Below are 56,446 nucleotides of genomic sequence, written 5' to 3' on the forward strand. Positions count from 1 at the left end.
CCGGCGGCCGGGGACCGTGCTCCGGCATAATAGGGAAACACCCGTCCGGAGACCGGACGGTAAATGGTTTGCCCGCCGTCAGGCGGGACTGGGGTTTCAGGCCGCACCCTTCTTCTTCACGTAGAAGAAGGCGCATCCTCCGGCGGCCACCAGCACGATCGCCACCGCAGAGACGGCTATGACAGCGTGCTGATGCCGCTGTCCCCTTCGGAACGGATGAGCGGGTCGGCATCGACGTAAAAGTACGATGCATCATCAGGGTTCACCTTGAGGTAGGTGGAATCGCCGACAGTCATGAAAGACGAATCGATGATCTGCCCGTAGCCGTATTTGTTCACATGGTAGACCACGCTGGAACTGTCTGACGCCGGGACGTACACCGTCACATCTAGTCTCTTGTCAGCATTGAACCAGAGGTGGAGGGCATCATGTCCGTCGTATTGGATCGGAGAATCCAGCAGCACAACGGTGATCGCGGCGGAACCGTTGTTCTTCACCTCATAGATCACGCCTTCGGGCATCGTGACGGTCGCCGATCTGCCTGCTCCCAATTCGAAGTAGATGCAGTCGCTTCCAGCTTCGATGGTATCGGAACTGCCCAATTTTTCCTCGGCGGCGTATGTGACTGCCATCTCCATATCCGCATAAACTTCGAATTCGGCGACGTATGCCATCCCCACTTTTTGGAGCTGCTGGGAATTGCCGTACGTATCGGTCAGGAGCATCGGTACCGTACCGTCGCTGGGAGCGGGGATCGACACCTTGACGTTGAATTTATCATCGGACTTGAACTCCTGTCCGTTCACTGTGACAGTGAACGTCTTGTGACTCAGGAACTCGGCCTTGATGACGATCTTATCAGAATCGCCGAGGGTGAGGATATTGTTCTTTTCATCATAACTGAAATCGGTTGAACTGGAAACATTCACGCTGTCGAACGTGTGGAACGCATCAGGCACGAGACCGTACGTTATCTCATCGCCGAATGTAACAGCGAGATATCCTCCGATGATGCCGTTAGTCTCAATTTTGCCGCCGAAATGGGCGAAGACCGCCTTCGACTGCACGCAGATACACCTGTCGACAGCGATGCTGCCGGAGACCTTCGCATCTGGCGATACGAAGATATTGTAGGCGACGAACAGCGAACCGTCTGTCGACTCGAACCTGACATTCGATCCGCTCTCCAAAACCGATAGCTGGGCAGATATGAAGTCGCCTACGGGGACAGGGAAGCAGAGTTCGCTGAGCACGACGTTCCCGCCGGAGACTGAGACCGTCCTCTCATTCCCCTTGCAGTTCATGGTCAGTGTCTCTCCGCCGACAGTCTTGATGACAGCATCGGTGCTTCCGATGCTGAACGACTTCCCGATGCTGCCTCTGACATCCCTGACGGTCATGTCCAGGGACGCCGTTGCCGAATCATTTCCGTCGCTGCCGAAGAAGGAGCCGGAGCATCCGGCCTCATCGATCGAGAACGTTCCGTCGGTAGATGCTGCTGACCCTCTGATGTACACGCGGCTGCTGCCGGTATTCATTTCCATGTTTTTCAGCACAGCAGAGGCAGATGCCTCCTTGTCGGAGAATTTGGCGCCGATCGAGACATCACCCTCGATAGCGGCATATGTACCATCGATGAACATCCTTGCGTAAACCGATACGTCCGCTTCCGCAGTGTAACTGTAGGACGTCACATTCGTAATTGTTTCGCCGTCCTTGGTGACCTTCTCGAAATCCGCGTGTCCGTTGATCTCAGCCGAGAGGCTTGCGCCCGCATCCTTGACGGCAGTCCCATTGATCATCTTCACATTGCTGGCCCCGCCGATGCTCAGAGATGCGCTGATATCAGCAGACTTCTCGGATCCGTCAGAACTTATGCTGAGACGGACATCGTCGATGGAAAAGGACGATGACGTCTTGGAACTGCTGGTGGTGTTGATCCCCAGCGAATCGAGACTGGCCGAGATGCTGATGTCGGTAGCTCCGGCGGCGGCTGCCAAAGCGGTCACTTTAGGCAGGAATTCACTGAGGATTTCCGGGACCTGGTAGGCGATATTCACCGAGACGTCTGCGGCGGGATGGTACGAGACAGCATCAGCCTCATAGTTCTTCAGATACTCCCAGACCTTGCCTGCGTCTTTGACATCGTCGACATCTTTGATACGTGAACCGTCGATTCCGTACAGGTATTTCTCAAGGCTCTTCGAGTATGAGCTGCTGTACGAGGGCAGATCGTCCGGCGTCTTGATATCTACATTGTCCAGGTTGATGCCGGCAAGGCTGCCGATATTGGCTGTGAATGATGCACTGGCACTGAGACCTGTGAGGCTTACGGTGGTTCCCTTTTCGGAAGTGCCGATCCCAATCTCGCACTTGTCAGCGGAGACATCGGCACTGAACTTGAAATCGCCTGAGGTTCTGTTCCCGCTGATGCTCAGATCCAGGGCAAGGCCCGAGACGTCGGCGGTAACCGGATCATCAAAGAACGGCAGGGAACTGAGGTCGGCCTCCCCGTCCGCAGTCATGCTGACGGATAACAATCCGGAGCCGTACGCGGCGCCTTCTACGCCCGCGATCACGGTTATGTCCGATTCGATCCCGATGTGAAGCCTGTCGTTCCCCCTGCTGAGGTCGAGGGCAGCGTTTCCGCCGACCCTGTATTCCATTACTTCGCTGACGACGCTCACGCTGAAGCCCAGACCTTCCGCCTCGAAGGAGACGCCGCATGCCTCTCCGCCGATATCAGCGGACCCCTTCAGAGAAGCGTCCAGCGATAGTTTGGTGATGGCCTTCGCTGTATTCGACAGAGATACGGTTGCTTTCCCGGTTTCGGAGACAACAATCTCCGGTATGCTGCCGATCCCGACGGACGACCCATTCGAGATATTGAAGACGATGGATGCGGAGCCCGAGAGATCGCCCTGGCTCGCATCGGTTACGTCCACAGACACAGTTCCTCCTATATCGATGATCTCGGAATCAGTGAACCTTAGGCCGAGAGCAAGGTTGTCGCTGACCTTGTATCCGAGACAGCCTCCTTCCTTGATGTTGATGTGCACTGAAGCGTTCTTTCCCTCGGAAACAGCAGCGACAGTGAACGCTCCATCGATCACCAGAGCGCCCCCGCTCTTGACGGTGATGTCCAAATCGGACACCCCGTTCTTGACGCCATATCCGCCGCTCAGCATCTCTGCATCATTCACTGTATAATCCCCGGATATCTCCGTAGAGTCTCCGTTTCCCAGCGCATCCCCGCCGAACCTGGCGGCGCTGCTGATGTCTATCTCTTCGAGTACGAGAACCTCGGAGAGCCCGTGCAGCATGCTTTCGGGAGAGATAAGTTTGATACCCGCGGCCGGCTCCGGCGAACTGCTGTCGGCATCGGTATCGCTGAACGCATCGGAAGCGGATATCGGTACGACCATGCAGACGGCCACGATCGCGACCGCGAGGTACTTCATATAGGCTTTCATGTTTCCTTCTCCTGATCCCAAATCGATGAGGACCTGCAATCGCATCGAATCCTTTGATTAAAAATCTGTATACGTACGATGTATCCATCTGATTGTAATGACGCTGGGTGGAGGGAAATGCACCGCCTGTCCGGACCTGGCCTTCCTGCAATCTCATTTATATAGGAGCTGTCCCCATTCACACCACATCCGTGCTAATTGCTGGCACACAACACACCGGTGAGAGAATGACGTTCTGGAACGAGGAACTTGAGACGATGCCCGCTGACAAACTGAAGGAGATGCAATTTAGGCTCCTCCAGAACGAGATAAAGACGATGTACGGGAAATCCGCCTTCTTCAGGAAGCGGATGGACTCCGTCGGCCTCAAGCCGGAGGACATCACCGACATGGAACAGTTCCGGAAGATCCCCTGCATGAAGAAAACGGACCTCAGGGACAATTACCCGGACGGGCTGTTCGTCGTCCCCTACGACGACCTCGTGAGGGTCCATGTCTCCTCGGGGACCACCGGGAAACCGACCGTCGCGGGGTACACGCAGAAGGACATCGACAATTGGACCGAGTCCCTGGCCCGCGGGATGACCTCGTTCGGGGCCGGGAAGAAGGATGTCATGCAGAACATGCACGGCTACGGCCTGTTCACCGGCGGGCTGGGCGTGCATTACGCCGGAGAGCGCATCGGGGCCACCGTCATACCGACGGGCGTAGGCAACACCGACCGCCAGATCCAGCTGATGCAGGACCTTCCCGTCACGTTCCTCGCCGGGACCCCGTCCTACATGTTCCACATTGCCGATGTCTGCGACCAGAAGGGCATCGATATCCGCCGCGACACCAAGGTCAGGAAGGCCCTCTGCGGCGGGGAGCCCTGGTCGGAGAGCATGAGGAAGAAGCTCTACGACAGGACCGGCATCAAGGCCTACTCCTGCTACGGCGCGAGCGAATTCTACGGGCCCATGTTCCTCGAATGCTCCGAGCAGGCCGGCATGCACGTCTGGGCGGACCTGGCCCTCGTGGAGATCCTCGACAAGGACGGCAACCCGGTCCCGGACGGGGAGCAGGGGGAAGTGGTCGTCACTATGCTGCAGAAGGAGGCCTTCCCGCTGATCCGCTACAAGATCGGCGACATATCCTCCATCACCTGGGAGAAATGCAAGTGCGGCAGGACCCACCCGAGGCTCGGGCGCATCACCGGCAGGGCGGACGACATGATCGTGGTCCGCGGAATCAACGTCTTCCCCTCGCAGGTCGAGAGCGTCATCGGCGAGATGCCGTTCCTCGCCCCGTTCTACCACATCACCCTCACCAACCCCAACTACATGGACAAGATGGTGGTCGACGTGGAGATCCTGCCCGAATGCCTGCCCGACATGACAGACCAGCTCGACAGGATGACCCAGCAGGTCGTGGACCGCATGAAGGAGATCCTCAACCTGAAGGTGGTCGTGAAGATCAACCTCCCCAACACCCTCGAGCGCTGCGACGGGAAGTCCAAGCACGTGACCGACAACAGGTCCTGGGACTGAAGGCGCAGCAGCGGAAAGGAAACCGCTGATGATATCAGCGGGAAAACTCAGGGCGCGGGCCCGGTCCTGATGCCGGGGCCCGCGCGGCAGGAAACCCCCTCGCAGGGGACCTTAAGGATTTTCAGATGTTCCTGAAGGAGACGGAGTACTCCATCTTCTTGGCGCCGAAGTACTTCTGAACGTACTCAGCGGTCTTCTTCGGAGGGAACTCCTTGCAGGAGAAGACGTCGATGAACGCCCTGTCGGTGTCCTCGGCGAAGTGGCCGGAGAGGCAGGAGGTCTCGATGAGCTGGACCATGGAGTACCCCTGGACCTTGGGCTCGTCCCCGAAGAACACGACGTAAGGCTCTCCGTACCTCTTCATGTCAATCTCCTTCGCGAGGTCGATGGCGAACTGGGTGATGTACTCCTTCGAGGAGATCTTCTCATGGTCGCACTCGCCCAGATCAATGCTGCAGAGCAGCCCCCACTGCTTCTCTTTGTTGTATTTCTCGATCGCTTCCTCATCGGAGAGGAGCGGCCCGGATTTCGGTCCCATGGAATACATTTGAAACACCTCTTTCCTGCTCTTCTGCGAGCGGCAGATAAAAATCGGCATCGTGTATTTTAAACCGATACCGCCCCTAGTTCCGCAGCAGACTAACGGGGATTCCTGCTGTCGGCACAGAGACATCAGGGGGCCTCCGGCACGCCCGCGGAACGCCTCCGACCGTCGGCCGAATAAATATTTACGCACGCTTCGAATCGCAGCGTCCAGTGAAAGTATGATCGATTCGATATTCGAGGTAATGATGCTGCTGTGCTTCGCAGCCTCATGGCCGTTCAATATCTACCGCTCCTACGTATCCAGAACCGCCAGGGGCAAGAGCATAGTCTTCGAGATAATCGTGGAGATAGGTTACTTCTGCGGGATAATCAACAAGTTCGTCAACGACGACGTCAACTATGTCATCGCCTTCTACCTGCTCGATGTCTGCCTGGTGGCCGTCGATATGGTCCTCTTCTTCAGGAACCGCCGCATCGACGCGCAGCACCCCTATTACCAGCTGGGAGAGGGCGGGTCCGACCCGAAGCCGTGACGGAACGGCAGATTTTACAAATGTTGATATCATAGACCCGACATACTCAATCGAAAATCGGAGGCAATCGCATCATGATAGTCGAAACCACCGGCATAGTTGACGGGAAGATCGATGACAGGTACGGCGCTAAGGGAACGCAGTTCGACGACGGGGTCCCGTCCCGTTCATTCCCTCTGAAGATCTCGGGGGCGCCGGCCGGGACCGCGGCCTTCGCGATCGTCTTCGACGACCCGGACTCGGTGCCCGTATGCGGGAAGGTGTGGACGCACTGGCTCGCCATCATGAACGTCGGCAGGACCGAGCTTCCGGAGAACGCGTCCATGGAGGACGCGGGGCTCATCCAGGGGAGGACCACCGGCGGAGCCGACCATTACGAGGGCCCCAACCCCCCGGACAGGACGCATTCCTACCGCCTCAGGGTGCTGGCCCTCGACTTCGAGCCCGTCCTGAGGAAGGGATTCAAGCTCGAGACCCTGATGAAGCTCTCGGACATGCACATCCTCGCCGAGGCTTCGCTGAGGGGAGAATACTCGCCGGCATGATGCCGGCCGCGATCCCCCTTTCCTCCGCCTTTCCCAATGATATTATTTAGAATGGGAAACCGATTCACCGATAATGACAGGCGGATCGAAGGAAGGCTTCGTCTCGGGAGAAGCAGCTGATATTTTCGGTAAGGCCCAGGAGCTTGCGGAGGCCGGAGATTCATCGGGAGCGTCGGCGCTCTACCGCACCGCCGCCGAGAAAGGGCATCCGGCATCGGCGTTCATGCTCGGGCAGATGATGGCGGCCGGGCTCTGCGGGTCGCCGGAGGAGGGGTTCTTCTGGACCGCCTACTCGGCGTCCGACGGTTACATCAGGGCCCGCAAGATCCTCGAGAAGGCGGACTCATACCCCTCAGACTCTGACATACTGGCACTTTCCGACGGGCTCGCCGAGGCGGGTTCCCCCGCGGCCATGTACGCTTCCGGGATGTGCCGCCTGCTCGGGATCGGCACGAAGATCGATGCCGAGGGCGCATACAAGCTGTTCCGCCGGTCCGGGGAGGCCGGCAACGCCGACGGCGCATGCGAGGAGGCTCTCTGCCTCATGAGGGGCGCGGGGACCGGCCGCGACCGCCCGGCAGGCATCGCCAAGCTCAAGGCCATCGCGGACGGCGGATGCCTGCGCGCCGTCCTGAAGTACGCCGAATGCCTGGAGCACGGGTACGGCGTGCGCAGGGACCCGGCGGCCGCCTTCAGGATCTACTCCGGCCTGGCGGACCGCAAGGAGCCCCTGGGCGAATACCACACCGGCCGCTGCTACATGGACGGCATCGGGACCAAGAAGGACCCGTACATGGCCTTCAGCTGGTACCTGGTGGCCCAGACCATGGGGGCCGCCGAAGGGGACTATGGGATGGCCAGGTGCATGATGGGAGGGATTGGCACCGACCGCGAGGGGAAGAAAGGCTTCGAGCTCCTCCTGACCGCGGCCGACAGGGGCTGCAGGGAGGCCATGGTCATGGCCGGCCAGCTCTGCGAGCGCGGGAGGATCACCAAGAAGAGTGCCGGGAAGGCCCTGGAATTCTACCTGAGGGCCGCCGAGACCGGCTCTCCCTATGCCAACCTGGCCGCTGGGGACATCCTGTCGGAGAACGGCAGGGACCTGAAAGGGGCGTTCGCATGCTATCTGCGCGGGGCGCTCCTGGGGAACACCCAATGCATGCACGCGGCGGGAACGGCGCTGCTGTCGGGGCTCGGCGTGAAGAAGGACGATAAAAAGGGTTCGAGCTCTGCAGGATGGCCGCGGAGGACGGGTTCATGAAGTCCCAGTACACCGTCGCCAACTGCTACGCGCACGGGCGCGGGACGAAACGGAACTTCAAGAAGGCGCTCGAGCTGCATAAGGAGCTGGCCGACAAAGGATACATCAAGTCCATGCTCTACGTGGGCGAAGCGTACTACAACGGCGACGGCGCCCCCACCGACGCTGCCGAGGGCGTGAAGTACCTCAGGATGGGCGCGGAGAAGGAGGACGCCCTCTGCGAGTACTACATGGGCGACGCCTACACCGCCGGCAGAGGCGTCGAGAAGGACCCGCGCAAGGCCGAGCAGTGGTATAAGAGGGCGGCGTCCCACGGGCATATCCTGTCCAGGAAGATCCTCGATGCCAAAGGCGTCGCGTACGGCGGCTCGGACGCGGAATCCCCGTTCGAGTCATTCCTCCGCAAGGCGAAGTCAGGCGACGCACAGTCCATGTACATCGTCGGCAGGTACTACGAGGACGGCATAGGCATCGACGCCGACATCGATCAGGCCAAGGTCTGGTACGGGAGCGCGGCGAAGAAAGGGAACGAGGCCGCGAAACGCGCCCTGGCCGACATACGTGCCAGAGAACAGAAATGAAGTCGAACAGAAAGATCGCCCCCTCGTCAGAGAGGGGGCGTTTCCCTCCGGCTCACGCGAAGAGCGCGTAAAGGAGAGCCGCGAGGAACACGAGCCCCGCCGAAAGAAGGGGGAGCTGCTTGACGATCCTGGTCTGCAGGCTTTTGTCTTCCCAAGGTTCCATGCTGTCTGATATCGGGAGAATGTATTTTAAATGTAACCTCGCGGGGACCGCGCCACGGTTAAATCCGAGCCAGGCATTCCGGAACCCATGGCAGATATCAGGACCTTCATCTCGGTGCCGGTTCCGAACACTGCGGGGTTCGCCCCCCTTTTCCGCGACCTCGCCGGCATCCGCGGCGTGCGTACATCCCCCGCGGCCCAGATGCACATAACGCTGAAGTTCCTGGGCGATGTCCCGGAGGAGAGCATCCCGGAGGTCTGCAACATCGTGGAGGACTGCACCAAAGGGATAAAGAGGTCGAGAATCACCGTCCGGGGCATCGGGGCGTTCCCGAGCATGAGGAGCCCGCGCACGGTCTGGGCCGGAGTGGAGACCGATATCCCCCTGGAGAGGATCTCGGAGAGGATCGCCGGCATGCTGGACACCGCCGGGATCCCTTACGACCCGAAGCCGTTCAAGCCCCACATCACCGTCGCCCGGACCGAGGGCAGGGCAGACCTCTCCCGGATCTTCGCCAACTACCGGGACGCCGAGTTCGCGACCTTCATCTGCTCCTCGGTCATGGTGATGAAGAGCGAGCTGGGCCCGCACGGAGCATCGCACACGGTGCTCGGCTTCTCCCAGCTCAGATGATGGGTCAGACCAGGCGGTGCCTGTCCTTCTGGCCCATCGCGAAGAGCTTCATCGCACGCATGCAGTTGCAGATCATGTCCTCAATGGCCGTCCCGTAATAGAACGCCATATGGTGAGTCAGCAGGACGTTGGGCATGGCGCGGAGGACGTTCAGGCCGCGGTTCTTGATGACCTCCCCGCGCATGTTGTTGTAATAGAGCCCGAACTCGCCCTCGACGACATCGAGAGCGGCACCGCCGAGATGCCCAGATTCGAGAGCGTCTATCATGGCCGCAGTGTCGATGAGCGGCCCGCGGGCGGTGTTGACTATTATCGCGCCCTTCTTCATCTTCGCGATCCTCTCCGCGTCGAGGAAGTGCCTGGTCTCGTCGTTGAGCTCAAGGTGGATGGTCACGATGTCGCTCTCCTCAAGCAGGGTATCGAGGTCGACCTTCCTGGCGAAGGAGTCCGCCTGCACCGAGCCCGTCCTGTCGTAGTAATGGATGTTGCAGCCGAACCCCGACAGGTCCCTGACCACCGCGCTGCCGATCTTCCCGGCGCCGATGACCCCCACGTTCATGTCCCTGAGGACGCCGCCCATCTGCCCCTCGAGCGAGAAGTCGTCGGCCGTGTTGCGGAGCATGATCGTCTTGAGCTTCCTGACGGCCGCCAGGATCATCATGACGGTGTACTCCGCCACGCCCTCCGGGTCGTAAGATATGTTGGCAACAGCCATCCCCTTCTCCTTCGCGTGCGCCAGGTCGATGTGGTCGTAGCCGATGGTGCGGGTCACGATCATCTTCACCCCGCCCTGGGCGAACCTGTCGATCATGGCGGCCGTGACGGGAGTGGTTATGACGCTCACGAAATCGCAGCCGTCGGCAAGGCCGCAGTTGTCGATCGTGGGGGAATCCTCGGTCCAGTCGAAATCTATCCCATATTCCTCGGATGACGCGCGGAAGAAGACGAGCTCGTCGAATCTGCGCATGTTGTAAATGAAAGCCTTCGTGGGCACACACTCCGCTCCCGTCCGGGAGTTATCCCCTGCATCCCGTATGCCTCTTTTAAACCTCAGTCCCGATTGATTGGGAAGCGTGTTGTAATCATGACACGCGGAATTCGGAAATACAGGAGGCGCTCCCTCAGAAGGGACCGCCGCGGAGGCATAGAGGGCCTGCCGCTGGAGATGATGGTGATTCTGGTCGTCGCCGCGCTCGGCACCGCAGTGCTGGTCGGATGGTTCAACGGCCTCGACGACCCGCAGGACGACAAGCCGGCCGCCATCGGAGATGTCAAGCTGAAGTACACCAACGCCATGGCCGCCAAAGGCGCCGCCAACCAGCTCGAGGTCTACGTCTACGACACCAACGGCGACCCTGTGCAGGACGCCTCGGTGCTGGTCACCGGATGCGAGGTCACCCTGGGGCAGAACGGGACCCCCGTCCTGCGCACCAGCGACAGAGGATGGTGCAAGTTCAGCGACCTGCGCTTCACCCTGCCGTCGGGTCAGGACTACGGGTACGCGACCGTCCATGTCTCCTCGTCGGACTGCGGGCAGAAGAGCGTCTCCCTCATGGTGGTGGGATGAACCGCCCCGTCCCGGGATGGTGAGCGGATGGACCGCTCGGGCATCCTGGGCATGCCGTTCAGGCTGGCCGCCGCCGTCCTGATCGTGTCCATGTGCGTCCCGGCCATGGCCGCCGCCCTGGACGGCTTCGGCAGCAGCGTCGACACAGGGGAGGCGGAGGACACCGCCAGGGAGATCGCCGGAACAGCCTCGGAGCTCTACTACGAGGGCGCCGGCAGCTCCGCGACCCTGCGGTATTCCCTGCCTGAAGGGTGCAGGATAGCCGTCGGAGGGGAGGGAGGGGACGCGTTCTCCGTCCGCGTTCTGGACGGAGAGACAGTGAAATGGTCGGAATCCCCCTCCCATCCGTCTGTGCGCTTCATCGGGAGCGTCGTGCTGGCGGACGAGGGCGTGCTGAGGCTGGTCTGCGAGAACGACGGCCTCGGGTGCGGGATAAGGGGCGAGGCCGCATGATGGAGTTCGCCATGTCCCGCTGGGCGCTGTTCCTCTGCGGGGCGATCCTCGTCGGGGCGGCGGCCGTCCCGCTGTCCGATGCCCTGCAGGAGGATGCGGAATCGGACACCTCGGGATGCGCCGAGGGGACGGCCTCGCTCCTGGACGGCTTCTGGGACTCCGGCCTCGACGAGCTTTACCTGCGCGGGAGCGAGGTGCTCCCGGGCCCGGGATGGACGATGAGGATCTCCGGCGGCGGGATAACCGTCACCGGCCCCGGCGGGGGCATGTCCTTCGCCGGCCTGGCACATCCGTTCCTGGAGGAACTGGAACTGGAGTACGGGAGCGAGGCGGAGGTCTTCAGGGACGGCGGGTGTTTCGGAACCCGCCGAAGGTGTCGGCGACCTTGCGGAGGGCGGCCGCGAAGCGGTCTATGTCCTCCCTGTTGTTGTACAGGTATACCGACGCGCGCACGCTGCCCTCGATGCCCCGGGAGACGAAGAACGGGTGGGCGCAGTGCATCCCGGAGCGGACCATGATGCCGTCGATGCTGTCCAGCATCATGGCGACATCGTGCGCCCCGAGCCCGGCGATGTTGAAGGACATCACCGAGCTGCGGAGGTCCGGGTCCTCCGGGCCGACGAAGGACAGGCCTTTGATGTCCTTGATCTCCCCGTACATGTACTCCATGAGGCTGCGGTCGTGGGCGGCCACGTTATCCATGCCGATCTTCTCCAGGTATTCCACGGCGGCCTTCGTGCCGAATATGCCGGCATAGTCCTGCAGCCCGGCCTCGAAGCGGTCCGGGGCGGGAGCGAAGCTGACATTATCATAGGTGACGAGCCCCACGGTCCCCCCGCCGTACTCCAGGGAAGGCAGGGAGCGGAGGGCCTCGCCGGTGCCGTAGAGCAGGCCCATCCCGGAAGGACCCAGCATCTTGTGGAGCGACAGGGCGTAGAAATCGGCTCCGAGCTTCTTCATGTCGATCTTCATATGGGGCGCCGCCTGCGCCCCGTCGACGATGACCTTTGCCCCGTAGTCATGGGCGATCTCGGCGACGTCCTTCACCGGCACCACGCATCCCGTGACGTTGCTGCAGTGCCCGACGGACACTGCCTTCACGTCGCGCCCCATCGCCTCCTTGAAGGATTCGATGTCGAACACCCCGTCCTTCCCGGACCTGGACATCCTCATGCGGATGCCCTGAGAGTCCCTGAGCATGAGCCAGGGGACATAATTGGAGTTGTGCTCGGTGTCGGTGGTGACGACCGCGTCCCCCCTGCGGAGCCCGAGGCCGCGGGCGACGGTGTTCAGGCCCTCGGTGGTGTTCTTCGTGAATATGAAGCAGTCCGGGGATTCGCCGCCGAAGAAGGAGCACAGCTCCTCCCTCGTCTCGTCGACCCTCACGGACACCTCGTTGGCGAGGTGGTGGACGCTCCTGCCCCCGCACACCGGGCACTTAGTGTAATACTCCGTGACTGCCGCTATGACGCTGTCCGGACGGAGCGACTGGCAGGCGCTGTCCAGATAGACCCCCCTGTCCTCCCTCATGGTGGGGAAATCCATGCGGAGACGTCCGAAATCCATACGGGCCGATTCTATGCGGGATTATTTAAACATAACAGGGCGCGTGCGCATTTTATTAAACGGGACGGCATAGCGGGACCGGATGACAGAACTCAGCACGGATATAGGCGGCCTCGCCCTCGCTCTCCCGGGGATGGTGGCGTCCGGCATCATGGACGAGACGGGGGCATCCATGGTCAGGATGCTCGAAGCGGGAGCGGGCGCAGTCGTGACGAAATCTATCGGGCTGCTGCCCAACGCGGGCCACGAGAACCCGTGCTTCACAGAGGTCAAAGGCGGGTACATCAACGCGATGGGCCTCCCCAATCCCGGGATAGAGGCCTTCGGCCCGGAAATGGCCGAGGCCGTCCCTCACGGGAAGATCATCGGATCCATCTACGGGCGGCCCCGATGAGTTCGCGCAGCTGGCCGGGAAGATGGAGGATTACGGCGCCTGTGCCATCGAACTCAACCTCTCCTGCCCCCACGCCAAAGGCTACGGCATGGAGGTCGGCACGGACCCCGCGCTCGTCAGGAGCATAGTCTCCGGGACGAAAGACGCCGTTAGCATCCCTGTCTGGGCCAAGCTCACGCCCAACACACACATCCTCAATGAGATCGGCAGGGCCGTCGAGGACGGGGGAGGAGACGCCATAGTGGCCATCAACACCCTCAAGGCGATGGTCATATCGCCGGAATTCGCCAGGCCGTTCCTGAGCAACAGGTTCGGGGGGCTCTCCGGCCCCGCCGTGAGGTCCGTGGGCGTGAGGGACATCTACGACCTGTACGACGCCGTCTCCATCCCGCTGGTGGGCGTCGGCGGGATCTCCGACTGGAGGGACGCCGCGCAGTACATCATGGCGGGGGCCAGGGCGTTCCAGGTGGGGAGCGCTGTCGCCAAGGAGGGGCCCGAGGTGTTCGGGAAGATAAACAGGGACCTCCTGGACTTCATGAGGGACCACGGCTACGGGCGCATATCCGACATGGTGGGGGCTGCGCATGACTGATTTCGTGAAGATACTGGGGATCACCGACGAGGCATACGACACCAAGACCTTCGAGTTCCAGATGGACGAGAAGGCATCGCCCGGGCAGTTCGTCATGGTCTGGGCGCCCGGGATGCACGAGATCCCGATGTCGCTGTCGAAGACCGGGAGGATCAAATCGATCACGGTGAAGGCCATCGGCGAGGATACGAAGGCCCTGCACTCGAAGACCGTCGGGGACGTCCTGAGGGTCCGCGGCCCGTACGGGCGCGGATATGCCCTGGAGCCGGACAGGCGCTACCTCATAGTCGGAGGAGGAGTGGGCACCGCTTCGGTCCTGCCCGCGGTGAAGGAGACGGGCGCTGACACCATCATAGCCGCCAGGTCGGACAAGGACATCATCCTCAGGGACAGGGCGATGAAGTACGCGGACAACGTCTGGATCGCCACCGATGACGGCTCGGAAGGGTTCCACGGGAACGCCGTCCAGCTGCTGAGGGAGAAGTGCGCCGAGAAGGAGTACGACTGCGTGCTCGCCTGCGGCCCCGAGGTCATGCTGTACTTCACCCTGAAAGCATGCCAGGACCTGGGACTGGACTGCCAGCTCTCGCTGGAGAGGTTCATGAAATGCGGCGCCGGAGCATGCGGATGCTGCGTCATGGACGGCCAGCGCGTCTGCCGCGACGGACCGGTCTTCAGCAGGTCCCAGATCGAGAAGATGAAGGACTTCGGGAACAGCAGGCGCGACGAGTGCGGCCGCATAGTGAAGTTCAGGTGATCCCATCTCCGCTCCGGACGGCAGCATAACAGTCTACCACGGGAACCTCGAGCTGCACGTGCCCAGGTCCTGCTTCAGCGGCCCGGACGCCCGCCCCGTCAGGTCGGAGCAGGAGAGGTACGGGAAACTGATCCGCGAGCGCTATCCGTGGCTGACCCAGAACTCCGTGGAGGTCATGTTCAGGAAGGCCCGCGAGGTCATGAGGGAGACCCTCGATGAGGAGACGGGAGGGCTGTCCACCAGCGCGGTCCTGGCCAGGAAGGGCGACCTCGAGGGCGCCATGGCCGCGCTCAGGAAGCACCTGGAGGACGATCCGGAGGATGCCGACGCCTGGTACCGTCTGGGAGAGCTCCTCTGCAGGGCCGGACGCACGGACGAGGGCTATGCCGCCTTCAGAGAGGGACGGAAGCACTTCCGAACAGGGCCTTGATCGCTTCTGCGACCTCCGGCACCGTGGCGCCCCACGGGACCGAGACGGTGCTGCCGTCGATCTCGAAGCCGTTCTTGACGCGGCAGCATTTCACTATGGTCGGGACGCCGTCCCCCGGTACCCTGTCCCTGGGGCAGATATCGATGAAGGGCGCATCGCGGCCGTACTCCTCACGGAATATCCTGCGGGAGAGGTTGCATCCCACCAGGGTGATGTCCCTGCCGGTTATGTCCGGCACCTGGTCAAGGAAGCAGAACGGTTTGGAGGATGATGACCCGGACACCCGGCAGGGGAACATTACCTCGGATGTCCCGGCCTGCTCGGAGAGCGCGGAAAGGTCTATGTCCTCCTCGTACGGGACCACCGGGAGATCGACGTAGCCGGACCTGAGGGCCATGTCCACCAGGTACGACAGCTTGGACGGCCTCGGAGGGACGGCATCGATTATGCGCAGACGGAGGGGCACGACGTCCGATACGAAGCCGATATGGGAGAACAGGCCACGGACTACAACGGTCTTCCCGGGATGCTCGGATTGTATGCGGGCCATGGCCGGGAGGTTGACGACGTCGGCGTCCGGTCTGTCGGCGAAAACGGTGTCCTCGGGGAGCGAGATGATGTCGAAGCCCGTGACTTCCCTGAGGAGGGAGCCTTCGGGGGACTTGCGCAGGCGGACGACGGCCATATCGTCCCCGTTGCGGAGGACGACGTACTCCGCCCTCTTGTAGGCCCTCCAGTCCTCCATATTGGCGCAGATGTTCCCGCGGGTCAGCTTCCAGCCGACATCGCGGACGGAAATATCCTTGCAGTGCACGGCCCCTTATCCCCGTGCCGGTAATAATCCCTGCCGTCCGGACCGCGCCGATGCAACAAGGGTTTTATATGTTACCAAAATATCCTCTGGCCAGAAGTCGGGGTAACACAGCGGCCTATGTGGCGGACTGCAGATCCGCATACGGGAGTTCAACTCTCCCTCCCGACTCCACCTTTCTCGTTTTCGTCCCGCGGCAGTTCCCGCTCCGGGCATCCGTTATCTCCGGAAAGTACTGTCTGGCATAGCTGTTCCGCAGCATCCGGGCCCGTGCGGCCGATGCGCTTCCGGACCCTTGCTTTACATAAGCTTTATAAACGGAGTTTAAATAATGCGCCACAGGTGAATATATGGCCAACATGAAGATAGAGAACGTAGTTGCATCCACTTCTCTCGGCCAGGAGATCGATCTGGACAAGATCATGGCATCTCTGGACGGTGCCGAATACAACCCCAAGCAGTTCCCCGGGCTCGTCTACAGGCTGAAGAGCCCCAAGACCGCTACTCTACTCTTCCGCAGCGGGAAGATCGTCTGCACCGGCGGCAAGAGCAAGGACGAGGTGAAACAGGCCATATCGCAGGTCGCCAAAGACCTCGAGAAGGCGGACATCAAGATCACCATCGAGCCCAAGATCGAGGTCCAGAACATCGTCGCCTCCTCCGACCTCGGCCAGGAGATCAACCTGAACACCGTCGCCATCACGCTCGGCCTCGAGAAGGTCGAGTACGAGCCCGAGCAGTTCCCCGGACTCGTCTACAGGCTGGACGACCCCAAGGTCGTCGTCCTCCTGTTCGGCTCCGGCAAGATGGTCTGCACCGGTGCCAAGATCCCCGAGGATGTCGTCCGCGCGGTCGAGAAGATCGCCGACGAGCTCAGGGACGCAAGCCTGATGTCCTGAAGGCAGGCCTGCAGCGGGGCTCCGCCCCGCATCATCTTTTTCCCATCATCCCCATCTTTTATCCGCTGTCCGCGTTATTATGATACTGAGGCCGCATCGGTGCCCGGCCCGGATGTGCCAGAACCGCGGATGGATTCATGACGTATCCCTACTGGGAATATTTGTCCCACCGAGGATTTTAATTACATATAACCGTACATGCGGCAGTCACTCCCTGAAAGGATCGATAACTGGAAGAAGGGGGAACATGAGCCTTAAAAATGAGAGATCCGGTTTCTTTGGATTGGTAAAACTCGCGGTCGCTCTCGCCGCAGTCATCCTGATCGCCGCTGTCGCGGTATCGGTGATGACTTCGGAAGACGATGACGAAGGGCAGTCCAGCACGAATTATGTGACCGCCGACGGCGGAAGCGCCTCATACACTCCTGCCGATACTTCCGATTTCATCACCTCGACCGTGCTGACGATCGGAGTCGGCCAGAGCAAGGTCATCACTCCCGAGTCCTACCTCATGCTCTCGGGGATGAGCTACAAGTCCTCCGATACGGGCGTGGCTACCGTCTCCAACAACGGCGGCTACTGCACCGTCACCGGCGTGGCCGTCGGTTCGGCGACCGTCACCTGCACGTACGGGAACTACACCTCGACATGCACCGTCACCGTCCAGTCGGACGAGTCGGAGAGCGTCCTCAACGTATACGATGTGAAGGAGGGGTCCAGCGCCTATGCTACCGTTTCGGGCGACGGCTTCGAGGACGGGCTCCTGTCGCTGAGCTTCAACAGTGCCAGCGGGACATATCCCTATCGCACCGGGCTGTTCACTGTGAAATCCGTTGAGACCGATTACATAGTCATAAACCTCTGCGGAACCGACAGCGGAAACTGGTTCAGCAGTTATGTGACCATCAAGATGTATGTTGCGACCGGCGACGGAACAATCGTCAGAAACGCGACATACAGCTCTAGCCCGTTCGTGCCGGGCGCACAGTACAACACAGACGGCGGAGCGGAGATCCTGGTCCCCTCCGCACTGCTTAGCGATGGCACGGAGTATTCAGTATACTTCCGCTTCTACACCTCCGATCTTCCCATAGCCGGCTACTCGAAGCAGATCACAGGCAGTTTCACCTACCACTCGAGCAATTCCGGCGGGACCGACATGAACGGGACCTTCGCGCGCGCCTATTCCTGGTCATACGATGCCGACCACGACGGCACGGTGTCCGATGACGAAGAGTACAGTGCCAGCATCACCGTCCCATACTACATCTACTACATGGAGGCCCGCACCAACTCCTCGTACACGAGCACAGAGAGCTACTCATCGGGCAGCATATTCACCAACAGGGCCGGCGATTCCGAATACACCGACACCCTGGAAAGGGTCGCCATGTCAGACAGCGTGACCAAGTCGCTCTGCGAGGCCGTGGTGAAGGCCTATGAGGACAACGGCGGGACCTGGTCGTCCCTTAGCAGCAGCGACAAGGCCCAGTTCATCCTGGCCTTCACGCAGATCTACTTCACGTATGCATACGACAGCTATCAGTACGGGGACGGAAGCACCTCCGCAGAATACTGGGCATACTCCACGGAGACCATCTGGGCAGGCGCAGGGGACTGCGAGGACACCTCCATCCTCACCGCGGTGCTGTTCAAGGCCGCCGGCCTGAAGTCCGGGGTCTACCTGGTCCCCGGCCACGCGATAGCTGCTGTCGCCCTGGAAGATTACGATGCCACGGCGATAGAGATCGACAGCAACTACTCCGGCTACGGGGTCATGAGCAAGGACGCGGACGGCACCGTTTACTACGGGTGCGAGACCACCGCCGAGCTCTACCTTCCGGTCGGCCGCATAACCCAGAGCGCCACTGTCAGCGGGACCGTCTACAACTTCTGCGACACAAGCGCAGCTGGTGCGAGCTGGACATAATAAACTGATGGCCGGCGGGGGATATCCCCCGCTCAGGCCTCCCGATGCGGACCTATGGTGCTGTCGGCCCGCATCGCATCCTCAGGACCGCTCCTCTTCCAGAAGCCAATCCAAGAGGTTCGAATGGTGCAGCCCGTCCGGAAGGTCGGTGACGAACGAGTCCATGGACAGCACCGTCTTCGGATAGCTGTCCCTGATCAGGCGGAAGGGAGCGACTTCGCGTTCATACGTATCGTCTGTCATAATGGACATCGTCACCTGGATGTACTGGACCTCGCGGTTCCTGCGTGCAGTGAAATCCACTTCCCTGTCTCCATATTTGCCGACGGCCACTTCGTAACCCCTTCTCAGAAGTTCCAGATATACGATGTTCTCGATCTGCCTGCTTATGTCTTCCCTTGATGAGATTCCAAGGACTGCGTTCCTCATGCCGGTATCGGAGACATAGTATTTCTCCAAAGTATCGAGGAGTCTTTTCCCGCGTATATCGTAACGTTCCGCTTTGTAGATCAGAAAGGCCTTCTGCAGTGCATCGAGATAATTCCTTACTTTCTCCGGGTCCTTCTTTATGGTGACAGCGATGTTGTTGGCGCTGGTTATGTTGCCTACGTTGGAATAAAGGAATCTTACTGTGTCTGTCAGGGTCCCCACATCCCCGCCTTTGCAGTTCCTTATCACATCCTTCAGCAGGATGGTGTTGAACAGTCCGATCAGATGATCGTGCTCGAACATCTCGTCAGCATCTGGGTTTATAACAGGCAGCGAACCCATGCGGATGTACTGGTAAAACCTTTTATCCCTGTCTCCCGGATGCAGTTCCATAAATTCTTTGAATGATAATGGAAGAATGCGCAATTCAGCATAGCGTCCTGAAATATACGTTGACAGATCGTTCGAGAGAAGATAAGCGTTTGATCCGGTGATGTAGATATCGGCGTCGTAATCGGTCTGAAGAGAGTTGACCGCACGTTCCCAATGCTTCACCGTCTGAACCTCGTCGAGAAAGACGTACGTCCTCTTACCGTTGTACTTCTTATCTATCTCTTCCAGAAGTTTCAGATAATCTGTCACATGGGCAAGGGTTTTCGATTCGAAGTTCAGGTATAATATCTGACTGTCCGGAACTCCGGATTCCCTAAGGAGGCTCATATATTGCTTCATCAGAACGGTCTTCCCGCTGCGCCTCATACCGGTTATGATCTTCACAGTGTCCGGACGATCTCTGCCTGCAAGGAGCCTGTCCAGATAGATCTTCCTGATTACTTCGGCCATAGATATGAATCGCATTATAGGATTTAAGTTTATAGGAAATTTCCGTTAAAATATAATGTGAATTGAAGTTTAACGGAATTTTCCGTGAAAATTATGCCTAGAATATTCGGTTCTACCGTCTGTCCGCTCGGATGGCCGAGGCAATTCGATGCGTTCCGGGATTTCATGGGAGCAAAGCCCATCGCAGACCAGACGGATTCGATCGCGTTCAGGAGGGAAGATATGAAAACCCCCTTCATCTCCCACAACAGGCCCATGCTCGATTACCTGGAACCGGAGATGGAATCGCGCCTGTCCGGGATATCGGCGCAGGGAGGGTTCTCCAGGGACATGTACAAGGCCGTCATGGAGATCCTCCCTTCCGGAAGATGCACGATAGACGATGCTGCATCGGAGATGGGCGTCGGAAAACGCACCGTGCAGAGGAGGCTGTCTGAGGAAGGCACCTCCTTCAGCGCGGTCCTCGCCTCCGTGCGCAGGAACCTCGCGGAGTACTACATCGGGAAGATGGGGATGGATACAGGCGAGACCGCGTTCATCCTCGGGTACAGGGAGACGAACTCCTTCCTGCGCGCATTCCGGCAGTGGACCGGCATGACGGTGACGGAGTTCAGGAATCGCCCGAAGGTCCGATCGAAAGACCTGTTCATCCGCCGGTGCGTCGCACTCTTCCGAGAGGACCGGGAACTTCATTCCTCTCCACCGAAGGATAATTTGGGCAGGGACTTCTGTATCCTGACGGTCTCGACACTGACCGTGACAATCGAGCAGATGAGGTCGAATATGTACCTGCTCCTGGCATACTTGTTGGGGTCGTTCACGATCCCTGTGTCCTTATCCTCGGTCACATGGTACATCTCTGCAATCTCTCCCAATGCGGAACGGCCGTTGACGACATACTCGAACGCCTCTTCCGGGATGTTCCCTATTGTGATGAGATCGCTGTAGATCATGGTGCGGAGTTCCGGATCGATCTTCATATTCTTCGTTCCGACCTTGAAAAGCGAGTCCCTGCCCATGAAATCCTTCACCTGGGTACCGCCGTTGATCGCCAGGTCCTTCCACGGCGGTACGGACTCATAGTTCAGATGGAGTTCGGCTAATTTCCTTCCTGCTTTCGCGAAAGCGAAGAAATCTTCAAGACTGTCGACGAACTCGATATGACGATTTAGTCTGGTGAAAAACCATCGAGATCTATTCCCGAAATATGGCGTAAATGCCGAAAATCGACATAACAGCGTGCGTATGAAATAACACATTCTCGATATCTCATTGTTGATGGTGGGCATTGATGGCTAAAACTTCCAAAAAGAAAGAACTGAGCATGGAAGAAGCCCTCTGGGATGCGGCTGATGAGATGAGAGGATCTGTCGAATACCCAGTGTACAAGCAGGTCGTCCTCGGATTGGTATTTCTGAAATTCGTGAGCGATAGGTTCTACAAACAGCGTGCAAAGCTGGAGGCCGATGAATCTACCAAAGCTTTCATAGAAGAGAAGTTCGCCTACGGCAAAGACAATGTCTTCTATCTCCAAAGGAGGCAAGATGGGACTATCTCACCGATGAAGCCAAGCAGTCGGATATCAAGGTCAAAATCGACAAAGCTATGGAACTCATCGAGAAAGACAATCCTACCCTGCGTGGAGCCCTGCCCACGAACTTCTATGCCACAGTGGACCTTGACAACACAAAGATTGCCTCGCTCATCGATACCATGAACCGTCTCGATCTTTCCAAAGACGATGAGGAAGACGTCATCGGCAGAGTCTATGAGTACTTCCTGTCCAAATTCTCATCGAAGGAAGGAAAGGGTGAGTTCTATACTCCAAAGCCAATTGTCAAAATCATCACAGAGATGATCCAACCGCTAAAAGGCCGTGTCTTCGACCCGTGCTGCGGTTCAGGTGGAATGTTCGTCCAATCAATTAAAATGGTAGATGCCCATAAGGGAAACAGGAAAGACATCTCGATTTACGGCCAGGAATACACACTTTCCACGCTAAAATTGGCCAAAATGAATCTTGCTATCCGTGGAATATCTGCCGATTTCGGCCCTCATAATGATGATTCGCTCAGAAGAGATCTCCACAAAGACCTCCGCGCCGATTTTGTCATGGCCAATCCTCCATTCAACCAAGACAAGTGGGGAGCAGATGAACTCCAGAACGACCCCAGATGGGTGTACGGCGTCCCCAGAGGCAACGCCAATTATGCATGGATTCAGCATTTCTTATACCATCTGAACGATGACGGTGTTGCTGGGTTCGTCCTTGCCAACGGTTCCCTTACATCGAACACCAACGGGGACGGGGAGATCAGGAAGAACCTTGTAGACAGAATGGTCGTCGACTGCATTGTGGCGCTTCCTGAGAAGCTATTCTACTCCACCGGCATCCCCGTATGCCTCTGGTTCTGCTCCAAAAAGAAAGCCAGAAGAACAGATTCCACCAAGGACAAGATTCTGTTCATCGACTGCAGGAGGATGGGTCACCTGTACGACCGGACCCACAAGACCATAGATGATGATGAGATCCAGAAGATAGCAGGCACATACCACAAATGGCTGGCTGGAAAAGGTTACGAGGACGAGCAGGGGTTCTGCAGATCTGTCCCTATATCTGAAGTCGCCGAATCAGGATACATGCTCACTCCCGGAAGATACGTGGGTCTTCCTCCCGAGGAGGAAGATGACGAACCGTACGAAGAGAAGATGAAGCGTCTCACCGGTGAATTGAAGGGTCTCTTGGAAGAATCTCATCGCCTGGAAGATGAAATCAGAGCAAATCTCAAGGCCCTGGGCTTCGAAATCTGAGGAATCTGCTATGCATGAGATGGGTGAATGTACTAAATTTGGAGAGGAGGACCTGGAGCATGCGATAATCGAGGACTTCAAAGCCAGAGGATATGAGCATGTCAAAGGGGAAACCATCCAAAGGGACCGCCGCGAAGTGATTCTTTTCAATGATCTGCAAACCTATCTCAGGCACAGATACCCAGACATCACGGACGGTGAAATCCGTGTGGCCGCAACAATGTTCAGAGTGAGCGACCGCGGAGACTATGTCAGCAACCGCGAGACATTGCAGAGGATCCGCGAGGGATACAGCATCAAAAGAGAGGACATGAAGACCACTCTGTGGATTAATCTCTTGGATTTCCAGCACCCAGAGAACAATATCTTCAAGATAGTCAACCAATTGGAGATCCAGGGACCTAAGAACGACAGACGGCCGGACGCTATCGTATATGTCAACGGTATCCCGCTGGTGGTTTTGGAATTCAAATCGGCAATCCGCGAGGATGCTACGATTTACAGCGCATATCAGCAACTGAACATCCGTTATATCCGCGATATCCCGGAACTGTTCATCTACAATGCTTTCACAGTTATCAGTGACGGCGTGAATTCTAAGGCAGGAACCGTATTCACAGATTATCCAGACTACTATTCATGGAATAGATCAGAGGCTAAGGATCCTTCAAGCGACGGCGTCAACTCCCTGCGCACTCTTATTGATGGGATGTTCAGAAAAGAAAGGCTGCTCGCCATCATCCGCGATTTCATCTACTTCCCAGATGACAGTGGAAGCAATGAGAAGATATTGTGCAGATACCCCCAGTTCTTCGCTGCCACCGAACTCCTGGACAATATTGGACCTCATATGAAACCTAAAGGAGACGGGAAAGGCGGGACATACTTTGGAACGACAGGATGCGGGAAGAGTTTCACAATGCTGTTCCTGACACGGCTGCTCATGAGGTCCAAAGAAATGAGGAACCCCACCATCATCCTCATAACCGATAGGGAGGACCTGGACAACCAGCTCAGTAAGCAGTTCATCAGATCCAGGAGGTTCCTAGGCGATGAGAACGTCCTCTCCATGGATACCGGCACGAATCTAAGAAACAAGCTCAAAGATGTAGCATCCGGCGGAGTGTACCTGTCAACCATTCAGAAATTTAATGAAGAGGGCTCTATGCTCTCAGACAGGTCAAACATAATCATAATATCGGACGAGGCCCACCGTTCCCAGCTCAACATGGAGCAGGCAGACAAGATAATCGACGGCAAACGCAAGCATACCGTCGGATTCGCCAGGATCCTCCACGATTCCTTTCCTAACGCCACATACGTTGGATTCAGCGGCACCCCGATCGATGAGACAATGGAGGTCTTCGGCGACATCGTCGACGAATATACCATGGCCGAGTCCGAGAAGGACAGGATAACATCCAAAATCGTTTACGAAGGAAGAGCCGCGAAGGTTGCTCTGGCCGAGGACCAGATGGCGGCCATAGAGGAATACTACAAGGATTCCCTCGACCGCGGAGCGAACGAATACCAGGTAGAGAAGAGCAAGAAGGACCTGTCGAAGCTCGACATCATCATCGGTAACGAGGGCAGGTTGGAGAAAGTATCCGACGACTTCATCGCCCATTACGAGGCCAGGGTCGCAGAGGGCGCGACCGTCGCCGGCAAAGCGATGTTCGTCTGCGCCAACCGCCGCATCGCTTACGACTTCTATCAGATGCTGAAGCGCAAGCGCCCTGAATGGTTCGAGGTCAGGGAAGCCGACAGGCCCCCCAAGGAAGGAGAAGAAAAGGCTGAACCCATAGAGATGGTGAAACTCGTCGCTACCCGCGGGAGCAATGACCCAGCAGACCTGTTCGAACTCTGCGGAGATTCTGCATACCGTTCCAATCTCCAGACACAGTTCAAGAAGATCGAATCCAATTTCAAGATAGCTATCGTAGTGGACATGTGGCTCACTGGATTCGACGTCCCGTTCCTGGACGCGATGTACCTTGATAAACCGATCCAGAAGCATTCCCTTATCCAAGCCATATCCAGAGTCAACAGGATCTACGAAGGCAAGGAATACGGCCTCATCGTGGACTACCTGGGAATCAAGAAAGAGCTCGATCTCGCGCTGAACAAATATGCCAGGGGTGGCATCGGCAGAGGAACCTACCCTGAGTCTGGCGAATTTGCCAAGATCGTCAAGGAGACCCTGAGCGCTCTGGACGGAAGGTTCCACGGCTTCGATTCGAGCGGTTACTACTCAGACGATTCCTCCAAGCAGATAGATTGCCTCGGCCGCGCCATGGAGTTCGTCCAGCAGGACAAGGAATTCGAGCACTGGTTCATGAGCACAGTCCGTAAACTGAAGACCGCCTACAACAACTGTGTTTATTCAGATGATATCACTGCTGATGAGCGCAGCAGGATCTATTTCTACTGCGGCGTCAGGTCCATGATAGCCAAGATCATCTCGGGTAATGCTCCGGATACGGCACAGATGAACCGCAAGGTCAGGGAAATGCTGGAAAAGGCCATCCAGTCCGATGAGGTATCTCAGATCGGCATTATCATAGACAATATCGAGACCGACAGGATAGACCTGCTCTCTGACGAGTATCTGGAGAAACTGGAATCGATCCCCGGATCCAATACTAAGTTCAAGCTTCTGGAGAGACTGACCCGCATGGCCATCGGCAATCTCCGGAAGATCAACAAGCTCAAGGCCGATTCGTTCTCGGAAAGATTCAACAAAATAGTTCAGAAGTACAACGACCGCCACATGGGCGCTGAGGAGCTGAGACAGATCATCAATTCTATGACAGATGATGTCGTCGAAATGCTGAACTCGGAACTCGTCTCCCTTATCAGAAGCATAGATAAAGAAGAAAAGGAAGCAGATGCCCTCGGGCTCACACGGCAAGAGAAGGCATTCTATGACATCCTGGCACATACTATCGAGATCTACCAGTTCGAGTTTGACACCGCAAAACTGCCGGATATGGCACGCGATCTGAAAACCTGCACCGACGAGGTCTGCTCGGTGCTCGACTGGTCCTCCAAGGAGGATGTGAAAGACGGCCTCAGAATGAAGATCGCGATGGTTATGCAAAAGCACGGATTCCCGCCGATATACCTCAACGGAGTCTATGATGAGGTCTTCAAACAGATGGAAAACTACAAGAGGTACAGCGAATGACCGGTTTCGAAAGAGTCAGATTAGGAGACCTTGTAACCTGGGCAAAAGGATGCAGTATTCCCCGCGATGAAACATCTGCAGATAGACATATCCCTTATCTTCACTACGGAGACCTCTACAAGAAATACGATCGCTGTTTGAATTTGCCGGAAGTGATTGACGAGATAATCAAGATCGATGAACTTGATTCGGTCAAAGAATCTCAGATGCTTCATGACGGAGACATCGTATTCACTCTTACATCAGAAACAGTTGATGATCTGGGACACTGTACCCTCATCATCAATCCAAAAGACACGCCGTTCGTATCCGGTATGGAAACGACCGTCCTTCATATCAAAGAACCCCGCAGAGCACTGCCGGCATTCCTCAATTATATGTTCCAGAATGAAAAATTCCATAGTATATTGAGGCAGTTCGTAACCGGAATGAAAGTCTATAGGGTTCACCCTAACGATCTAATGAAGATTGAGATAGACCTCCCCTCTTTGGAATATCAATCCAAAGTTGTCACTATTCTAGACTCATTTTCCAATTCTATATCTAATCTCACTGAAATAAATGATAATTTAGGGGGCATTTGTTTTGCCGCCTAACTCATCTATCTTGCTTGGTGATTTGTGTTTCTTTGTCCATGAAACATGTGATTGTTCCTTTGTTGATCCGGAGACTTACGTATCTACTGATTCGATGCTCCCTGATAAAGCAGGCATTACTCAGGCCGAATCAATTCCCTTAACTGGTACCGTTAGCAAATATCAACCAAAAGATGTCCTTCTATCAAACATAAGGCCATATTTCAAGAAAATATGGCAATCTACTAGAAATGGGACCTGTTCCAACGATGTATTGGTTATTAGAGCTAAAGATGAGCGCATTTCTGATTATTTGTTTGCATTATTGTCTGAAGATCGGTTCTTTGATCATGTGATGCTCGGTTCTAAAGGGACCAAAATGCCTCGTGGGGATAAGGAACAGATTCTCACGTACACTGTATGCGATCTACCCTTTTCGGAAATGTTAGCTATTGGTGGTTGGTTTTCACTAATCAATCAAAAAATCTCCTGTAATCAGGCAATAAATGATAATTTAATGAAGAGTGCAAGGGCAGCCTTCAGTGAAATGATGGATACATCAGAACTGTCAAGTGGTGTGTTATCAGATGTTGTATCAATCACCATGGGCCAGTCCCCTCCTGGGGAAAGTCTATCAGAAGATGATGCGGGCACACTCTTCTACCAAGGTCGTGCTGAGTTTGGACCAGTATTCCCAACACCCAGATTATACACAAGCGATCCAAGACGTATGGCCAAACAAGGTTCCATACTGATGAGTGTCAGAGCACCTGTTGGTGACATCAATGTGGCATTAGAGAGATGCTGTATTGGTAGAGGTCTGGCTGCTATTGAATCAAATAATGGAATGCAAGGTTTTGTTCATTATCTGATGGATTATCTAAAGCCGAAACTGGATGTATTCAATGGCGATGGCACGGTGTTCGGATCAATCAATAAAGAATCGGTCAACGGTTTGGAAATATCACTACCTGAACAGAAATCTATTGAACAATTCAATAAGTATGCAGAGAAAGTAGATGCGGAGATAAGATCCAATCACTTGGAGATGTTGAAATTATCTGAAATTCGTGATTATCTTTTGCCCAAATTGATGTCCGGTGAGATCGACGTTTCTACCTTGAAGATGCCAACTAAATATTCATTTAACTCAGCAAATAAGTGATTTGATACTTAACAAAATAGGAATCAAACATGATCATGAACGGAAAAAGTGGCCAGTTCTGGCTGTCCCGTCGGTAAACATTCATTGGAGAAGACAACTCATTAGCGCATGACTCTGAAGGAGGATCTCAGGAATAGTCTGACAGGAAAAATCGACGAACTCAGCATATCCATCGTTATGGTGGAATTATCGCTGCTGTTGGATAAATCTGAGAACAGGAAAGAACATTACCCCGGAGACGGAAATATCAAACTTCTTCAAGCCTTCTTATCTTCAAAGCGCTTGGAAGGATGTTCAGAAAAAACTCTGAACTACTACCAATCCACCATTGGCATGATGATTTCAGAATTGGAAATATCCCTGACTGAGATGAGCACCGATGACATCCGGAACTACCTGTCGGATTATCAATCGCGGCGCGGATCCAGCAAAGTTACCATCGACAACATCCGCCGCATATTCTCCAGCTTCTTCTCATGGTTGGAAGATGAAGAATATATCCTGAAAAGCCCCGTCAGACGCATCCACAAGGTTAAATTCGGTCGCACTGTCAAAGACACATTCTCCGATGAGGACATCGAAAGACTGAGAGACGGCTGCGAGAACACAAGGAATCTTGCCATCATCGATACGCTGATATCGACCGGAATGAGGGTAGGCGAGTTGGTACGGCTCAATCGGTCGGACATCGATTTCAATGAAAGGGAAAGCGTCGTATTCGGAAAAGGCGGGAGTGAGCGCAAGGTTTACTTCGACGCCAGAACAAAACTTCATCTGAAAGATTATCTAGATCGGCGCTCAGATGATAACCCGGCACTTTTCGTCACATTGCATAATCCAGTCAAGAGGATCAGCATAAACGGTGTGGAAACCATGCTGAAATCACTGGAAAAAATTACCGGAGTAGAAGATATTCACCCACATAAGTTCAGGCGTACGATGGCGACCCGCGCGATTGATAAAGGTATGCCTATAGAACAAGTTCAGAAACTCTTAGGCCATGTGAGGATTGATACAACTCTCCATTACGCTATGGTTAATCAGGAAAATGTGAAGAATGCACACAAGAAGTACGTAGCCTAATAGCCTACCAAATGAATATTTAGTTGGCAATGTCAGAGTCGAAACATCAATTTCTCCAGACAATAATTTGGGTATAAGTTGATCCCTAATTGTCTTAAGAGCATCACATTGAGTTGCATTATTACGATATAGTTCGAATAAACATGCAATTTTTGAGGAAAACTCTATTACCACATCCTCTGGCGGGATAATTATTGGGACGGTCTTCATATTTGATTGACTAATTTTGGGCTGTACTGCTCCAGTGATTATCGAATTCACGCTAAGACGTGGCATAGAAGATAAAGAGAATCTACGGTGTATCCTTTTTCCCCTGTTAAGATGTGTGCATGGTTGTTGACCCAGAATTTTCCAAATACATATTGGAGTATGGGGCCCCCAAACTCATTAACCACAGTCCCATCTTCACCCAAAAGAAGATACACTCCGTCAAAAAGATAGCTATCAACATAATCTGTGACTGATGCAGCACCATAGTATGGATATATCTTGGCACGTTCAGAACGTTCTTTAGCAGATAGTGGCACTCTCTTGGAATCATGCACTTCAATTATATCTCCCAATTGCCCCAAGGTCCAACCATCAGGCAGATCATCACCACAAACATATGGGAAATAACAATCGTACAGCAAATTTGCGATTTCGAGTAAATTATCATTTATCCGTATATGCAGGAATTTCGATTTCACTAATTATTTAGGTATTATTTGGCTATTAATACCTAAATTAAATAAATACAATGTCTTTTTTTCAGTATTTATCATTAAATATTACCTAAATAATTGATCGATGATGCACAGATTCGACTATTCGGAGATACTCGGCGACATACCGCAGGATATAACGAAGATGCTGGCCGAGATTGCCGGGATACGCTCGCTGGAGTGCATACGCCGCGCGAAATACCCGAAGGACTATGCCAAGATGGAAGGCATCGCCAAACTGGCCTCGGTCAAGTACTCCAACGAGATCGAGGGCATAGTAACGTCCGATGAACGTATCAGAGAGATAGTCGTACGCGGAGGGACCCCGAACAATCATTCCGAGGAGGAGATCGCAGGATACAGGGATGCCCTTAACCTGATACATACGGAAATCGACTCCCTGAGATTCGACAGGAACACGATCCTGAACCTGCATTCCATGCTCAGGACGAAAGGTTCCGATGAACATGCCTTCAAGGACAGGGACAATGTGGTTATCAGCATCGACCAATCGGGGAGGAGGCGCATCGTGTTCGAACCCGTCCCGGCATCCGAGACCGAAGACTGCATGGAGCAGCTGTGCATAGCGTACCAGGAGCTTTCGACCCAAGGCTATGAACCTCTGCTCTACATACCGTGCATCATCCTGGATTATCTCTGCATCCATCCGTTCCTGGACGGCAACGGCAGGACCTCCAGGCTCCTGACGGTATTTCTCCTGTACAAAGAGGGAATCGACATATGCAGGTACGTTTCTATGGACGAGCATATATCGTTCACGAAATCGGACTACTACGATTCGCTGCAGAGATCTTCGGCCGGGTGGAAGGAGAACAGATGGACCTACTTCCCGTTCATCAGATATTTTCTCAGGACCCTGTTAGAATGCTATACGGACATCGACACCAGGTTCGCCATAGTCGACGGGGAAGGCGTCGACAGGAAGCAGACCGTCGAAAACGTCCTGAAGAAGAGCTCCGCACCGATGTCGCTGAAGCAGATACACATGGTCCTCAGGGACATCAGCATATACACCGTACAGAAGGCAGTGAAGGATCTGATGGCCGAGGGCAAGATCGAGAAAATCGGCAATACCAAAGGCGCGCGCTATATCTACAAACACTGAGGAACGGCCGTTCAGTTCTCCGCACATGACCTGCAGCCAATCAGAATATCGATCGTTGCCGTTGAAACCGGCTGCCAAACCCGTTTCCCTCTTCACGGACCCAGCACTGTCGGCGGGATGACATAAACGCCGTCGTCTCTGCGATATGCTGCATCGGTCATCCCGCAGATGACGCACAGGAACTCCGGCGGCCTCCCGTTCTCCTGATCGCGTATCTTCGTGTCCATCTTCAGAAGGGATCTCGCACCTTCGTCTATCTCATGTGCCCCCGTCTTCATCTCGAAGGCACCCCACTTACCGTCCGGAAATTCCGCAACGGCATCTATCTCGTTCCCGTCCCCGTCACGGTAGTGCATCACTTTGCCGTCGTACATCATGGCGTATGCCTTCAGTTCGTGAACGCACAGGGCCTCGAACAGATATCCGAACGAATTAAGGTCATTGATGTACGATTCCGTGTTCATCCCCATAGCGGCGGCGGTGAGGGAGGGGTCGCAAGGTGTCTTTTAGGAGTTTTCCCGACCCTTACCGAAGACCTCATATTCGGGTTGAAAGCAGGTTGGAAATCGGTGAAATGAAGGCTTTCCAAAACAGAAAGGTATTCATTCAGCGTATTATCGGATATCTGCGCATCATCCGGATTCTCCGTCATATCTTTCTTGAGAGCCTTCTTGGATGCAGTAGTGCTTTCGTTGCGTGCCAAAGAGCGGATGAGACGGAACATCTTGGTCGGATCGCGGTTCACCCCGTCGAAGGATATGTCATTGTTCACCAAGGTTTCTATGTAACCTCTGGCAACCTCCAACGATGCATCCGCATTCATATCCATGACCCCGGGCCATCCCCCGTGGACGGTGTAATCGACCAGGTCCTTCAGTTCGGCCTCCTGTGTCGCGAAAGAGATCTCGGGACGGCCAAACAGCCCCCTCAGGGATACCCTGCCGTCCGAGATCCCTCTTTCGAACAGCGTCATGGTCATCATGCGGAGTTCCTTTATGCGACCCGTACCCGAATGGACGAATCCTTTCCTGTTGGGCGTTGCGGAGCCGGTAAGCACGTACATCCCCTTCTTCCCGGCATCATCTATCCTATACCTTACAGCATCCCAGATACAGGGAACGTCCTGCCATTCGTCGATCAGCTGAGGGAGACTGTCCTTGAATATCAGCGTAGGGTCCGTCATCGCCAGTCTGCGGTTCTGATAGTTCCCCTTCGGGTCCGCGATGAGCGCGGCGCTGTTGCAGCAATTGTATGCGGCCCACGTCTTTCCGCACCATTAGGTCCGGTGATGTTCACAGCACCGAAGAGGGATAGGGATCTCTTCAGCTCATCATCTATCAGTCTGGGTACGTATCCGTCCCTTCTCAAGGTCACAATCGCATATCCTGTTATCAGGTATGTATGATTGATGGTTTTTCGGAACTTTCATTGATGAATTTTCGGTAAATTTATTGATATTTTTCAATCAATCTGCTGATTGATTCACAGATTATGCCGCGACCCTATAATTGGCCGAAGTATGACTGCTCTCCGATGCTGCACCCTTGCCGCAGGAGTCGATGCAACAGCATGTGCCAGAATATGAGATTCGGCTCCTGCAATTATCGTTTAGAACTCCTAGTGCGATAGCGTCGAATTGCCAGACCAGCTCTGGTTTCCGAAAACAATGCGTGGATTCACAATACGGCCTATTCTCATACTGTCTCGTATCCGCCGCATAAGGTGTCTTGAATCTGGGCTCAGAAGGACCTCTGATCCCTATCATTCACAGACATACGACCATGTATATGGGCAAATACAGCAGATTGCCTTCCTTCCTCAGGTCTTTTGTATGAAGGACGTAGCATTGCCCAAGTTGTTTGCTGTAAACATCCATCAGATAATCCAGTGAAGAATGCTCTGTGCTCTTCCCTGTTTTCACCTCGACGGCAGATATTCTCTTGCCTTCTTTGATGAGGAAATCCACCTCGGACCTGTTCTTGCTGATGGTCCCGTCCTCCCTCTTCTTGTAAAATGTGTGGAAGAACAGCTTATGCCCATTGGCCCTCAGGGCCTGCGCCACGACATTCTCCGCGAACATCCCCTCATTGATATGCAAACGGTCCTGAAGAATATCGATATAGATCTCATTCTCCGTCAGCGTTCCGCTATCGATGGCCATGCTCACCAATAACCCTGTATCGCCGAAATACAGCTTCATAGTCGACAGTTCCCTGTTAAGTCCCAGCGCGATGCTTGGCTCGCTGGAATTGTAGCAGATGTTCACGACCATAGAATCCTCGAGCCAATAGATCGGATCCTCATAGTTGGAGAACTTGCCGTTCTTATCTATATCGGCCAGATTGAAGACCTTGTCGTGTTTTGACAGCTCAGCAGGTATCGCTTCGTACAATGCGGCCGTCTTCCTCTTGTTGGCCTTCGCCAGTCTGCCGATGTCCTCTTTGTAGAGACTTATTATCTGCCTCTTGACGCGTTCGACTTTGGAGAAGTCCTTCGATGATGCATACTCCTTCACTGCCATGGGCATGCCGCCGACGATCATGTATCTCCTGAAGGTGTCCAGGAATGAAGAATGAAGGTCGTCTCCCAGCGGTTTATGGGATTCGAAATGCTCCCGTATAGCCGGCACGGTGACCACATCTCCCATCGCCCAGCAGAACTCCTCGAAGTCCATAGGGTACATCTGCATCTTCTCTTCCTCGGACGGAATGATTATGTTCTTCACGTTCTCGTGAATGGAAATCAGCGAACCTGTTTCGATGTAATCGTATCTGCCGTCCTCCACCAGGAACTTGATGGCCTCCCTGGCCCGCGGCCATTTTTGGACCTCGTCGAATATTATCAGCGTATTCCTTTCGACGAATCTCGTGGCGGTGAGATTGGACAGCTTCTGGAGAAGCATCGGTATGTCGTGAACGTCGTTTATGAAAAGGTTCTTGATCCTTGGAGAAGCGTTGCTGAAGTTGATGAGCACGTAGGAAGCGTATTCATTCCTGCCGAATTCCTCCACGATGTAGCTCTTGCCGACACGGCGAGCGCCTTCGATGAGCAGCGCAGTCCTTCCGTTGCTCTCTTTCTTCCATTGTACCAGGCGGTCGTAGATCTTCCTTTTCACGTATGGAGATATTCCTCGTTCCTTAATATATGATTGTATGAATTCTTCCTGTTTCCTTAAACAAAATTATCGTGATTTCTCCTGTTTCCTTAAAATACAGTCCGATTCAAAAAACGGTCCGCTGGTTCCTAAACAGTACCCTATCGTTACCAAGAGAATACACAGTGGCACAATGTTTTGCTAACCGCTGTTCCGCTGCCGGAGGCCCGTTCGGACCTGCCGAACCCATGGGGACCACTGCCGGAGCATCCCTTTCCGGCCGATTGCATTCGACCGGACGGCCGCGTCACATCCTCTTGAAACCGCGCCTGATCCATTGTGTTATCGACTTGAACCCGTAGCGCAGGGTCTCGCCTAAATGCCTGCTGGCGCTCTGGGCGGTGGCCTTGTTGTCCATGATGGCCTGCACGACCTCCTGCCAGGTCTCCAGGCCGTCGGGCAGGGTCACGTGCCCCCAGCCGATGCGGTGCGGGGAATGGGCGTCCGAGCCGGCGGTGATCGGCTTCCCGATGCTCTTGGCCAGCTTCATGGACCTCCTGTTGGCGCTCGGTATGGAGCGCGCGTTCATCGCCTCGATCCCGTCGAACGGGTACTCCCGGGTGTTCTTCTCCCCCAGGCCGGACCACCACCTGTAGGGGTGGGCCGCGAAGGCATATCCTCCGGCCTCATGGATGGCATCGATGGTCTCCTGGATCGACATCCCCTGGGGGATCAGCCTGTCGATCCCCAGGGCGACGATGTGCCCCTCCGCGGAGGAAACCTCCTCCGCGGGGATGACGATGACCTTCCCGTTGTCCTTCAGGATGTCGAACGCCTTGAACTCGTTGTGGTCGGTGACGGCGACGCACCCTAAGCCCTTCTCGACGCACTGCTCGATCACCTGCTCCGGGGTGGACTTGCCGTCCTCGAGAAGCAGGTGTGCACATGGAGATCCGCCTTCATCTGACACCAGCGCCGTCCATAATCTCGGAGTCGACCGTCGCCACGCATCCCTTCCCGTCTCCGAGGGGGACGGCCTTGCCGCCGTCGATGACCGCGGCCACTCTGGCCGGGGCGCCTGCGGGCAGGCTTATCGGGAGGTTCCCGGCCAGGAACACGCCGTTCTCCGCCCTGGAGACCTTCATGGTCACCGCGGAGAAGTGCTTCTTGTAGTCGATGGTGTCCGAGGTCATGCCTGAAAGGCCGCAGTCGAACCTGGTCCCCACGGGGATGTCGGGATCGGACGGCCTCAGGAGGAGGACCGCCTTGCCGCCGAGGTCCTCGTCGTCGGCGGCCAGGATCATTCCGCAGGACTCTATCCCCCTGAGGGGCCTGGGCGCGAGGTTGGAGACCACGATCGCCTTCCTCCCGAGCATCTGCTCCTTGGTGTAATATGCCTTGAGGCCGGCGCAGATGGTCCTTGGGGTGCCCTCTCCGAGGTCCACCGTGAGCTTGTACAGCTTGTCGGCGTTCGGGTGGTCCTCGACGGTGAGGACCTTCCCGACCCTGAGGTCCAGGCGCCTGAAGGCATCGAAGGGCTGCGCGGGAGCGGCGGCGCCCTGCTTCTCCTTCTTCTCCTTCGCGTGATGCTCCGTCTCCGCCTCGGGCTGCTTGAATATCTCTGGGAAGAGGACCTTGAGGTCGATCTTCCCGTAGACCGGCACCGGCTCCTTCAGGGCGGTCCCGGACGGGAGGGGCGAGAGGACGGCGGCGTAGCCGGCATCCTCGACGGTGCCTGGGAGGCCCAGGTAGCCCCAGATCTTCTCGGACGACCTCGGGAGGTACGGCCAGGCCATGACCGCCAGCGCCTTCACTATCCTCAGGGAGTCGTAGAGGGCGCGGCCGCACTCGGCCCTGTCCTCCTTCACGAGCTTCCAGGGGGTGCGGGAGTTGAAGTACTCGTTCCCGAAGTGGGCGAGGGCCATGACGGCCTGCAGGCCCTTCTTGAAGTCGCAGCGGGCCAGGCAGGCGGAGTACTCATCGAAGGCCTTCCCGATCTCCTCCGTGACCTTCGCATCGGGCTCCACGTTCTCCGGGACAGACCCGAAGTTCTTGTAGGTGAAGCTGAGGGTGCGGTGGTAATAGTTCCCGAGGGCGGCGACCAGCTCGGAGTTGACCTTGCTCTCGAGCTCGTCCCAGGAGAAGTCGGCGTCGTGGGTGTCCGGCATGATGCTCGATAGGTAGTACCTTATCTCCTCCGGGTCGAACTTCTCCAGCACCGATTTCATGTCCCTGGGTATCTGAGACTCGGCGTCGGTGCCCGTGCCCTTCCTGCTCTTGGAGAGCTTGCCGCCGTTGAACATCAGGTACTCGTTCGCCGGGATGTCGTAAGGCAGGTTGAACCCCTGCTTGGCGCCCATGAGCATCGCCGGCCAGATGATGGAGTGGAACGGGATGTTGTCCTTCCCGATGAAGTAGTAGTGCTTGCAGTCCGGGTTCTCCCAGAAGGTCTTCCAGTAGTCTGGCTTCCCGATCTCCCTGGCGTGCTGGACGGTCATGCTGAGGTACCCGATCACAGCGTCGAACCAGACGTAGATGACCTTCTTCTTCCACTCCTCGCCTTCGACGGGGATCTCGACGCCCCACTGCATGTCGCGGGTGATGGCGCGGTCCTTCAGCCCGCCTTTCAGGAAGTTCTGCGTGTAGGCGCGGACGTTGGGCCTCCAGTAGGTCTTGTCCTCCAGGTACTTCAGCAGGGGCTCCTCGAAGGCGGAGAGCTTCAGGAAGTACTGCTTCGAGGCCTTCACGACGGGCGCGGTGCCGCAGCGGGTGCAGTGCGGGTTGATGATGTCGCCGGGCTCGAAGGTGGAGCCGCAGCTGTCGCACTGGTCGGAGCGGACGTCCTCGGCGCCGCAGACGGGGCACTGCCCCTCCACGTAGCGGTCGGGCAGGAACTTCCCGCATTTGGGGCAGTAGTACTCGTCCTCGTCGCGGGTGTAGATGTACCCGTTGTCAAGAAGGGTCCTGAACAGCCACTGGGTCACCTCGATGTGGACGGGGGAGTGGGTCTTCCCGTAGAGGGTGTAGCGGATCCCCAGGCCCTCGATGGCCTTCTTGTTGATCTCATGGTAGCGGTCGGCGACCTCCTCGGGGGTGACGCCCTCCTTCTCGGCGGTGACGGTGATGGGCGTCCCGTGCTGATCGGAGCCGCCGACGACCCAGACCTCGTTGCCCAGCAGGCTGTTGTAGCGGGCGAAGATGTCGGGCGGGAGGAGGGACCCGGCCACATGCCCCAGGTGGATGGGGCCGTTGGCGTAAGGCCACGCGATGTTCACGAGAATCTTAGACATGGGCGGCTCATGGTCCGGGACGTATTTAAGGCATCGCACGCGCGCGCACATCCGGTAGGGGAGGGGACAGCATGTCATGACGGGGCGGGGGAGCATGAGCGGCAGAACCTGCCGATGTACACCGAGGCCAGCTTCCACATCAGCAGCCCGCCGCCGATCTCGGAGATCGCCATGACCGCCCATATCGCCTCGGTGCTTCCGAACAGGGCGCCGCGGCCAGGTACGCGGCGACCATGACGGTGTTCCTCGCGAGCGACGAGAGGAACCCGATCTCCGAATGCTCTATGGACTGCAGGTACGCGGAGCCGACGAACACCTGGGACATCGACGGGAGCAGCACTGCGAGCATGAGGAGGCAGAACGCCATGTCGCCCCGCAGGGCTCCAGGTCGGGGGAGACCGTGAAGGCCCAGGCTATCGGGTAGCACAGCAGGGCCATGGGGATTGCAAGGTACAGGGTGAGCCTCACGGACAGCCGGGTCCCGAACGAGAACGCCTCCTTCAGCAGATCGGCCCTCCCGGCCGCGAACTCGGCGGAGCACACCGAGACGATGCCTCCGGACACGGCCTGCGCCGGGATCAGCACCATGTAGGCCACCCTCCACGCCGAGGTGTACGTCCCGACGACGTCCTCCCCGCCGACGCCGATGATGATGAAGTTCATCGGGATGTTGATCAGCGACATCACCATGTACTCGGCGGACTCGGGCAGGCCGACGTAGAGGATGTCGCGGCTCACCCTCCTGTCCGGCGCGAAACCGCCGCTGCGGAGGCTGGCATACATGTCGCGGCCCGAAATGTAGAACGCCAGGCCGGCGGTGAGGGAGACCGCTCCGGCGCAGACCGTGGCGATTCCTGCTCCCACCACCCCGAGGCCGAACCCATACATCAGGATCGGGTCCAGGACCATGTTGGTCAGCGCGCCGGCCAGCTGAACCGCCATCGAGCGCCTCGACGCGCCCTCGCCCCTCAGCATCCCCGAGACCACCTGCCCGGCGATGACGAAGAAGCTCCCGGCGAAGATCGGCATCACGTAGTCCAGCGCCTCCGAGGCCGATTCGTCCGCCCCGAAAAGATCCATGAGGTCCCCGGCGAAGAGCACCAATGGGACTGAAACAACTATGGAGCAGAGAAGTGCCAGCGTGAGGGACTGCGCAGCCGTGCGGGAGGCCCCGGCGCGGTCGCCGCGGCCTACTTCCCTGGCGATGGCCGCCGCCGAGCCTATGCCCATCCCGTTCCCGATGCCGGCGATGGCAGCGCAGAGGGGATATGCCAGGCCCAGCCCTGCCACGGCCGAGCTCCCAGCCAGGCCGCCCACGCGGTGTCCGCCATGCTGTTGAGGTTCATGACGAACACCGACACGGCCAGCGGGGCGGCGAGGGCCGGAATGGACTTCCTCGGGTCCCCGAGGACGACCTTCGTGCCTGCGGTTCCCTCCATGGGGGGCCCTATGCTTACCGATTTATCCGCGTTTCGGAAAAGAGGGGAAAACGAGCGTACCTTATATCGCGCGCGGAATCGATTTTGTCCCTTACCGGGGGAATACGCCCTTCGCGCGCGAACCTCTTATATAACAGGGGGGAATCGGAACGAAGCATGAGGATCGCGGCGGTCTTGTTCGACAGATGCCAGAACAAGAAATGCAACAAGGAATGCTACAAGTTCTGCCCCCTGGTGAGGACCGGGGTCAACGTCATCGAGTTCGGGGAGAGGGGCAAGCCCATCATCTCCGAATCTCTGTGCCAGGGGTGCGGGATCTGTGCCAACAAGTGCATGTTCAAGGCCATCAAGATCATCGGCCTGGCCGACGAGCTCAAGGGCGAGATGGTCCACCAGTACGGCGAGAACACCTTCCGCCTCTACCGCCTACCCGTCCCCAAGAAGGGCCTCATCACCGGTATCCTCGGTCCTAACGGAATAGGTAAGACCACCGCCATCAACATCCTCTCCGGCATCGTCATCCCCAACCTCGGGAAGTACGACGCCCCTCCCGCCAAGGAGGAGGTCCTCCTCCGCTACAAGGGCACGGAGGTGTACGCCTACCTCAGCGAGCTCTACGCCGGGCACATAAAGATGGCCATGAAGCCTCAGTACGTCGACAAGATCCCCAAGGTCGCGAAGGGGGTCGTGAGGGACCTCCTGTCGAAGTGCCAGGAGCGCATGGACATCGACCAGGCCGTGAAGGAGTTCGGTCTGGAGCAGGTCATAGACAGGGACATAACCAAGCTCTCCGGCGGAGAGCTGCAGAGGGTCGCCATGGCCACCACCTGCATGAAGAACGCCGACATCTACTTCTTCGACGAGCCGACCTCCTACCTGGACATCTACCAGAGGGTGAAGATGGCCAGGATCATCAAGAAACTGGCCACGGAGGACAAGTACGTGGTCGTCATCGAGCACGACCTCGCCATCCTGGACTATCTGGCGGACAACGTCAACCTCGTCTACGGGTCCGAGGGCGCGTACGGTGTCTTCACTATGCCCAGGCAGGTCAGGACCGCCATCAACGTATACCTCGAGGGATACCTCCCGGAGGAGAACATCAGGTTCAGGGACAGGCCCATAGAGTTCGCCGTCTCCGCACCTTCGGGCGACTGGAACACACCCACGCTCATCGATTTCGAGAACGTCTCCAAGGACTTCGGGGAATTCAGGCTGGACGTGAACTCCGGAGCGGTGAGGATCGGGGAGTCCGTCGGCGTCGTCGGGCCGAACGCCACCGGAAAGACCACGTTCGTCAAGATGCTGGCCGGGGAGATCAAGCCGGACACCGGCAGCGTCAGCGGGGTCATGAAGGTCTCCTACAAGCCCCAGTACATCTCCCAGGATTACGACGGCACCGTCCAGGACTACCTCTACGCGGTCAACTACGAGCAGGCGTCGAGCGGGTTCTTCGAGACCCAGGTGATCGGCCCGCTGTCCCTGAAGTTCCTCATGGACAAGCCTGTCCGCAACCTTTCCGGCGGAGAGCTGCAGAGGGTCGCCATCGCCGGGTGCCTGGCCCGCGAGGCCGACATCTACCTGCTCGACGAGCCCTCGGCCTACCTGGACTCCAACCAGAGGATGGAGGCCGCCAAATGCATCAGCGGGATGATGGAGAAGACCGGCAGGTCGGCGCTCATCGTCGACCATGACATCTACTTCATCGATATGGTCTCCGACTCCCTGATGGTGTTCGGCGGAGAGCCCGGCAAGCACGGCATCGCGAGGGGCCGTTCAAGATGAGGGAGGGCATGAACCGCTTCCTGAAATCGGTGGACATCACCTTCAGGAGGGACGCCGACACCCACCGCCCCAGGATCAACAAGGAAGGCTCCAACCTGGACCGCTCGCAGAAATCCGCCGGCGAGTACTACTACGCCGAGCAGAACTGATACGCCGTTCCCGGACGGGCAGAATCTGCCTTTCATGTAAAGGGCGGCACGTATTCGCAGGAGTCATGAACAGTCCGAAACAGCGGTCTGCATTCCTCCGCGGATGCACATCTCAGTACATGCATCATATCAAACCATTATCTTTGATTGCTTCATAATAATATTTTTGAATTAGAGCATAACGAATGTTACTTATTAGATAATTGGTGATACATATATATCTGGATAAAAATCATGGGTCATGATCGATAAGAAGATCATCGCAATCGCAGCCGTTGCGATACTCGTTGTCGCCGGCATTTCTGCAATAATGATCATCGGCAACGATGATGAGGATTCTAAGGACAGCACGGACTTCGCAGGCAAGGAACTGGAGGTCGCGGACAATCTGGACAACGGCATCGTAGCCGTGGGCCAGGATTCCTTCAGATGGATGACCTATTTCGGCCTGGCGGACAAATGCGTCATGGTGGACATGAACGATATGAGCAACTATCTCGGGAAATCCTTCATGTACACAGGACGTGCGCTTGTCGATATTGAGGGCGGAAATAGTGCCAAACTGACCGCCGACGATGCTGCGCGCGCATACTTCACGCATACCAACTGCGGGATAACGGATGAAGACGTGGGCACCATTCTCAAGCTCAAGCCGTCCGTGATGGTCATACCTGCCGGATTCTATGACGATTATCCGACCCAGATGGCAGCAGTGGAGAAGGCCGGCATCAACACCCTTGCCATCGGATACATTTACACCTTCCTTGAGAAGGACACATTCAGCATAACTCCCGATCTGGACAAGCAGATCGACATCATCTCCACCGTCCTGAAGCAGGGAGATAGGGGGAATGAGCTCAGAGCGGCATTCGAATACCTCGTTGACGACCTCAGGGAGCTCTCTTCCAAGGTGACTTCCAAGAGGACTGCATATGTCGGTGCACTTGCATACAACGGAGCTCACGGACTGGATTCCTCCATTCCATATTACATGCCTATGGAACTTGCCGGAGTGGAGAACATCCTCAACGATACGATCGACTATGAGGGCTCCGGAGTGAAGACTTACTCCTCTGCCAGCATCGCCGGCAACATCAAGGATGACACAATCCTGTTCATAGATGCATCCGGATACTTCCAGAGCGCGAAGACCAATGAATCATTGGGTGTTGCAAAACTGTTCCAGGGACATGAGGCTTACATCGTCGCCGATTATATCTGGACGGGCATAAACTACGACACTATCTTCGTGGATGCCTACCAGATACTGAGATATGCATACGGCGATTCCGTACTCACCGAATCGCAGTTCGGAGAGAAGACCGCCAAGGTATACGATCTATTCTACGGGACCCACATGAGCAACAGGAACATATCGGAATTCTCGAAATACACTGTGGAACTGCCTTCCGAAGGTACCACGATATTCGAGGACATGAGCAACTTCCACGAAGTCTTCAGAGGCAACCCGATCTACGGGTCGGTCAGCATAGGCTCCGACGGAAAACTCTCCCTGGCCTGATCCCTTCGGCAAACATCTCTGCCCCCTCGGCAGCGAGGGGGCACTAACAGAATGATGCACATGGCTGGTTACGGAATCAGGGAATTCAAGAAACACTCACATCGGAAACTGAACATTATAATAGCAATGGGGATCCTCACCGCGATCTCTGCGGTAGTAACCCTGAAGATAGACCTCGGGCATATCGGTTACAAAGAACTCCTCCACATCATATTCAATAAGAACGACCCCTCCAATGACCTCATAAACGGGATTCTGATCTGGGACCTGGGCATACCCCGCATACTGTCATGCATCCTGGCAGGCTTCGCTCTGGGCATCGCCGGCGCGGTGATGCAGTGCGTCCTGAAGAACCCCCTCGGCTCCCCGTATACGCTGGGAATATCCAATGCGGCGGCTTTCGGGGCATCCGTAGGGATAGTCATCTTGGGAGGGGGCATGATCTCCGGACAGAGCCATGCCACGATATCCATTGACAACCCGTACATCGTCACGGCGAGCGCGTTCGCATGGTCCATGATCGCCACGGGGGTCATCATCCTTCTGGTCAGGATCACCAAAGTGAGCCCTGAGACCATGGTCCTTGCAGGGGTAGCGCTGAGTTCCATATTCTCTGCCGGAATCAGCCTTCTGCAGTACATGTTCAATGAGTACGCGCTGTCCACCATCGTATTCTGGCAGTTCGGCTCTATGGGGAAGGCCGGATGGAACGAGCTGACGCTAATCGCCGCCGTATCTCTGGCTGCCATATCATTTTCCTTTACAGCCGCATGGACTACAACGCGCTTGATGCCGGGGACGAGGTAGCATCATCCCTTGGGGTGAACGTGAACGGCCTCAGGCTCACCACCCTGTTCATGTCCGCCCTGCTGACATCCGTCGTGGTGTCATTCATGGGCATTGTGGCATTCATAGGGCTTCTCGGACCGCACATGGTGCGCAGATTCGTCGGAAACGACCATCGCTATCTGCTTCCCGGATCGATGTTCGTTGGCGCAACAATACTCCTCATATCAGACTGCATAGGCCAGACAGCGATGGATTTCACTCTGCCGGTAGGCATAATAACATCGTTCCTCGGAGGTCCCCTTTTCCTGTATCTCCTGGTCAGAGGGTACCGCAAGAAGAAGGGGAGGCTGGCTGAATTCATAAAATCGAAGAAGGGTGAAGAATGACCGTCCTGGAAGTGGAAGAACTGCATTTTTCATACGAAACCAAGGAGGTCCTTAAGGGAGTGACCCTAAGCGCAAAAGAGAATGAGATCGTATCCATTCTGGGACCGAACGGAGTGGGGAAGACCACACTTCTACGCTGCATATGCAATATGCACAGACCTGATTCCGGCAAAGTAAGAGTGTGCGGAAGCGACCTATCGGCGATACCGCCGAAGGAGATGGCAAAACTTGTAGGGTATGTTCCGCAGAAGGCGGACGCTACCCGCGCCACAGTCTTCGATTCGGTCCTTATCGGAAGACGGCCCCATATGGGGATAACGTTCTCCGACCATGACCTGGAAATCGCATGGGGCGTGATAGAATCATTGGGCCTCGGAAGCAAATCCCTGGATTTCGTCGATGAGATCAGCGGGGGAGAATTCCAGAAAGTGCAGATCGCCAGGGCATTGGCCCAGGAGCCGAAACTCCTTGTTCTGGACGAGCCATCGAATAATCTGGACATCGCCAATCAGCACATCACCATGAGAATGATAGAGCATGTTGTAAGGGAACACGGTCTCTGCACGGTCATGACAATGCACGACATAAATCTGGCCGCATATTACTCGGATAAGTTCGTTTTCATCAAAGACGGGAAGATCGCCGCTTTCGGAGGCCGCGATGTCATAACCCCCGAGATAATCAGAGAAGTATACGGGATAGAAGCTGATGTCATCAACCATAATAGGCAGACAGTAGTGATCCCATGCAGGGAGCAGCCGCAATACAATCGTACCAACGGAAAGGGAAGAACTGACATCGCCCGAGGTGATTGATTTGTCGGACGTGCATCCGTTCATAGGCGAGAAACTCAGTTATGAGGAGACTCTGGAATTCTGGGACAGCTACTCGGATCATTATTCCGGCATGCAGCAGGGGGATATCCCGATTCGCATCGTGGACCGCCTTATGAACATGGGTATTCTGAGAAGCGGGGACGATGTCCTTGAGATAGGATCAGGCACTGGCACGTATTCATTGGTGATGTCGCCCCATGTCCGGACGCTCACATGCATGGATGCATCCCCGCGCATGATGTCGCGCCTGTCCGCAGAAGCATCCGCCCGCGGTCTGGACAACATCACATATGTCTTAGATGATTGGAATTCATATGTGCCAGATATAAAATTCGATGCGTGCATAGCCACCCTTTGCCCCGGAAGCGGGAGCCCGGAATCCATATCGCGCATGGAAGCATCCGCCCGCAGATCGTGCATCCTCGTTTCTTGGCTGGTTAACCATGGCGATGACCTCAGCACCGAGATTTGGAAAAGATTGGGCAAAGACTACGGATTCGACCTCCGCAGATCTACGGCAGTGGAGGATCGTCTGAAGGACAGCAGACGCAACCCTCATCTGGAGTTCTTCAAAACCCGCATAGAAGTGGATATCCCGATTACCAAACTGATAGCTGAAGAAGAATCGGTTTTCCGCGCATATGGTGTGAAAGCGGATATCGCAGGTATTGTGAAAGACATCCTCGAATCGGAATTGGATGGGGACGTGCTTCATTATTCGGCGGAGAATGAGATGAAACTCATCTGCTGGAATCCTGAAAAATCATGATTCGTATCATACGAAAAGTGTTCTGTATCGGATCGGACAGAACAATCGATTGGCAATTTCCAGAAAACCTCGGATTGAATGGTCCCTTATACTTGACAAGAACAGATTAAAAGTGCCAGTATCCAATCTGCGGATGAACGCTGTTGTTCCGCTCCCATCCATTCCATGTTATCATTGTATGTTTTATAACATAGTTCGGGATTCTGACGGCATGGAGAAGATGGGGAAGGCGGACACGCATGTGCACACCTTCTACTCAGGCTTCAACACCCTGGGGCTGATGAGCTTCCCGGAATCGGTGATACCTCCGGAGAGGCAGGTCGACGATGCCCGCCGCCGCGGGCTGAACGTCCTCTGCATCACCGACCACAATGAGGTGGCCGGAGGGTTCCGTGCCCAGGAGTACGCGAAGCAGTTCGATGATATCGAGGTCGTCGTAGGTGACGAGGTCATGTGCGACGAGGGCGAGGTGATCGGCCTCTGGCTCACCGAGAAGCCCAAGAAGTACCTCTCCCCGGAGGAGGCCGTCGACATCATCCACGAGCAGGGCGGGCTGGCCATCGCGCCGCACCCGTTCAGCGTCCATGTGGACGGCCTGCAGGAGAGGATCCTCGACCTCCCGCTGGAAGGCATAGAGGTCATGAACGGCGGCCACCCGGAGATCTATTCCAATTAGTTCGCCAAGTGCGTGTCCGGGCTCTTCCCGGGCAGATGGGCGGAGACCTCCGGATCGGACGCCCACTCCCTTTTCACGGCCGGCTACAACTGGACGGAGTTCCCGGGGAGCACGGCCGAGGACCTCAGGAAGGCCATCCTGCATAAGGAGACCGTTGCAGCGGGCGAACCCGCTCCGGTGCTGGGACAGGTCCAATGGAGCATGGAGGTCGTCTGGGGAGGGCAGAAGCTCATGTACAAATCCCTGAGGCACAGGCTGGAGGAGGAAGAGGACAATGCCCTCATCCACAAGATCAACTCGATCACCGACCTCAAGAAGGCCACCGGGATAGTCGCCGGCTTCGCCTACGAGTTCCCGCTGACCGTCATGCTGGCCACGCTCCTCAGCACCCAGTTCCTCAAGAGGAAGGCCAAAGCGGCCATGAAGGACATCGACAGGCGCCTCGATGCCATAAAGGCAAGGGGTTGGGAAGATGCAGGGAAAGAGAACTGACAGTCCAGGCAATGAGGTCTTCGGGGTCGGCGTCGACGTCCCGGAGGAGTTCCTGGAGAAGCTCATGGACGCCATAGATGCGGCCATGGAGCCCGTCTACCCGGGTTACAGGCGCTCGTTCCGCTATTATCCGGTCACCGGGACCTGGAAGACGATGGAGGGTTCGCACCCGTACATCGGCAGGCCGGGGGAGATTTCCGTCGAGAAGGAGGTCCGCCTGGAGTTCGTCGTCAGGAAGGAGGACCTGCCGGCGGTCATGGAGGCCGTCAGCAGGGTGCACCCCTACGAGGAGCCCGCGGTCGACGTTTACCGCGAGGTCCCGTGGAGGTCGCTCATTCCTGCTTCTCGGTCACGTTGAAAACGTTGTCGAACGTCCTCTGCATCCTGAAATTGCGGATGCTGTTCTTGCGGTAGACGACGTCCTCGGGCGGGATCAGCCCGTTCTCGCCGTAGAAGTCGAGGAGCCTGTCCGCCGCCTCGTAATCGTAGCGGACGCCCACCAGCACATTGAGCTTAAAGTTCCTGCAGGGGATGTTCTCGGGGAAATCGTTCCCGTTCCCGCGGGCGAGTTCCTTCTCCCTGACCTCGTCGTCGTTGAGGAGGAGCCCCATGTCCTCATCGCAGAAGCGCTCGCAGAGGTCGTATTGCTCGGCCATGTAGAGGCCCTCGATGGCGCTCTCCCTCAGGAAGTACAGCTCTGCGCCGGCGATGCCGAGGCCGTCGAAGCTCGGAGCGATCTCGGCCAGGAACTTCCAGTTGTGGTCTTCGGCCGCCAGGCGGCATACGGAGGCCAGGAACGGCCCGGCGCTGCCGGCCTCCGCCCTGTCGATGTACCTTCCCATCCTCACGCGGTTCTGGTCCGAAAGTGAGCCGTACCAGTCCCCGAGGCCCGCCTTGCGGACCTTCTCGGGAACGCCCTTGTTTGAGCCGAATCCGAACATGGCCGCTGTATAGCTGTGGCGGTAATAAAACGCTGGGTCTGCTGCGGTCCCGGGGCTGTGTCAGAGCTGCCGCTCCCCGCTGTCCGCATCGTCGCCGCCATCCCCGCCGTCCCTGTCCCTGTTCTTGTCGCGGGCGATCTTCAGGTAGTGGGTGTCGCACTTGGTGATGTTGTCGGTGACCAGGTACTTCACCGAGACGAACGGCGCAGAGCGCCGGGTGCAGTCCGCCTTCTGGCAGCTCTTGCAGAACAGCCTGTCGCAGGGCTCCGTCATGATGGTGATGTCGGTGTCGTCCCCGATCTCCCCCTTGATGTTGCAGCACATGGAGTCGATGAGTTTCTGGGACTCCTCCACGGTCATGTCAGCGGGGACGGTCATGTGGGCGTCGACGTGCATGGTCACGCCGTACTTGGTCACCCTGAGGTGGTGCACCTCGATGACGTCCGGCGTCCTCGTCTTGTTGATGCAGCGGGTCACCCGGCGGAGGGCGTCCTCGTCGACGGTATCCATGATCTCGTACATGGACCTCCTGAGCACGCGCACGCCGGTTATGATGATGAAGGCGCCGAACAGCAGCGCGGTCAGCGGGTCCAGGATGTACCAGTCGTATCCGAGGCTGTCCCCGATGTAGACCAGAGAGAGGCCGATGAGGATACCGATGGAATCGAAGGTGTCGGTGCAGAGGTGCTTCCCGCTGGCCTCGAGCGCGATGGACCCGCTGCTCCTCCCCATCCTGATCGCCTTGTAGCCCATCAGGAAATTGACCAGGGCGGCGAAGGCGACCAGCACCAGGCCGATGTCCAGGCGGTCGATCTCCTGCGGGGAGATGAAGCGGTTGACGGACTCGACGATGATCAGCGCGCCGGCCAGCAGGATCATGCTGCCCTCCATCGAGGAGGAGATGAGCTCCACCCTCCCGTGCCCGTAGGGGTGGTTGGCGTCCGCAGGCTGCATGGTAAGATAGAGAGCATACACTCCGACGATGCCGGCGATGACGTGACGATGCTCTCGAGGGCATCGGTGAGGATGGAGACCGAATCGGTGATCACCCAGGCGATGAACTTCATCAGCATCAGGGCGGCCCCGACCCCGGCGATGAACTTCTGGAAACGATAATTCTGCTTCTCGGCTTCCAGTTTCGCCCTGTCCATAGCATGTCCTAGGGAGCACCGTATAAAATGATTGCTTCGGTTTAAGACTCCCTCAAGGCGTTTTTAAGATTCCCTGATATGCCCGGAAGCTTCTTCCGAGCCTTCTTCCCCGCGGCTCCAGGACAGCGCCATTCCCGCCAGGCACATGCCGAGGCAGATGGTGAACGCGGCGTGTATGGTATCGGCGAAGACCCCGTACCTCTCGGGCTCGAGGCCGTCGGCGGACCCCATGATCATCGATATGCAGGCCATGGCGATGCCCATGGACACCATCATGCCGGTCTGGCGCATGACCGCGACGACGCCAGACGCCTCTCCCCTGTACTGCGGGGGCGCGGAGGACATTATGACCGAGGTGTTGGGGGACGAGAACACCCCCATGCCCGTCCCGATGAGGCACATCATGGCGACGACGTACCAGATGTCGAACTCGGTGCCGATGAAGATGAACATCGCGATGCCCGCGCTCATTATCGCCATGCCGGCGGTCGGGAGGAGGCGCTTGTCCTCCATCCTGTCGGAGACGGCGCCCATCTTCGCCGAGAGGGCCACCTGTATCGCCGGCTGCACGAGCAGGAGGAGCCCGGCCTGGGTGGCGGTGAGCGCCCCGATGCTCTGCAGGTACAGGGACAGGAAGAACTGCACGCAGTACGATGCCCCGTAGTTGAGGAACGCGGCGAAGCCGGAGCGGGTGAACGTCTTGATCCGGAACAGGCGCATGTTGAGCACGGGGGACGGCGACCTGGAGAACCGGAGGAGCGTCAGTGCCAGGAGGACCGCTCCGGCCGGCACGGCGGCGGCCGCCCAGGTCTCGGTGATGTTGACGACGCCCGACATGAGCACGAAGATCGATATCCCCCAGAGGACGGAGCCCTTCCAGTCCATGGAGTCGTCCGGGGTGGGCCTGATCTCGTACCTGATCCCCCTGACGAACGTCATGGAGAACGCGCACAGGCAGATGATGAGGGCGAAGCAGCCCCTCCATCCGACGCTGTCCGAGATGACCCCTCCCAGGGTGGGCCCCAGCGTAAGTCCGAGGTACACAGCGGTGACGTTCATCCCCAATGCCCATCCGCGCCTGCTCTCAGGGTACACGTAAGTCAGCATGGCTATCGAGGTGACGTTCATCATCGCCGAGCCGAACCCGATCACGAAACGGCACCCGACCAGGAACCAGAAGCTCGGGCTGATGGCGGCGAGGGACGCCGCGGCCGCGGTGATGGCCAGCCCGGTGACGTAGATGCGCCGCATCCCTGCGATCCCCGACAGGCGTCCCGCAGACCATGGCTATGACCGAGCCGAGGAGGAACAGCGTGTTGATGTACCCGAGGTCGTGGGAGCCCCTGCCGAAATCGTCGCCTATGTCCACCAGGGCCAGGTTGAGCATGGTGCTCATCAGGGGGGTGATGATCGCGCCTGCCAGCGTGCAGATCATCAGCTTCCTGCGGTCGGAATCGGAATAGGCGCCTTCCACGCCCTGCCATCCGTGCCTCCGTATAAAAAACGTAAGAAGATACGAAGGAGGGAACAGCAGCCCACCGACCCTTACGAAACGTCTTAATTTATGATGATATGAATAAAAATACCATGCCCAGTATGCATTAAGTTATATACCGAATTGTCAATCGTTTAGGCATGGCAATATACAGCTCCGTAACGGAAGCAATCGGGAACACACCGCTCATCAGGCTCAACAGGATAGCTCCTGCGGGCTCCGAGGTCTATGTGAAGGTCGAGGGCAAGAACCCCGGAGGATCGATCAAGGACCGCGCGGTCCTCTCCATGATCAACGACGCTGAGGCGCGCGGACAGCTCAAGAAGGGCGGGGTCATCATCGAACCGACCTCCGGGAACACCGGCATCGCCATCGCGATGATCGCGGCCGCCCGCGGGTACAAAGCGATACTTGTCATGCCCGACACCATGTCCAAGGAGAGGCAGGCATACCTGAAGGCCTACGGGGCGGAGCTCGTGCTGACCCCCGGGAAGCTCGGCATGCAGGGGACTCTCGACAAGACGAAGGAGCTCCTCGCCTCGACGCCCGGCTCGATCTCCCTGGGACAGTTCGACAACCCCGCCAACATCCTCGCTCACAGGGCCTCCACCGGCAGGGAGATCCTTGCCGACCTGCCCGATGTCACTACGTCGTCGCAGGGTTCGGTACCGGAGGCACCATCTCCGGCATCGCCTGGGCCATCAAGGATGCCGGCTCGGACGCCAAGACCGTCGCCGTCGAGCCCGCCGAGAGCCCCCTCATCACCGAGGGGCACGCCGGGCCCCACAAGATCCAGGGCATCGGGGCGAACTTCGTCCCCGCCAACCTCGACAGGTCCGTCGTGACCGAGGTCTCCACCGTGAAGGGCCAGGATGCCATCGACACCGCCCGCGCCCTCGCCAGGCAGGAGGGGATCTTCGCCGGCATCTCCTCGGGCGCCAACGTCTTCAAGGCCATCGAGATCGCCAAGGCCCATCCCGGGTCCAAGGTCGTGGCCATCCTCCCCGACGGCGGCGACAAGTACGTCAGCACCGGGATCTACGAGTGATATCCTCTGCATGAGCGGAGGAGGCGATAGCGCATGCCGATAAACGTCCCGAACGACCTCCCGGCGGCCTCTGTCCTCGAGAACGAGAACATGTTCGTCATGAGGGAGAACAGAGCGACGACCCAGGACATCCGTCCCCTGGACATCCTGATCCTGAACCTCATGCCGACCAAGGTCGAGACCGAGATCCAGATCATGAGGCTGCTCTCGAACAGCCCCCTGCAGGTCAACATAACCTTCCTTCAGATGTCCACCCACGTGTCGAAGAACACGTCCCAGGTGTACCTAGACAGGTTCTACGACCGCTTCGAGAACGTCAAGAACAGGAAGTGGGACGGCCTGATCATCACCGGCGCCCCGGTGGAGAACATCGATTTCACCGAGGTCGACTATTGGGACGAGCTCTGCGAGGTCATGGAGTGGTCCAAGAAGAACGTGTTCTCCACCCTGCACATCTGCTGGGGGGCGCAGGCCGGCCTGTACTACCACTACGGCATCCCGAAGTACCCCCTGAAGTCGAAGATGTCCGGCGTGTTCGCCCACAAGGCCCTGGCCAAGGACGAGCCGCTCCTGAGGGGGCTGGACGACGTCTTCTGGTTCCCCCACTCGAGGCACACCGAGGTCAGGGCGGAGGACATCCTGAAGAACCCCCACCTGCACATAGTCGCCGTCTCGGACGAGGCGGGGGTGGGCATCGTGCTGAGCGAGAAGGCCGGGCAGGTGTTCATCACCGGCCACATGGAGTACGACGCCAAGACGCTCTCCTACGAGTACTACCGCGACCTGGGGAAGGGCATGAACCCCCACATCCCCTCGCATTACTTCCCGAACGACGACCCCTCCAGGGACCCGATAATGAACTGGAGGAGCACAGCGAACCTGGTGTTCACCAACTGGCTCAATTACTACGTGTACCAGAAGACCCCCTACGACATCAACGAGATCGGGGGCGACAGGGAATGAGGACGGAAAGGATCGCAGCGGAGGGGGGCATGCCCCCTCTGGGGCCTTACTCCCCCGGCATCGCGGCCGGGGACCTCGTCTTCGTCTCGGGGCAGACGCCCGCGGACCCGGCCACCGGGAAGGTTCCGGAGGGCATCGAGGCCCAGACCAGGCAGGCCCTGGAGAACGTCTGGGCCGTGCTCTCGGCCGCAGGCGTCTCCAGGAGCTCGGTGGCCAGCGTCACCGTCTACCTCACCGACCTCGGGGACTTCGCCGCGATGAACAGCGTCTACGCGGAGTTCTTCGAAGAGCCGTACCCCTCGCGCGTGTGCGTCGAGGTCTCCAAGCTCCCCAAGGGCGGGAAGGTCGAGGTATCGGCGATCGGCGTCAGGCACCGCTGAATCGTTCCTGCGGGCCGCCCGACATCGGATTGACCAGTTTCCGAAGGACGGCCTCGCGGACCATGGGATTGAACGCGGAGAGGTCCTTCTTCTCGGAGATTATCGCGTCCACCTCCTGCTTCACGTGGGTGAACACCGCCTTGTAGATCCTGCAGGAGTCCCCTCCGGGGTTCTCCGCCCCGGACTGATAATAAGCATCGACGGCGCACCCCCCTTGGCAGTAATCGTAGATCTCGCAGTTCCGGCATTTCTCGCGGCGGGCCACGGACGCTTCCAGGATCTTGGAGAACCCGGGCGTCCTGAAGGCCTGCGAGATGCTGCTGATGTCGTTGATGTTGCACATCCGGAACTCAGCGGGACAGCCTTTCCCGCAGGGATAGAGGTCCCCGTTCGGGTACATGCAGATCCACTTCATGAGGCAGGACGTGTGCGCGCAGTCCGACGGCTGAGGGTCGCCGAGGGCGTGAGGATGTACAGGAAATGGGGGACCAGGGGGATCTTCGCGTCCGGGTCGTTGAACCACCTGTCGAAGACCTCGATGGAAGACCTGATGTAAGCGTCCGGGTCGGGGACCAGAGAGGGGTCCTGCGCCGCGCATCCCGCTCTGATGACAGGTGCCAGGGAAAGGGATGCGCCCACGTCCTCGAAATGGTCGTAGATCTCTGACTGGCGGCCCTGGCACTCCCTGGAGACGGTCGCGCTCACCGCGAACACCCTCTCCTTCCCGGCGAGCTCCTCGATCTTCTTCTCGACCTTGGCGCAGTCGTGCCTGAGGATCCCTGCGCAGGGCCCCTCGTGGGAGATGCCGATGTTGATCATCTTCTCCCTGCAGAACTGCACGAACTTCCTGTCGAGCTCCAGCCCGTTGGTCTGTACGGTGTTCCCGACCTTGGAGCGGCCGAAATGCTTCTCCTCCAGCTCGATCGCTTTCTTGAAAAAGGAGAGCGGAAGCGTCAGGGGTTCCCCGCCGTGCCATATGAAAAGGGCGCTGTCGTACTCGGAAGCGATCATCGAGAACAGGCGGTCGAGCTTTTCGAACGAGATCCTCGCCGGGGTCCTCTCCGAGGGGAGATGATAACAGTGCCTGCAACCCATGTTGCAGGCCAGGGTGGGTTTGATGATAACCGAGATGAAACGATTCATCCGCAACCGTTCTCGGTCAGAACGGCCACCAGGACCAATAGCCGTTGAAGCCGTCGGTCACGTAGCAGCAGCAGATGCAGCAGATGACGATGCAGCCGATGCAGGCGGCGTGCTGGGCAGGAGTCCTGCAGTAACCCCTCTCGCTGCAGCATGAATAGTCGCAGGCGGGGTCTCCTCCGTCGATCTCGGCGTCTTGGGGGTGTTATAGTCTTTTTGGTTTCCTCGCCGGTCACAATGGACATCGCAGTGAAAGCGAGCGGGGACTGGCTTGCGTAAGCAGCAATTAGCTCTTCGACAGACTTCGACATTAACTCACCCTGCCAATACTGGCTTAGATATAGCGACAGTAACCCCTCCGCATATTTTAAGCCTATTCCCTCCCCATTTATATAATAAAATAATGGGAGCAAAAAAGGAATAATCTCGGGGAAGGTTATTCCCGACGCATCACTCCGATAGCATCTGGCGTACTGCCGCCGATCGCAGGATCTCCGCAGACCGAGGTGCCGTGACGATGTCTGGACATCGCCGGGGGCAATGCTCCCCCGGCGGCCGTCTGAGGCCCGCTTTTAATCCGGAGAATCGGGAAACACAGTTCCCGGACGATGAATCTTTTAACCCGCATGCGCCAATCAGGGTCCGATGTTCGGCTACACGGTCCCGCTCTTCTCGCGCATGCCTGCGCCGGAGAGGACGGACTATCAGCGGTACTACTGCGAGACCTGCCATCAGCTGAAGGCAGGATACGGGCTGGTCAGCACCGCGGCCGTGAACTACGACATGACCTTCAACACCATCGTCCTCAACGCCGTGGCCGGCGATGTTCAGGATTTCAGGGGGACCCGCGCAGGGCCTGCCTGCGTGCTGAGGGCACCCGGCGCGGACTCCGACCTGTTCCGCCGGATGGCCGCCTACACCGTGCTCCTGACCAAATGGGAGATCGAGGACGACCGCACCGATGCCCCCTCGCTGAAGACCCAGTTCATCGGCCTGACCCTGGAAAGGGCGATATCTAAGGCGGAGGAGAACGAGCCGGGGTTCGACAGGACCGTGGGCGACGGGTTCCGCCGTCTCCGCGAGCTCGAGATCGGGGGATGCTCCGACGCGGCGGCCATCGGGGAGGAGTTCGGGAGATACCTGGTGAAGCCTCTGGCGGAGATCGCCGGGGATGCGGACTTCCCAGAGCTCGATGAGCTCTTCATCAGGCTGACCCAGGCGGTCTACGTCATGGACGCGGTCGACGATCTGGAGGAGGATTACACCGACGGGACGTTCAACCCGTTCCTCGTAGGCTGTCCCAGGTTCATCAACAGGGACGCCTATGTGAAGGAGAACCTCTACACCCTCGCATCGACCCTGAACGGCATCATCGGGAAGCTGCAGGCCGCGTACTCGGAGGTCAGGCCCCGCATGAAGAGCATGCGCGGAGCGGCCGACAACATCGTGTACCTGGGGATACCCGAGGCCGCCAAGGATGCGCTTGCCGGAAGGAAGACGGCCAAGCCGAGCGTGAAGAACGCGCTCGACCGCCGGAAGGACAGGACGTCGACTTACTGACCGCTGAGGGCGTTGCGCCCGCAGGGATCGAAATGATTGCAGACACTGAGGATGTCGGTCTCCTCTCCCGTGAGCTTGCAGACCGCTTTCCCGAACGAGATCTCGGCATGGCTGCAGTTCTCGCAGCAGCCGGGGCGGTATCTGGGGCAGGAGCCCTTGGCATGGACCACCTTGTTGTTCACCATGCACGCCCAGTCATCATCAGAATGGACGCAGAACCTGCACACATCGCACTTGCCGTATCTCTCGTCCGACATCGGATTCGGGCTTACCTGGAAGAGGTAGATAAACATGCTGGCTGGCCGGGCCAGGCATGGTTCATCGCTCCTTTCCGGCGCCTGCCTTCCCGAGGGTCAGGCCGACCCCGAACACGGGATCGCCCGCTTTTTTCTCAGCTGATACGATCAGCAGGACGACGGCCGCTGCGGAAGCGATCGCCATCAGCCCCCACATCAGCGAGAACTGGTTGAGGGTGTACGGCCTCTCGATGATGAACCCCGAGACGGTCGTGAAGACGCTGGCACCAAGGAACAGGAAGATGTTGGTGGCGGCCACGGCGGTCCCGGAGACCGCCAGGGGGTACCACTCCTTCACCTGGCTGAACGAGAGGGTCATGAACCCGCCGAAGAACCCGAAGAGCGTGCTGACGGCCATCCAGAACCAGTAGCTGTCTATCTCCCCGGCGAACAGGAACAGAACGACCCAGACCAGGGCGAACGCCGTCCCGCCGAGGATCATGGTCCTCCTCTTGGACTTTATGATCCCATGGGACACGAAGGAGCCCACGGCCACGGTGCTGGCTATTTTGCCGATGCCAAGAGCGGTGATCATCCATGAGGCGGAGAGGGCGAAGTCGTAGACAGTATCGAAATACGTTGCCGCCCAGGTGGCCTGGAACACCATGATGGAGCCGTAGACCATGAAGTAGGCCAGGGCGCAGGGCCAGAACCTCCTGCCGCCGGACGCCACGAGCTTCAGCCCGGCGAGCATGGGCACTTTCGCGGCGGAGGACTCCTCGCGGGGCCTCCCGGTCTCCGCCTCCTCCGATTCCTCGACGGACGGCAGCCCGACGTCCTTCGGATGGTCGCGGATCAGGACCGCGCACGCGACGGCCAGGATGAAGGTCACCGTCCCGAGCACCAGGAAGACATCGCGCCATCCCACGGCATCCGCCAGCATGCGCAGGGGGCCGCCGGCGGCTATGGCGCCGACGTTCCCGACGGCTATGACGATGCCGTTGAGCACGGCGAAATCCCTGCGGGGGAACCACATGGAGACTATCTTCATCAGCGGGATGTAGACGACCGCCATGCCGACGGCGATCATCGCCTTGCCGACCGCTACGGCTGCGAACGAATCCGCGGAGAAGGTCAGCAGGGACCCGACGGATGCGACGGCCAGGAAGACGGACGAAGTCAGGCGCGGGCCGAAACGGTCCGCCATGAGGCCGCAAGGAATCTGCATCAGGGTGTAGGTCCAGAAGTACACGCTGTTGAGGATCCCCTTCGATCCCCCGACATCGTCGATGATATCATCGCCGACGACGCCCACCGCCATGCGGTGGAAGTAAACGAAGAAATATCCGATGGTGAGGACGATGAACATCGTCCATCCGAGACGGCCGACGGCCCTTGTAGCTGAGGGGTCTTCAGTCATAACGACCCACAAAGCGGGCCCTTGTATTTCAATATGGTTTGTACAGAACAGTGCAGAGCAGGGTTTGCGGCCCTTCCGGGGGCCGCATGCGGGCCTGCCCCTGGGTCATCATTCAGACGGCAGGACGTCGATGCAGAAGCCCTTCATCACGTCCAATGCCTCGCGGCCGAGCTTCCCGTCATAGGAGCGACGAGCGCCGGGTCCACCAGGATGTCGGCGTCGGGCAGGGCGGTCCTGACCAAGGCTGCGTTCACGATGACGCAGATGTTGGTCGCCACCCCGCAGATCTCGACGCGGGA

54 protein-coding genes, 1 tRNA gene and 6 pseudogenes (1 of these 61 cut by a window edge) are annotated in these 56,446 nt (G+C 57.4%); 36 read left to right on the forward strand and 25 right to left on the reverse strand.

Annotated elements, in window-relative coordinates; translation table 11 throughout:
- Positions 1 to 176: 176 nt before the first annotated feature.
- Positions 177 to 3,473 carry a hypothetical protein gene (locus tag AUQ37_RS07095; protein ID WP_157844343.1) on the reverse strand — a complete coding sequence of 1,099 codons (3,297 nt, stop codon included), beginning with the start codon at positions 3,471 to 3,473 and terminating at the stop codon, positions 177 to 179.
- A gap of 227 nt (positions 3,474 to 3,700) precedes the next feature.
- Between AUQ37_RS07095 and AUQ37_RS07100 the strand changes: the two genes are divergently transcribed.
- Positions 3,701 to 5,002 (forward strand): phenylacetate--CoA ligase family protein, encoded by a 1,302-nt coding sequence (locus AUQ37_RS07100; protein WP_058747998.1) that lies wholly within the window; start codon positions 3,701 to 3,703, stop codon positions 5,000 to 5,002.
- A 121-nt stretch (positions 5,003 to 5,123) separates the two neighbouring features.
- On the opposite strand, the gene AUQ37_RS07105 is transcribed toward AUQ37_RS07100, so the two are convergent.
- Positions 5,124 to 5,540 (reverse strand): S-adenosylmethionine decarboxylase family protein, encoded by a 417-nt coding sequence (locus AUQ37_RS07105; protein WP_058748081.1) that lies wholly within the window; start codon positions 5,538 to 5,540, stop codon positions 5,124 to 5,126.
- A 250-nt stretch (positions 5,541 to 5,790) separates the two neighbouring features.
- On the opposite strand from AUQ37_RS07105, the gene AUQ37_RS07110 reads away from it, so the two are divergent.
- The 5 genes from AUQ37_RS07110 to thpR all read left to right on the forward strand — a co-directional run bounded on the left by AUQ37_RS07110 (position 5,791) and on the right by thpR (position 9,264).
- The gene (locus tag AUQ37_RS07110) at positions 5,791 to 6,081 is read left to right on the forward strand and encodes a hypothetical protein (RefSeq protein WP_235585005.1); all 291 of its coding nucleotides are present in this window, start codon (positions 5,791 to 5,793) and stop codon (positions 6,079 to 6,081) included.
- A 74-nt stretch (positions 6,082 to 6,155) separates the two neighbouring features.
- Positions 6,156 to 6,626 carry a YbhB/YbcL family Raf kinase inhibitor-like protein gene (locus tag AUQ37_RS07115; RefSeq protein WP_058748000.1) on the forward strand — a complete coding sequence of 157 codons (471 nt, stop codon included), beginning with the start codon at positions 6,156 to 6,158 and terminating at the stop codon, positions 6,624 to 6,626.
- Positions 6,627 to 6,699: 73 nt separating this feature from the next.
- Positions 6,700 to 7,887, forward strand: a complete 1,188-nt coding sequence (locus AUQ37_RS07120; RefSeq protein WP_058748001.1) for a tetratricopeptide repeat protein — start codon at positions 6,700 to 6,702, stop codon at positions 7,885 to 7,887.
- A complete protein-coding gene (locus AUQ37_RS07125; RefSeq protein ID WP_058748002.1) occupies positions 7,863 to 8,468 on the forward strand; it encodes a tetratricopeptide repeat protein in 606 nt (201 codons plus the stop codon). The genes AUQ37_RS07120 and AUQ37_RS07125 overlap by 25 nt, the downstream gene beginning before the upstream one ends.
- A gap of 250 nt (positions 8,469 to 8,718) precedes the next feature.
- Positions 8,719 to 9,264 (forward strand): RNA 2',3'-cyclic phosphodiesterase, encoded by a 546-nt coding sequence (gene thpR, locus AUQ37_RS07130; protein WP_058748003.1) that lies wholly within the window; start codon positions 8,719 to 8,721, stop codon positions 9,262 to 9,264.
- Between the two features lie 4 nt (positions 9,265 to 9,268).
- Here the strand turns inward: thpR and AUQ37_RS07135 are convergent, their stop codons facing one another.
- Complete coding sequence (locus AUQ37_RS07135) at positions 9,269 to 10,231, reverse strand: NAD(P)-dependent oxidoreductase (protein WP_058748082.1); 963 nt, start codon at positions 10,229 to 10,231, stop codon at positions 9,269 to 9,271.
- A gap of 117 nt (positions 10,232 to 10,348) precedes the next feature.
- Here AUQ37_RS07135 and AUQ37_RS07140 point away from each other — a divergent pair, with 117 nt between their 5' ends.
- Together AUQ37_RS07140 and AUQ37_RS07145 are read left to right on the forward strand one after the other, a co-directional pair.
- Positions 10,349 to 10,831 carry a hypothetical protein gene (locus AUQ37_RS07140; protein ID WP_058748004.1) on the forward strand — a complete coding sequence of 161 codons (483 nt, stop codon included), beginning with the start codon at positions 10,349 to 10,351 and terminating at the stop codon, positions 10,829 to 10,831.
- A 27-nt stretch (positions 10,832 to 10,858) separates the two neighbouring features.
- Positions 10,859 to 11,284 carry a hypothetical protein gene (locus tag AUQ37_RS07145; protein ID WP_058748005.1) on the forward strand — a complete coding sequence of 142 codons (426 nt, stop codon included), beginning with the start codon at positions 10,859 to 10,861 and terminating at the stop codon, positions 11,282 to 11,284.
- 339 nt (positions 11,285 to 11,623) lie between these two features.
- Here AUQ37_RS07145 and AUQ37_RS07150 read toward each other — a convergent pair whose 3' ends face one another.
- Positions 11,624 to 12,850, reverse strand: coding sequence for an aminotransferase class V-fold PLP-dependent enzyme (locus tag AUQ37_RS07150; protein WP_058748006.1), 1,227 nt, complete (start codon positions 12,848 to 12,850; stop codon positions 11,624 to 11,626).
- Positions 12,851 to 12,932: 82 nt separating this feature from the next.
- Between AUQ37_RS07150 and AUQ37_RS13085 the strand changes: the two genes are divergently transcribed.
- The 4 genes from AUQ37_RS13085 to AUQ37_RS07165 are packed head-to-tail and all read left to right on the forward strand — an operon-like array spanning position 12,933 to position 15,023.
- Entirely contained in the window at positions 12,933 to 13,244 is a 312-nt protein-coding gene (locus AUQ37_RS13085; RefSeq protein ID WP_255354903.1) for a hypothetical protein, read from the forward strand.
- 22 nt (positions 13,245 to 13,266) lie between these two features.
- Positions 13,267 to 13,836, forward strand: a complete 570-nt coding sequence (locus tag AUQ37_RS07155; RefSeq protein WP_255354904.1) for a tRNA-dihydrouridine synthase — start codon at positions 13,267 to 13,269, stop codon at positions 13,834 to 13,836.
- Positions 13,829 to 14,593 (forward strand): dihydroorotate dehydrogenase electron transfer subunit, encoded by a 765-nt coding sequence (locus AUQ37_RS07160; RefSeq protein ID WP_058748007.1) that lies wholly within the window; start codon positions 13,829 to 13,831, stop codon positions 14,591 to 14,593. The genes AUQ37_RS07155 and AUQ37_RS07160 overlap by 8 nt, the downstream gene beginning before the upstream one ends.
- A 58-nt stretch (positions 14,594 to 14,651) precedes the next feature.
- Entirely contained in the window at positions 14,652 to 15,023 is a 372-nt protein-coding gene (locus AUQ37_RS07165; RefSeq protein ID WP_235585006.1) for a M48 family metallopeptidase, read from the forward strand.
- Here AUQ37_RS07165 and AUQ37_RS07170 read toward each other — a convergent pair.
- Positions 14,986 to 15,837, reverse strand: coding sequence for a hypothetical protein (locus tag AUQ37_RS07170; RefSeq protein WP_058748009.1), 852 nt, complete (start codon positions 15,835 to 15,837; stop codon positions 14,986 to 14,988). The genes AUQ37_RS07165 and AUQ37_RS07170 overlap by 38 nt on opposite strands.
- Positions 15,838 to 15,933: 96 nt before the next feature.
- On the opposite strand from AUQ37_RS07170, the gene AUQ37_RS07175 reads away from it, so the two are divergent.
- From AUQ37_RS07175 to AUQ37_RS07185, 3 genes are all read left to right on the forward strand, one after another.
- Positions 15,934 to 16,008, forward strand: a tRNA-Cys gene (locus AUQ37_RS07175).
- Positions 16,009 to 16,193: 185 nt separating this feature from the next.
- Complete coding sequence (locus AUQ37_RS07180) at positions 16,194 to 16,733, forward strand: TATA-box-binding protein (RefSeq protein WP_201013849.1); 540 nt, start codon at positions 16,194 to 16,196, stop codon at positions 16,731 to 16,733.
- A 283-nt stretch (positions 16,734 to 17,016) separates the two neighbouring features.
- Positions 17,017 to 18,663 (forward strand): Ig-like domain-containing protein, encoded by a 1,647-nt coding sequence (locus tag AUQ37_RS07185; protein WP_058748011.1) that lies wholly within the window; start codon positions 17,017 to 17,019, stop codon positions 18,661 to 18,663.
- A gap of 81 nt (positions 18,664 to 18,744) precedes the next feature.
- Here the strand turns inward: AUQ37_RS07185 and AUQ37_RS07190 are convergent, their stop codons facing one another.
- Together AUQ37_RS07190 and AUQ37_RS11430 are read right to left on the reverse strand one after the other, a co-directional pair.
- Positions 18,745 to 19,869 (reverse strand): ATP-binding protein, encoded by a 1,125-nt coding sequence (locus AUQ37_RS07190; protein ID WP_201013850.1) that lies wholly within the window; start codon positions 19,867 to 19,869, stop codon positions 18,745 to 18,747.
- A gap of 329 nt (positions 19,870 to 20,198) precedes the next feature.
- Complete coding sequence (locus tag AUQ37_RS11430) at positions 20,199 to 20,381, reverse strand: hypothetical protein (RefSeq protein WP_201013861.1); 183 nt, start codon at positions 20,379 to 20,381, stop codon at positions 20,199 to 20,201.
- Here AUQ37_RS11430 and AUQ37_RS13735 point away from each other — a divergent pair.
- Positions 20,332 to 20,496: pseudogene (locus AUQ37_RS13735) on the forward strand (AraC family transcriptional regulator); the annotation flags it as partial. The gene AUQ37_RS11430 and the pseudogene AUQ37_RS13735 sit on opposite strands and share 50 nt — an antisense overlap.
- Here the strand turns inward: AUQ37_RS13735 and AUQ37_RS11435 are convergent.
- Together AUQ37_RS11435 and AUQ37_RS10070 are read right to left on the reverse strand one after the other, a co-directional pair.
- A complete protein-coding gene (locus AUQ37_RS11435; RefSeq protein ID WP_201013862.1) occupies positions 20,430 to 20,585 on the reverse strand; it encodes a hypothetical protein in 156 nt (51 codons plus the stop codon). The pseudogene AUQ37_RS13735 and the gene AUQ37_RS11435 overlap by 67 nt on opposite strands.
- 39 nt (positions 20,586 to 20,624) lie before the next feature.
- Positions 20,625 to 21,224 carry a type ISP restriction/modification enzyme gene (locus AUQ37_RS10070; RefSeq protein ID WP_157844345.1) on the reverse strand — a complete coding sequence of 200 codons (600 nt, stop codon included), beginning with the start codon at positions 21,222 to 21,224 and terminating at the stop codon, positions 20,625 to 20,627.
- Between the two features lie 68 nt (positions 21,225 to 21,292).
- Between AUQ37_RS10070 and AUQ37_RS11440 the strand changes: the two are divergent.
- The 6 genes and pseudogenes from AUQ37_RS11440 to xerA form a co-directional block, all read left to right on the forward strand.
- Positions 21,293 to 21,588: pseudogene (locus tag AUQ37_RS11440) on the forward strand (type I restriction-modification system subunit M N-terminal domain-containing protein); the annotation flags it as partial.
- A gap of 60 nt (positions 21,589 to 21,648) precedes the next feature.
- A complete protein-coding gene (locus tag AUQ37_RS07200) occupies positions 21,649 to 22,746 on the forward strand; it encodes an N-6 DNA methylase (protein WP_235585014.1) in 1,098 nt (365 codons plus the stop codon).
- A 19-nt stretch (positions 22,747 to 22,765) separates the two neighbouring features.
- Positions 22,766 to 25,933, forward strand: a complete 3,168-nt coding sequence (locus tag AUQ37_RS07205) for a type I restriction endonuclease subunit R (protein WP_058748083.1) — start codon at positions 22,766 to 22,768, stop codon at positions 25,931 to 25,933.
- On the forward strand, positions 25,930 to 26,529 hold the full coding sequence (locus AUQ37_RS07210; protein WP_082662465.1) for a restriction endonuclease subunit S: 600 nt from the start codon (positions 25,930 to 25,932) through the stop codon (positions 26,527 to 26,529). Before AUQ37_RS07205 ends, AUQ37_RS07210 begins: the two co-directional genes overlap by 4 nt.
- A 94-nt stretch (positions 26,530 to 26,623) precedes the next feature.
- Complete coding sequence (locus AUQ37_RS11445) at positions 26,624 to 27,673, forward strand: hypothetical protein (RefSeq protein WP_201013853.1); 1,050 nt, start codon at positions 26,624 to 26,626, stop codon at positions 27,671 to 27,673.
- Positions 27,674 to 27,781: 108 nt separating this feature from the next.
- Entirely contained in the window at positions 27,782 to 28,756 is a 975-nt protein-coding gene (gene xerA, locus AUQ37_RS07220; RefSeq protein WP_058748015.1) for a site-specific tyrosine recombinase/integron integrase, read from the forward strand.
- A gap of 257 nt (positions 28,757 to 29,013) precedes the next feature.
- Here the strand turns inward: xerA and AUQ37_RS10075 are convergent, their stop codons facing one another.
- Complete coding sequence (locus tag AUQ37_RS10075) at positions 29,014 to 29,445, reverse strand: restriction endonuclease subunit S (RefSeq protein ID WP_157844346.1); 432 nt, start codon at positions 29,443 to 29,445, stop codon at positions 29,014 to 29,016.
- Positions 29,446 to 29,548: 103 nt separating this feature from the next.
- Here AUQ37_RS10075 and AUQ37_RS07225 point away from each other — a divergent pair, with 103 nt between their 5' ends.
- The gene (locus tag AUQ37_RS07225; protein ID WP_157844347.1) at positions 29,549 to 30,586 is read left to right on the forward strand and encodes a Fic family protein; all 1,038 of its coding nucleotides are present in this window, start codon (positions 29,549 to 29,551) and stop codon (positions 30,584 to 30,586) included.
- 92 nt (positions 30,587 to 30,678) lie between these two features.
- On the opposite strand, the pseudogene AUQ37_RS07235 reads toward AUQ37_RS07225, so the two are convergent.
- The 6 genes and pseudogenes from AUQ37_RS07235 to AUQ37_RS11450 form a co-directional block, all read right to left on the reverse strand.
- A pseudogene (locus tag AUQ37_RS07235) lies at positions 30,679 to 31,847 on the reverse strand (ATP-binding protein); the annotation flags it as partial.
- Between the two features lie 504 nt (positions 31,848 to 32,351).
- Positions 32,352 to 33,701, reverse strand: a complete 1,350-nt coding sequence (locus tag AUQ37_RS07240; protein ID WP_058748019.1) for an ATP-binding protein — start codon at positions 33,699 to 33,701, stop codon at positions 32,352 to 32,354.
- A gap of 286 nt (positions 33,702 to 33,987) precedes the next feature.
- The gene (locus AUQ37_RS07245; RefSeq protein WP_201013854.1) at positions 33,988 to 34,650 is read right to left on the reverse strand and encodes a PHP domain-containing protein; all 663 of its coding nucleotides are present in this window, start codon (positions 34,648 to 34,650) and stop codon (positions 33,988 to 33,990) included.
- On the reverse strand, positions 34,640 to 36,970 hold the full coding sequence (metG, locus tag AUQ37_RS07250) for a methionine--tRNA ligase (RefSeq protein WP_058748020.1): 2,331 nt from the start codon (positions 36,968 to 36,970) through the stop codon (positions 34,640 to 34,642). Before metG ends, AUQ37_RS07245 begins: the two co-directional genes overlap by 11 nt.
- 282 nt (positions 36,971 to 37,252) lie before the next feature.
- Positions 37,253 to 38,260 (reverse strand): MATE family efflux transporter, encoded by a 1,008-nt coding sequence (locus AUQ37_RS07255; protein WP_201013855.1) that lies wholly within the window; start codon positions 38,258 to 38,260, stop codon positions 37,253 to 37,255.
- Entirely contained in the window at positions 38,191 to 38,409 is a 219-nt protein-coding gene (locus tag AUQ37_RS11450; protein WP_058748022.1) for a hypothetical protein, read from the reverse strand. The genes AUQ37_RS07255 and AUQ37_RS11450 overlap by 70 nt, the downstream gene beginning before the upstream one ends.
- A 156-nt stretch (positions 38,410 to 38,565) precedes the next feature.
- On the opposite strand from AUQ37_RS11450, the pseudogene AUQ37_RS07265 reads away from it, so the two are divergent.
- From AUQ37_RS07265 to AUQ37_RS07300, 8 genes and pseudogenes are all read left to right on the forward strand, one after another.
- Positions 38,566 to 40,343 (forward strand): annotated as a pseudogene (locus AUQ37_RS07265) (ribosome biogenesis/translation initiation ATPase RLI).
- A 241-nt stretch (positions 40,344 to 40,584) separates the two neighbouring features.
- Complete coding sequence (locus AUQ37_RS07270; protein ID WP_058748023.1) at positions 40,585 to 41,865, forward strand: hypothetical protein; 1,281 nt, start codon at positions 40,585 to 40,587, stop codon at positions 41,863 to 41,865.
- A gap of 126 nt (positions 41,866 to 41,991) precedes the next feature.
- Positions 41,992 to 43,040: pseudogene (locus AUQ37_RS07275) on the forward strand (FecCD family ABC transporter permease).
- The gene (locus AUQ37_RS07280; RefSeq protein WP_235585010.1) at positions 43,037 to 43,855 is read left to right on the forward strand and encodes an ABC transporter ATP-binding protein; all 819 of its coding nucleotides are present in this window, start codon (positions 43,037 to 43,039) and stop codon (positions 43,853 to 43,855) included. The pseudogene AUQ37_RS07275 and the gene AUQ37_RS07280 overlap by 4 nt, the downstream one beginning before the upstream one ends.
- Positions 43,848 to 44,645 carry a class I SAM-dependent methyltransferase gene (locus AUQ37_RS07285; RefSeq protein ID WP_058748024.1) on the forward strand — a complete coding sequence of 266 codons (798 nt, stop codon included), beginning with the start codon at positions 43,848 to 43,850 and terminating at the stop codon, positions 44,643 to 44,645. Before AUQ37_RS07280 ends, AUQ37_RS07285 begins: the two co-directional genes overlap by 8 nt.
- Positions 44,646 to 44,856: 211 nt before the next feature.
- Positions 44,857 to 45,321, forward strand: coding sequence for a PHP domain-containing protein (locus AUQ37_RS07290; protein ID WP_058748025.1), 465 nt, complete (start codon positions 44,857 to 44,859; stop codon positions 45,319 to 45,321).
- 12 nt (positions 45,322 to 45,333) lie between these two features.
- Entirely contained in the window at positions 45,334 to 45,813 is a 480-nt protein-coding gene (locus AUQ37_RS07295) for a PHP-associated domain-containing protein (protein WP_058748026.1), read from the forward strand.
- Positions 45,794 to 46,171 (forward strand): hypothetical protein, encoded by a 378-nt coding sequence (locus tag AUQ37_RS07300; RefSeq protein WP_058748027.1) that lies wholly within the window; start codon positions 45,794 to 45,796, stop codon positions 46,169 to 46,171. Before AUQ37_RS07295 ends, AUQ37_RS07300 begins: the two co-directional genes overlap by 20 nt.
- Here AUQ37_RS07300 and AUQ37_RS07305 read toward each other — a convergent pair.
- The 4 genes from AUQ37_RS07305 to AUQ37_RS07320 all read right to left on the reverse strand — a co-directional run bounded on the left by AUQ37_RS07305 (position 46,146) and on the right by AUQ37_RS07320 (position 49,156).
- The gene (locus AUQ37_RS07305) at positions 46,146 to 46,754 is read right to left on the reverse strand and encodes a hypothetical protein (protein ID WP_058748028.1); all 609 of its coding nucleotides are present in this window, start codon (positions 46,752 to 46,754) and stop codon (positions 46,146 to 46,148) included. The two genes, AUQ37_RS07300 and AUQ37_RS07305, sit on opposite strands and share 26 nt — an antisense overlap.
- Before the next feature lie 60 nt (positions 46,755 to 46,814).
- Positions 46,815 to 47,708 carry a cation diffusion facilitator family transporter gene (locus tag AUQ37_RS07310; protein ID WP_058748029.1) on the reverse strand — a complete coding sequence of 298 codons (894 nt, stop codon included), beginning with the start codon at positions 47,706 to 47,708 and terminating at the stop codon, positions 46,815 to 46,817.
- Entirely contained in the window at positions 47,630 to 47,905 is a 276-nt protein-coding gene (locus AUQ37_RS10260) for a hypothetical protein (RefSeq protein WP_162262208.1), read from the reverse strand. The genes AUQ37_RS07310 and AUQ37_RS10260 overlap by 79 nt, the downstream gene beginning before the upstream one ends.
- A 63-nt stretch (positions 47,906 to 47,968) precedes the next feature.
- Positions 47,969 to 49,156, reverse strand: coding sequence for an MFS transporter (locus tag AUQ37_RS07320; protein ID WP_058748031.1), 1,188 nt, complete (start codon positions 49,154 to 49,156; stop codon positions 47,969 to 47,971).
- Between the two features lie 32 nt (positions 49,157 to 49,188).
- On the opposite strand from AUQ37_RS07320, the gene AUQ37_RS10080 reads away from it, so the two are divergent.
- The 4 genes and pseudogenes from AUQ37_RS10080 (at position 49,189) to AUQ37_RS07335 (ending at position 51,791) form a co-directional block, all read left to right on the forward strand.
- The gene (locus tag AUQ37_RS10080; protein WP_157844349.1) at positions 49,189 to 49,368 is read left to right on the forward strand and encodes a hypothetical protein; all 180 of its coding nucleotides are present in this window, start codon (positions 49,189 to 49,191) and stop codon (positions 49,366 to 49,368) included.
- Positions 49,369 to 49,540: 172 nt separating this feature from the next.
- A pseudogene (gene cysK, locus AUQ37_RS07325) lies at positions 49,541 to 50,448 on the forward strand (cysteine synthase A).
- Positions 50,449 to 50,481: 33 nt separating this feature from the next.
- Positions 50,482 to 51,411, forward strand: a complete 930-nt coding sequence (metA, locus tag AUQ37_RS07330; protein WP_058748032.1) for a homoserine O-succinyltransferase — start codon at positions 50,482 to 50,484, stop codon at positions 51,409 to 51,411.
- Positions 51,408 to 51,791, forward strand: a complete 384-nt coding sequence (locus AUQ37_RS07335) for a Rid family detoxifying hydrolase (protein ID WP_058748033.1) — start codon at positions 51,408 to 51,410, stop codon at positions 51,789 to 51,791. Before metA ends, AUQ37_RS07335 begins: the two co-directional genes overlap by 4 nt.
- Here AUQ37_RS07335 and AUQ37_RS11455 read toward each other — a convergent pair.
- Entirely contained in the window at positions 51,778 to 52,206 is a 429-nt protein-coding gene (locus AUQ37_RS11455; RefSeq protein ID WP_058748034.1) for an SPASM domain-containing protein, read from the reverse strand. The genes AUQ37_RS07335 and AUQ37_RS11455 overlap by 14 nt on opposite strands.
- On the reverse strand, positions 52,203 to 52,886 hold the full coding sequence (locus AUQ37_RS11460; protein WP_058748035.1) for a radical SAM protein: 684 nt from the start codon (positions 52,884 to 52,886) through the stop codon (positions 52,203 to 52,205). The genes AUQ37_RS11455 and AUQ37_RS11460 overlap by 4 nt, the downstream gene beginning before the upstream one ends.
- Positions 52,887 to 53,576: 690 nt before the next feature.
- Here AUQ37_RS11460 and AUQ37_RS07350 point away from each other — a divergent pair.
- Complete coding sequence (locus AUQ37_RS07350) at positions 53,577 to 54,491, forward strand: DUF5685 family protein (RefSeq protein WP_235585011.1); 915 nt, start codon at positions 53,577 to 53,579, stop codon at positions 54,489 to 54,491.
- Here the strand turns inward: AUQ37_RS07350 and AUQ37_RS07355 are convergent.
- The 3 genes from AUQ37_RS07355 to AUQ37_RS10085 all read right to left on the reverse strand — a co-directional run.
- Positions 54,485 to 54,748, reverse strand: coding sequence for a hypothetical protein (locus AUQ37_RS07355; protein WP_058748036.1), 264 nt, complete (start codon positions 54,746 to 54,748; stop codon positions 54,485 to 54,487). The genes AUQ37_RS07350 and AUQ37_RS07355 overlap by 7 nt on opposite strands.
- A gap of 61 nt (positions 54,749 to 54,809) precedes the next feature.
- On the reverse strand, positions 54,810 to 56,147 hold the full coding sequence (locus AUQ37_RS07360) for an MFS transporter (RefSeq protein WP_058748037.1): 1,338 nt from the start codon (positions 56,145 to 56,147) through the stop codon (positions 54,810 to 54,812).
- A 146-nt stretch (positions 56,148 to 56,293) separates the two neighbouring features.
- Positions 56,294 to 56,446, reverse strand: partial view of an isochorismatase family cysteine hydrolase gene (locus tag AUQ37_RS10085; protein WP_058748038.1) — the 3' end only. Its footprint extends 333 nt past the window's final position; the window shows 153 of its 486 coding nt (coding positions 334-486); its start codon lies beyond the right edge, outside the window; it ends in the stop codon at positions 56,294 to 56,296.

Source organism: Candidatus Methanomethylophilus sp. 1R26 (genome assembly GCF_001481295.1).
Lineage (GTDB): Archaea > Thermoplasmatota > Thermoplasmata > Methanomassiliicoccales > Methanomethylophilaceae > Methanomethylophilus.

Excerpts from the sequence above, each read along its gene's own strand:
- AUQ37_RS07095 (WP_157844343.1), bottom strand. The coding sequence starts at position 3,473 with ATGAAAGCCTATATGAAGTACCTCGCGGTCGCGATCGTGGCCGTCTGC.
- AUQ37_RS07100 (WP_058747998.1), top strand. The coding sequence starts at position 3,701 with ATGACGTTCTGGAACGAGGAACTTGAGACGATGCCCGCTGACAAACTG.
- AUQ37_RS07105 (WP_058748081.1), bottom strand. The coding sequence starts at position 5,540 with ATGGGACCGAAATCCGGGCCGCTCCTCTCCGATGAGGAAGCGATCGAG.
- AUQ37_RS07110 (WP_235585005.1), top strand. The coding sequence starts at position 5,791 with ATGATGCTGCTGTGCTTCGCAGCCTCATGGCCGTTCAATATCTACCGC.
- AUQ37_RS07115 (WP_058748000.1), top strand. The coding sequence starts at position 6,156 with ATGATAGTCGAAACCACCGGCATAGTTGACGGGAAGATCGATGACAGG.
- AUQ37_RS07120 (WP_058748001.1), top strand. The coding sequence starts at position 6,700 with ATGACAGGCGGATCGAAGGAAGGCTTCGTCTCGGGAGAAGCAGCTGAT.
- AUQ37_RS07125 (WP_058748002.1), top strand. The coding sequence starts at position 7,863 with ATGGCCGCGGAGGACGGGTTCATGAAGTCCCAGTACACCGTCGCCAAC.
- thpR (WP_058748003.1), top strand. The coding sequence starts at position 8,719 with ATGGCAGATATCAGGACCTTCATCTCGGTGCCGGTTCCGAACACTGCG.
- AUQ37_RS07135 (WP_058748082.1), bottom strand. The coding sequence starts at position 10,231 with ATGCGCAGATTCGACGAGCTCGTCTTCTTCCGCGCGTCATCCGAGGAA.
- AUQ37_RS07140 (WP_058748004.1), top strand. The coding sequence starts at position 10,349 with ATGACACGCGGAATTCGGAAATACAGGAGGCGCTCCCTCAGAAGGGAC.
- AUQ37_RS07145 (WP_058748005.1), top strand. The coding sequence starts at position 10,859 with ATGGACCGCTCGGGCATCCTGGGCATGCCGTTCAGGCTGGCCGCCGCC.
- AUQ37_RS07150 (WP_058748006.1), bottom strand. The coding sequence starts at position 12,850 with ATGGATTTCGGACGTCTCCGCATGGATTTCCCCACCATGAGGGAGGAC.
- AUQ37_RS13085 (WP_255354903.1), top strand. The coding sequence starts at position 12,933 with ATGACAGAACTCAGCACGGATATAGGCGGCCTCGCCCTCGCTCTCCCG.
- AUQ37_RS07155 (WP_255354904.1), top strand. The coding sequence starts at position 13,267 with ATGGAGGATTACGGCGCCTGTGCCATCGAACTCAACCTCTCCTGCCCC.
- AUQ37_RS07160 (WP_058748007.1), top strand. The coding sequence starts at position 13,829 with ATGACTGATTTCGTGAAGATACTGGGGATCACCGACGAGGCATACGAC.
- AUQ37_RS07180 (WP_201013849.1), top strand. The coding sequence starts at position 16,194 with ATGAAGATAGAGAACGTAGTTGCATCCACTTCTCTCGGCCAGGAGATC.
- AUQ37_RS11435 (WP_201013862.1), bottom strand. The coding sequence starts at position 20,585 with ATGAACAGGTCTTTCGATCGGACCTTCGGGCGATTCCTGAACTCCGTC.
- AUQ37_RS10070 (WP_157844345.1), bottom strand. The coding sequence starts at position 21,224 with ATGCCCACCATCAACAATGAGATATCGAGAATGTGTTATTTCATACGC.
- AUQ37_RS07200 (WP_235585014.1), top strand. The coding sequence starts at position 21,649 with ATGAACCGTCTCGATCTTTCCAAAGACGATGAGGAAGACGTCATCGGC.
- AUQ37_RS07205 (WP_058748083.1), top strand. The coding sequence starts at position 22,766 with ATGGGTGAATGTACTAAATTTGGAGAGGAGGACCTGGAGCATGCGATA.
- AUQ37_RS07210 (WP_082662465.1), top strand. The coding sequence starts at position 25,930 with ATGACCGGTTTCGAAAGAGTCAGATTAGGAGACCTTGTAACCTGGGCA.
- AUQ37_RS11445 (WP_201013853.1), top strand. The coding sequence starts at position 26,624 with ATGCTCCCTGATAAAGCAGGCATTACTCAGGCCGAATCAATTCCCTTA.
- xerA (WP_058748015.1), top strand. The coding sequence starts at position 27,782 with ATGACTCTGAAGGAGGATCTCAGGAATAGTCTGACAGGAAAAATCGAC.
- AUQ37_RS07225 (WP_157844347.1), top strand. The coding sequence starts at position 29,549 with ATGCACAGATTCGACTATTCGGAGATACTCGGCGACATACCGCAGGAT.
- metG (WP_058748020.1), bottom strand. The coding sequence starts at position 36,970 with ATGTCTAAGATTCTCGTGAACATCGCGTGGCCTTACGCCAACGGCCCC.
- AUQ37_RS11450 (WP_058748022.1), bottom strand. The coding sequence starts at position 38,409 with ATGGAGGGAACCGCAGGCACGAAGGTCGTCCTCGGGGACCCGAGGAAG.
- AUQ37_RS07270 (WP_058748023.1), top strand. The coding sequence starts at position 40,585 with ATGATCGATAAGAAGATCATCGCAATCGCAGCCGTTGCGATACTCGTT.
- AUQ37_RS07280 (WP_235585010.1), top strand. The coding sequence starts at position 43,037 with ATGACCGTCCTGGAAGTGGAAGAACTGCATTTTTCATACGAAACCAAG.
- AUQ37_RS07290 (WP_058748025.1), top strand. The coding sequence starts at position 44,857 with ATGGAGAAGATGGGGAAGGCGGACACGCATGTGCACACCTTCTACTCA.
- AUQ37_RS07300 (WP_058748027.1), top strand. The coding sequence starts at position 45,794 with ATGCAGGGAAAGAGAACTGACAGTCCAGGCAATGAGGTCTTCGGGGTC.
- AUQ37_RS07305 (WP_058748028.1), bottom strand. The coding sequence starts at position 46,754 with ATGTTCGGATTCGGCTCAAACAAGGGCGTTCCCGAGAAGGTCCGCAAG.
- AUQ37_RS07310 (WP_058748029.1), bottom strand. The coding sequence starts at position 47,708 with ATGCAGCCTGCGGACGCCAACCACCCCTACGGGCACGGGAGGGTGGAG.
- AUQ37_RS10260 (WP_162262208.1), bottom strand. The coding sequence starts at position 47,905 with ATGGACAGGGCGAAACTGGAAGCCGAGAAGCAGAATTATCGTTTCCAG.
- AUQ37_RS07320 (WP_058748031.1), bottom strand. The coding sequence starts at position 49,156 with ATGCGGCGCATCTACGTCACCGGGCTGGCCATCACCGCGGCCGCGGCG.
- AUQ37_RS10080 (WP_157844349.1), top strand. The coding sequence starts at position 49,189 with ATGGCTATGACCGAGCCGAGGAGGAACAGCGTGTTGATGTACCCGAGG.
- metA (WP_058748032.1), top strand. The coding sequence starts at position 50,482 with ATGCCGATAAACGTCCCGAACGACCTCCCGGCGGCCTCTGTCCTCGAG.
- AUQ37_RS07335 (WP_058748033.1), top strand. The coding sequence starts at position 51,408 with ATGAGGACGGAAAGGATCGCAGCGGAGGGGGGCATGCCCCCTCTGGGG.
- AUQ37_RS11455 (WP_058748034.1), bottom strand. The coding sequence starts at position 52,206 with ATGAAGTGGATCTGCATGTACCCGAACGGGGACCTCTATCCCTGCGGG.
- AUQ37_RS11460 (WP_058748035.1), bottom strand. The coding sequence starts at position 52,886 with ATGGGTTGCAGGCACTGTTATCATCTCCCCTCGGAGAGGACCCCGGCG.
- AUQ37_RS07350 (WP_235585011.1), top strand. The coding sequence starts at position 53,577 with ATGTTCGGCTACACGGTCCCGCTCTTCTCGCGCATGCCTGCGCCGGAG.
- AUQ37_RS07355 (WP_058748036.1), bottom strand. The coding sequence starts at position 54,748 with ATGTCGGACGAGAGATACGGCAAGTGCGATGTGTGCAGGTTCTGCGTC.
- AUQ37_RS07360 (WP_058748037.1), bottom strand. The coding sequence starts at position 56,147 with ATGACTGAAGACCCCTCAGCTACAAGGGCCGTCGGCCGTCTCGGATGG.